General features: G+C 42.5%; 37 protein-coding genes and 7 pseudogenes. 24 read left to right on the forward strand and 20 right to left on the reverse strand.

Going from position 1 to position 41,199, the window contains the following annotated elements; all coding sequences use genetic code 11:
• Together HXY43_RS18370 and HXY43_RS18375 are read right to left on the reverse strand one after the other, a co-directional pair.
• Nucleotides 1-115, reverse strand: a pseudogene (locus tag HXY43_RS18370) (zinc ribbon domain-containing protein); the annotation flags it as partial.
• A gap of 190 nt (nucleotides 116-305) precedes the next feature.
• Entirely contained in the window at nucleotides 306-1,199 is an 894-nt protein-coding gene (locus HXY43_RS18375; RefSeq protein WP_290885768.1) for a LysR family transcriptional regulator, read from the reverse strand.
• Nucleotides 1,200-1,487: 288 nt separating this feature from the next.
• On the opposite strand from HXY43_RS18375, the gene apcD reads away from it, so the two are divergent.
• Both apcD and HXY43_RS18385 read left to right on the forward strand, forming a co-directional pair.
• Complete coding sequence (gene apcD / locus HXY43_RS18380; protein WP_026735770.1) at nucleotides 1,488-1,964, forward strand: allophycocyanin subunit alpha-B; 477 nt, start codon at nucleotides 1,488-1,490, stop codon at nucleotides 1,962-1,964.
• Between the two features lie 91 nt (nucleotides 1,965-2,055).
• Entirely contained in the window at nucleotides 2,056-2,541 is a 486-nt protein-coding gene (locus HXY43_RS18385; protein ID WP_026735771.1) for an allophycocyanin subunit beta, read from the forward strand.
• 279 nt (nucleotides 2,542-2,820) lie between these two features.
• On the opposite strand, the gene HXY43_RS18390 is transcribed toward HXY43_RS18385, so the two are convergent.
• Nucleotides 2,821-4,224: a chlorophyll a/b binding light-harvesting protein gene (locus tag HXY43_RS18390; RefSeq protein ID WP_290885774.1), complete on the reverse strand. Its 1,404-nt coding sequence runs from the start codon at nucleotides 4,222-4,224 to the stop codon at nucleotides 2,821-2,823.
• A 363-nt stretch (nucleotides 4,225-4,587) separates the two neighbouring features.
• On the opposite strand from HXY43_RS18390, the gene HXY43_RS18395 reads away from it, so the two are divergent.
• Both HXY43_RS18395 and HXY43_RS18400 read left to right on the forward strand, forming a co-directional pair.
• Entirely contained in the window at nucleotides 4,588-5,877 is a 1,290-nt protein-coding gene (locus HXY43_RS18395; RefSeq protein WP_290885776.1) for a S41 family peptidase, read from the forward strand.
• Between the two features lie 11 nt (nucleotides 5,878-5,888).
• The gene (locus tag HXY43_RS18400) at nucleotides 5,889-6,326 is read left to right on the forward strand and encodes a low molecular weight phosphatase family protein (protein ID WP_290885778.1); all 438 of its coding nucleotides are present in this window, start codon (nucleotides 5,889-5,891) and stop codon (nucleotides 6,324-6,326) included.
• Between the two features lie 109 nt (nucleotides 6,327-6,435).
• Here HXY43_RS18400 and HXY43_RS18405 read toward each other — a convergent pair whose 3' ends face one another.
• A complete protein-coding gene (locus HXY43_RS18405) occupies nucleotides 6,436-7,599 on the reverse strand; it encodes an IscS subfamily cysteine desulfurase (protein ID WP_290885782.1) in 1,164 nt (387 codons plus the stop codon).
• Between the two features lie 97 nt (nucleotides 7,600-7,696).
• On the opposite strand from HXY43_RS18405, the pseudogene HXY43_RS18410 reads away from it, so the two are divergent.
• Nucleotides 7,697-7,919, forward strand: a pseudogene (locus HXY43_RS18410) (Uma2 family endonuclease); the annotation flags it as partial.
• A 2-nt stretch (nucleotides 7,920-7,921) separates the two neighbouring features.
• On the opposite strand, the gene HXY43_RS18415 reads toward HXY43_RS18410, so the two are convergent.
• The 5 genes and pseudogenes from HXY43_RS18415 to HXY43_RS18435 form a co-directional block, all read right to left on the reverse strand.
• A complete protein-coding gene (locus tag HXY43_RS18415) occupies nucleotides 7,922-9,583 on the reverse strand; it encodes an alpha/beta hydrolase (protein WP_290885785.1) in 1,662 nt (553 codons plus the stop codon).
• Between the two features lie 490 nt (nucleotides 9,584-10,073).
• A pseudogene (locus tag HXY43_RS18420) lies at nucleotides 10,074-10,301 on the reverse strand (hybrid sensor histidine kinase/response regulator); the annotation flags it as partial.
• Nucleotides 10,300-10,470: pseudogene (locus HXY43_RS18425) on the reverse strand (succinylglutamate desuccinylase/aspartoacylase family protein); the annotation flags it as partial. The pseudogenes HXY43_RS18420 and HXY43_RS18425, both read right to left, overlap by 2 nt.
• A 118-nt stretch (nucleotides 10,471-10,588) precedes the next feature.
• Nucleotides 10,589-12,742 (reverse strand): polyribonucleotide nucleotidyltransferase, encoded by a 2,154-nt coding sequence (locus HXY43_RS18430; protein ID WP_290885788.1) that lies wholly within the window; start codon nucleotides 12,740-12,742, stop codon nucleotides 10,589-10,591.
• Nucleotides 12,743-12,847: 105 nt separating this feature from the next.
• A pseudogene (locus HXY43_RS18435) lies at nucleotides 12,848-13,416 on the reverse strand (N-acetyltransferase family protein).
• Between the two features lie 156 nt (nucleotides 13,417-13,572).
• Between HXY43_RS18435 and HXY43_RS18440 the strand changes: the two are divergent.
• From HXY43_RS18440 to HXY43_RS18450, 3 genes are all read left to right on the forward strand, one after another.
• Nucleotides 13,573-16,842 carry a DEAD/DEAH box helicase gene (locus tag HXY43_RS18440; RefSeq protein WP_290885791.1) on the forward strand — a complete coding sequence of 1,090 codons (3,270 nt, stop codon included), beginning with the start codon at nucleotides 13,573-13,575 and terminating at the stop codon, nucleotides 16,840-16,842.
• 117 nt (nucleotides 16,843-16,959) lie between these two features.
• A complete protein-coding gene (locus HXY43_RS18445) occupies nucleotides 16,960-17,793 on the forward strand; it encodes an SWIM zinc finger family protein (protein WP_290885795.1) in 834 nt (277 codons plus the stop codon).
• Between the two features lie 188 nt (nucleotides 17,794-17,981).
• On the forward strand, nucleotides 17,982-18,281 hold the full coding sequence (locus HXY43_RS18450; RefSeq protein ID WP_290885798.1) for a CU044_2847 family protein: 300 nt from the start codon (nucleotides 17,982-17,984) through the stop codon (nucleotides 18,279-18,281).
• Here the strand turns inward: HXY43_RS18450 and HXY43_RS18455 are convergent.
• The 5 genes from HXY43_RS18455 to HXY43_RS18475 form a co-directional block, all read right to left on the reverse strand.
• Entirely contained in the window at nucleotides 18,278-18,913 is a 636-nt protein-coding gene (locus tag HXY43_RS18455; protein WP_290885801.1) for a Uma2 family endonuclease, read from the reverse strand. The two genes, HXY43_RS18450 and HXY43_RS18455, sit on opposite strands and share 4 nt — an antisense overlap.
• 20 nt (nucleotides 18,914-18,933) lie before the next feature.
• On the reverse strand, nucleotides 18,934-19,119 hold the full coding sequence (locus HXY43_RS18460) for a PCP reductase family protein (protein WP_290885804.1): 186 nt from the start codon (nucleotides 19,117-19,119) through the stop codon (nucleotides 18,934-18,936).
• A gap of 76 nt (nucleotides 19,120-19,195) precedes the next feature.
• Complete coding sequence (locus HXY43_RS18465) at nucleotides 19,196-19,597, reverse strand: sporulation protein (protein ID WP_290885807.1); 402 nt, start codon at nucleotides 19,595-19,597, stop codon at nucleotides 19,196-19,198.
• On the reverse strand, nucleotides 19,587-20,738 hold the full coding sequence (locus tag HXY43_RS18470) for an AI-2E family transporter (protein ID WP_290885810.1): 1,152 nt from the start codon (nucleotides 20,736-20,738) through the stop codon (nucleotides 19,587-19,589). The genes HXY43_RS18465 and HXY43_RS18470 overlap by 11 nt, the downstream gene beginning before the upstream one ends.
• Nucleotides 20,739-20,828: 90 nt before the next feature.
• Nucleotides 20,829-21,020 carry a hypothetical protein gene (locus HXY43_RS18475; protein WP_026735189.1) on the reverse strand — a complete coding sequence of 64 codons (192 nt, stop codon included), beginning with the start codon at nucleotides 21,018-21,020 and terminating at the stop codon, nucleotides 20,829-20,831.
• Between the two features lie 116 nt (nucleotides 21,021-21,136).
• On the opposite strand from HXY43_RS18475, the gene HXY43_RS18480 reads away from it, so the two are divergent.
• The 5 genes from HXY43_RS18480 to HXY43_RS18500 all read left to right on the forward strand — a co-directional run bounded on the left by HXY43_RS18480 (nucleotide 21,137) and on the right by HXY43_RS18500 (nucleotide 25,346).
• On the forward strand, nucleotides 21,137-21,805 hold the full coding sequence (locus HXY43_RS18480) for a DUF1614 domain-containing protein (RefSeq protein ID WP_290885814.1): 669 nt from the start codon (nucleotides 21,137-21,139) through the stop codon (nucleotides 21,803-21,805).
• 171 nt (nucleotides 21,806-21,976) lie between these two features.
• Entirely contained in the window at nucleotides 21,977-23,914 is a 1,938-nt protein-coding gene (gene ftsH / locus HXY43_RS18485; protein ID WP_290885817.1) for an ATP-dependent zinc metalloprotease FtsH, read from the forward strand.
• 146 nt (nucleotides 23,915-24,060) lie between these two features.
• Nucleotides 24,061-24,507: a DUF3574 domain-containing protein gene (locus tag HXY43_RS18490; RefSeq protein WP_026735192.1), complete on the forward strand. Its 447-nt coding sequence runs from the start codon at nucleotides 24,061-24,063 to the stop codon at nucleotides 24,505-24,507.
• A gap of 269 nt (nucleotides 24,508-24,776) precedes the next feature.
• Nucleotides 24,777-25,025, forward strand: coding sequence for a helix-turn-helix domain-containing protein (locus HXY43_RS18495; protein WP_290885821.1), 249 nt, complete (start codon nucleotides 24,777-24,779; stop codon nucleotides 25,023-25,025).
• A 117-nt stretch (nucleotides 25,026-25,142) separates the two neighbouring features.
• Nucleotides 25,143-25,346: a hypothetical protein gene (locus tag HXY43_RS18500; RefSeq protein ID WP_290885824.1), complete on the forward strand. Its 204-nt coding sequence runs from the start codon at nucleotides 25,143-25,145 to the stop codon at nucleotides 25,344-25,346.
• An 18-nt stretch (nucleotides 25,347-25,364) separates the two neighbouring features.
• On the opposite strand, the gene HXY43_RS18505 is transcribed toward HXY43_RS18500, so the two are convergent.
• The gene (locus HXY43_RS18505; RefSeq protein ID WP_290885827.1) at nucleotides 25,365-25,604 is read right to left on the reverse strand and encodes a hypothetical protein; all 240 of its coding nucleotides are present in this window, start codon (nucleotides 25,602-25,604) and stop codon (nucleotides 25,365-25,367) included.
• A 27-nt stretch (nucleotides 25,605-25,631) separates the two neighbouring features.
• On the opposite strand from HXY43_RS18505, the gene HXY43_RS18510 reads away from it, so the two are divergent.
• The 9 genes and pseudogenes from HXY43_RS18510 to HXY43_RS18550 all read left to right on the forward strand — a co-directional run bounded on the left by HXY43_RS18510 (nucleotide 25,632) and on the right by HXY43_RS18550 (nucleotide 35,539).
• Nucleotides 25,632-26,378 carry an ATP-binding cassette domain-containing protein gene (locus HXY43_RS18510; protein WP_026735193.1) on the forward strand — a complete coding sequence of 249 codons (747 nt, stop codon included), beginning with the start codon at nucleotides 25,632-25,634 and terminating at the stop codon, nucleotides 26,376-26,378.
• Nucleotides 26,375-26,572 (forward strand): annotated as a pseudogene (locus HXY43_RS18515) (ABC transporter permease); the annotation flags it as partial. The gene HXY43_RS18510 and the pseudogene HXY43_RS18515, both read left to right, overlap by 4 nt.
• A pseudogene (locus HXY43_RS18520) lies at nucleotides 26,555-26,689 on the forward strand (ABC transporter substrate-binding protein); the annotation flags it as partial. The pseudogenes HXY43_RS18515 and HXY43_RS18520, both read left to right, overlap by 18 nt.
• Nucleotides 26,690-27,082: 393 nt before the next feature.
• Nucleotides 27,083-28,114, forward strand: coding sequence for an iron ABC transporter permease (locus HXY43_RS18525; protein WP_290885830.1), 1,032 nt, complete (start codon nucleotides 27,083-27,085; stop codon nucleotides 28,112-28,114).
• On the forward strand, nucleotides 28,111-29,151 hold the full coding sequence (locus HXY43_RS18530; protein ID WP_290885833.1) for an iron ABC transporter permease: 1,041 nt from the start codon (nucleotides 28,111-28,113) through the stop codon (nucleotides 29,149-29,151). Before HXY43_RS18525 ends, HXY43_RS18530 begins: the two co-directional genes overlap by 4 nt.
• Before the next feature lie 478 nt (nucleotides 29,152-29,629).
• Nucleotides 29,630-31,453 (forward strand): GAF domain-containing sensor histidine kinase, encoded by a 1,824-nt coding sequence (locus HXY43_RS18535; RefSeq protein WP_290885836.1) that lies wholly within the window; start codon nucleotides 29,630-29,632, stop codon nucleotides 31,451-31,453.
• A 435-nt stretch (nucleotides 31,454-31,888) separates the two neighbouring features.
• Nucleotides 31,889-33,295, forward strand: coding sequence for a peptidoglycan-binding protein (locus HXY43_RS18540; RefSeq protein ID WP_290885839.1), 1,407 nt, complete (start codon nucleotides 31,889-31,891; stop codon nucleotides 33,293-33,295).
• 554 nt (nucleotides 33,296-33,849) lie between these two features.
• Complete coding sequence (locus HXY43_RS18545; protein WP_290885842.1) at nucleotides 33,850-34,410, forward strand: DUF1349 domain-containing protein; 561 nt, start codon at nucleotides 33,850-33,852, stop codon at nucleotides 34,408-34,410.
• Between the two features lie 256 nt (nucleotides 34,411-34,666).
• Nucleotides 34,667-35,539 carry an S-methyl-5'-thioadenosine phosphorylase gene (locus HXY43_RS18550; protein WP_290885845.1) on the forward strand — a complete coding sequence of 291 codons (873 nt, stop codon included), beginning with the start codon at nucleotides 34,667-34,669 and terminating at the stop codon, nucleotides 35,537-35,539.
• 87 nt (nucleotides 35,540-35,626) lie between these two features.
• On the opposite strand, the gene blaOXA is transcribed toward HXY43_RS18550, so the two are convergent.
• The 4 genes from blaOXA to HXY43_RS18570 all read right to left on the reverse strand — a co-directional run bounded on the left by blaOXA (nucleotide 35,627) and on the right by HXY43_RS18570 (nucleotide 37,445).
• Nucleotides 35,627-36,505 (reverse strand): class D beta-lactamase, encoded by an 879-nt coding sequence (gene blaOXA / locus HXY43_RS18555; protein ID WP_290885848.1) that lies wholly within the window; start codon nucleotides 36,503-36,505, stop codon nucleotides 35,627-35,629.
• A gap of 119 nt (nucleotides 36,506-36,624) precedes the next feature.
• Nucleotides 36,625-36,843: a toxin-antitoxin system HicB family antitoxin gene (locus tag HXY43_RS18560; RefSeq protein ID WP_290885851.1), complete on the reverse strand. Its 219-nt coding sequence runs from the start codon at nucleotides 36,841-36,843 to the stop codon at nucleotides 36,625-36,627.
• A gap of 6 nt (nucleotides 36,844-36,849) precedes the next feature.
• A complete protein-coding gene (locus HXY43_RS18565) occupies nucleotides 36,850-37,272 on the reverse strand; it encodes a putative toxin-antitoxin system toxin component, PIN family (RefSeq protein ID WP_290885854.1) in 423 nt (140 codons plus the stop codon).
• Nucleotides 37,254-37,445 carry a hypothetical protein gene (locus tag HXY43_RS18570; RefSeq protein WP_290885857.1) on the reverse strand — a complete coding sequence of 64 codons (192 nt, stop codon included), beginning with the start codon at nucleotides 37,443-37,445 and terminating at the stop codon, nucleotides 37,254-37,256. Before HXY43_RS18570 ends, HXY43_RS18565 begins: the two co-directional genes overlap by 19 nt.
• 45 nt (nucleotides 37,446-37,490) lie before the next feature.
• On the opposite strand from HXY43_RS18570, the gene HXY43_RS18575 reads away from it, so the two are divergent.
• Both HXY43_RS18575 and HXY43_RS18580 read left to right on the forward strand, forming a co-directional pair.
• Nucleotides 37,491-37,634, forward strand: coding sequence for a hypothetical protein (locus HXY43_RS18575; protein WP_290885859.1), 144 nt, complete (start codon nucleotides 37,491-37,493; stop codon nucleotides 37,632-37,634).
• Between the two features lie 337 nt (nucleotides 37,635-37,971).
• On the forward strand, nucleotides 37,972-40,164 hold the full coding sequence (locus tag HXY43_RS18580) for a transglycosylase SLT domain-containing protein (protein WP_290885861.1): 2,193 nt from the start codon (nucleotides 37,972-37,974) through the stop codon (nucleotides 40,162-40,164).
• An 839-nt stretch (nucleotides 40,165-41,003) separates the two neighbouring features.
• On the opposite strand, the gene HXY43_RS18585 is transcribed toward HXY43_RS18580, so the two are convergent.
• Nucleotides 41,004-41,199, reverse strand: a 196-nt coding sequence (locus HXY43_RS18585) for a hypothetical protein (RefSeq protein WP_290885864.1), incomplete at its 5' end; no start/stop codon positions are given.

Genomic DNA, 41,199 nt, shown 5'->3' on the forward strand with positions numbered 1-41,199 from the left:
AGCGTTAGCGTCTCTATTCTGAGTATGTCCACAATGAAGTAGAGACGTAGCATGCTACGTCTCTACTCAGAGATTTTTTGACAACCTCACCACAGTTAGAGCAATTTTGGCTAGTTCCAAGGGTTCTGGATGTCGAGATTCAACAGCTGAAAATTGGGCTGCTTCAAAGCATAGGGCTTCTATAGTCAGAGTTGACATAGTTGCAGCTAAAAAGTGTGTTAAGTATCATATCCTAAACTTGGAGCTATCCATGTAGCACCGGGATTTAATTTTTGCTAGATACCATTCCCTAGTTAACTCTTGTCTCATCCTTGCCAAGAAACGGCTACTTCTCTAACTACCTCCAAAAACCGTTGCACAGTTGCAGACGTATTCTCGCGTCGCCAAATCATAGCCAGCGTCACCTTTGGTGTTAGTTCTTGCATAGGTTTATAAACTACACCAGTCCTTTGTAAATGTTGCAGAGACTCCGGTACGATCGCCACTCCCATTTCTGCTGCCACAAGACTGACAATTGTCTGCATCTGAATTGCCTCTTGGGCAACAGTTGGACTAAAATTCGCTTGCTGACAAAAACTGATGATTGAGTCGTAAAGTCCAGGGGCTAAAGGACGAGGAAACAAAATGAAAAGTTCATTCTTTAGCGAAGACAGCGACACACTAGATTGATTCGCCAGTGGATGAACTTCAGGTAAAGCTACCACCAATGATTCATGAAAGATGATCTCCCAGCAAAAAGTGTCTTCCTCCACTGGCGGACGGAGAAACCCCACATCAATTCGCCCATCTCGCAGCCATTGTAATTGCTGATCTGTAGTCAGTTCGTGCAATTCTAGATTCACATCTGGTATGCAAGTACGGAATGTCCGCAAGATCGTTGGCAAAACATTGTACGCCGCAGAACTGACAAAGCCAATCACAACTTGCCCCCTCAAACCCCGGCTAGCTTGTCGTCCTGCTTGGACTGCTTGTTCCAATTGTCTGAGAATTTGTTGAACTTCGCCTAGAAATATTTGCCCAGCTTCTGTTAACTGCACAGTCCTTTTCGTGCGATGAAACAGTTGAAAGCCCAACTCCGTTTCTAACTGCTGGATTTGTTGACTGAGGGGAGGCTGGGCAATATGCAAGCGTTCCGCCGCCCGTCCAAAGTGCAACTCTTCAGCCAACGTCACAAAGTATCGTAGGTGTCGCAGTTCCATTATGTTAGTTTATTTATACTCAATAAATATTAATTACTGGGTCAAAACATATCGGATATTCACAGAAACTGTCAGGTTGAACAACCACTAAATGTCATTTTTCTAACACTGTATAGTTTCTGTGTAAACAATAAATTTTAGTCTATATATAAGCAAGAAATTTCTTATTTATTAAGTTTTTATTTTTAATATTAAATTGTGAAAAATATCAATGACTTTTAAAACATAAAAGTTAGAAAATTACTTTGTACATCGCAAATTGAGTCCTGTCATTAAGGAGGACAATAAATGAGCATTGTAGCGCAAGTAATAGCTCAATCTGATGATGCCGCTCGCTTTCTTAGTCGCACTGAGCTAGATAAATTAGATAACTTTTTCAAATCAGGTTCGCAAAGACTGAGAATAGCTCAGGTTTTGGCACAAAATGAGCAAAAGATTGTGGAAGAAGGCAGCCAAAGATTTTGGAAGATTGTACCTAATACGCCTAGTAATAGTGGCAATCCTCAAAAGACAGCACTGTGCCAAAGAGACCAAAGCTGGTATCTGCGTCTGATTTCCTATGCAGTTTTAGCTGGTAATACAAAACCCTTGGAAGATATTGGCGTAGATGGGATGCGAGAAATGTACACCTCCTTGGGCGTTCCAGTTAAGAACATAGGCACTTGTATGCGCTGTCTCAAAGAAGTAGCTTCAGGCATGATGAGTGGAGAAGAGGCTGCTATTGTTGGGCCTTATTTCGACTACTTGATTCGGGCGATGTACTAGTTTGGTTGCTTCCACCCTACTAGTGAAGTAATTCTTAATAATTGACCGTTTTTGACTGCAAGCTTAATACCTTTTAGTTTGAGAAAAAACGATGCAAGACACGATTACCTCTATCATTAACCCTGCCGACCTGCGAGGCAAATACCTGGAGCCTGCGGAGCTAGAAAAGTTGGGACAATATTTCCAATCAGGTGGGTTGCGCGTTAAGGCTGCTGCGACTATTAGTGAAAATGCTGCTAACATTGTTAGCCAAGCAGTAGCTAATTCCTTGCTTTACGGCGATATCACTTGTCCTGGTGGCAACATGTACCCCACCCGTCGTTATGCAGCATGTCTGCGTGACTTAACCTTGTTCCTGCGTTATGCCACCTATGCCATGCTGGCTGACGATCCTTCAGTGCTCGACGAGCGAGTGCTTGATGGTCTAAAGGACACCTACAATTCTCTAGGTGTTCCCATCGATCGCACCGTACAAGCAGTTCAAGCAATGAAGGAAGTAACTGCTCGCCTAGTTGGCACTCAAGCTGGTGAAGAGGTAGGAAAGTATTTAGACCACATCTGTAATGGTTTGAATTAAAGATAGTTGCCTTTCTAAGGTTTAAGAAGTCAAGAGTTAGCTATTACTCATTTAACTTGCATAGCGATTAGATATGCAAGTCGGATGTTTAATAACTGTACTCTTGACTTCTTGCGTGAATTTATACTATTAAACAAAAAAATCAGCTTTGCGATCGCAAGTTCAAAATCTCCAATGATAAATTGATAGGAATACAAAAAATACTTCATGTAGACAAGTATCTGCATGAAGTATTTTCTCAATAATTCTCTACAATTTCCTTAACCAGCAGAATTTTCCCTACTGGTATTGCCTTGATTTCTTAACCCCATACAAGGTTTTTTGAGTAGGTTTTTGGTAAGCAATCTCGTAAAGGTTTTTCTGCATCGGCTGTGGGTATCCAAGCTGTGACTTATTCTCAACAGTCGGAACCTCATAGAAGGGATTCTGCCCATTATTTGGGTAGCTAAACTCGTAGAGAACCTTTCGGTTTGCTTTTAAGTCAGCTTTTGCTGAGTTTCCTGCACCCACAGAAGACTGATAGATTGTGTTGTTGGACGGTTGTTGGTACGCAAAAGCTGGCTTTTGTTCAATCCTCGGCAGTTCGTAGAGCGTACCCCACTCTGGCTGTGGCTCGTAACTGAAGTTTTTCTGGTATGGCAAATTTGGATTGGGAAAGGCTTCTGAAAAAGCATTTTTCCAAGATTCTAAGACTGGCTCAAAATAGCCAGAACCTAGGCAAAAGTGCCAAATAGACCCTTGGAGGAAAAAGAACGCTAGGTAAAAATGGGCGTTTGCCAACCAGACACGAGACGTAGGTTCAGATTGGGTTGGATCGAAGTAGTAGGGTAATAGAGATGACTTGAGTAGTAATGGTGGCCCGTAGAATTCAACAGGATAAGCCAAGGTATTGAATCCGCAAAAGTAAGTAGCGGCAAATCCTGCTAGGGCAATACCAAATAGAGACAAAGAAAGAATGCCGTTACCACCAGTGGAAATGGTAAACTCTTTGGCCCAGCCAAACGGCTCACGTAAAATATGCCAGATTCCTCCGAGAATCAGGAGTACACCCACGTAGATATGACCACCAACCACATCTTCTAAGTTGTTAACCTCAAATAAATGAGTTATGCGGTCAACAATAGTCAGAGGGTCAAGGGTAGGATCGCTAACTAAACGAACTTCATGAATTGTGGCATCGTAAAGACCACCAAAGTACATGGCTTTTGCCACTAAAAGCAATGCACCTAGACCTAAAAAGATGAGGTGATTCCCTAAGATGAAACCTAACTTCTTCGGATCATCCCAGCTAAAGTGAAATTGACGAACTGCACGTCTGGGATCATCTTCCAGGTTTGGAGCAATTCTAAAGTGATGAAACAGTGCACCTCCTGCTAACACTAACGATGAGATGAGGTGTACCATGCCAATGACGAAATAGGGATAGGTATTTATCACCTGACCACCTGAGCCGACACCCAAACCTAAAGTAGCTAGGTGAGGTAGTAGGATCAGTCCCTGCTCGTACATAGGGCGATCGCTCGAATAGCGAGCAAGTTCAAATAGCGTAAATGCCCCAGCCCAAAAAACTATCAGCGCAGCATGAGCAATATGAGCAGTAAGAAATGTACCCGATAGGTTCGTAAGGCGTGCATTACCAGCCCACCAGGGATATTTGACCTTGTTCTTACGGTCGGATTGCATGATTATGTTATGTCCTCACTTTCAAATGTGGTGTTGAAAGCCGAGAAATTTTGTTACAGTTTTTAGCAAAAATGGAAATCTTATTGTCTATTGAGTGTAATTATTTAGGAACGAGCTAACTGTTTGCAATCAATAGAATTAGTTTGTAATATTTATACATTTTTTGTAATTTAAACTTGTAGGTGAAAATCATCTTTAATGACAGGTTCCGTCACGAAAGTAAGTGAAGGAAAACTATCAGAAGAATTGTTTGAATCTGCGGCTGTTTGAATTTGCCTAGCAAGTTGGGAACTAAAAGCAAAGGATTTTCATCAGCAATTTCTTGTGACAAGCCGCTGCGCCTCGACGCAAAAGGAGACGACAATGAGAAAACCTAAACTGTCTCAGTTACTTAGGTTCGCTGCGGTAATGCTGATGAGTTGCTCAGTTTTGCTCCTGATTTGGTTGACAACTCCCCTACCTAAGATACTGGCTAAACCCGAGACTAAAATATTTGAACAAGTTTGGCAAACTGTAAATGAGAATTTTTACGACCCCAAGTTCAACGGGGTGGATTGGAAAGCAATGCGCGAAAAGTATCAATCCCAAGCAACGCAAAGCAAATCAACTGAAGAATTTGCGATCGCCATTAACCAAATGCTGGCTGAATTGAAAACTTCTCACACCCGCTTTTACACCCAAGATGACCCAGCTTACTACCAGATTTTGGGCATTTTTGTACCCAGGAGCAGGGAGTTACAAAAGGAAATCACAAAGTTTTTTCCCAAAGGCAAAATAGAATACACTGGCATCGGTGCATTCACTAAAACCATCAACGGCAAGACCTTTGTCAGTTCGATTCTTGACAAAAGTCCGGCTGCGGAAGCTGGTCTACAAATGGGCGACCAAATACTCAGTGTAGATGGTCGCCCGTATCAGCCTGTACAATCTTTTGCAGGCAAAGCACGTGACAAAGTCAAACTACTGATTCAGCGTTCATCTGAACCTAATAGTCAAAAAGAAATTGCGATCGCCCCCAAAAACTTCGACGCCAAAACCATGTTTATAGAGGCTCAAAAAGCCAGCGTCCAGAACATACAACGGGAAGGTAAAAAAATTGGCTACATTCATATCTGGTCACACGCAGCCAACGAAGACGAACAGCAGCTTCAGGAAGAAATGATTTATGGACGCCTCAAAGATGCAGATGGATTAGTTTTGGACTTCCGAGATGGTTGGGGAGGGGGAGATGTTGATTCTCTCAATCTCTTCACTGCTGAAGCAGGGCCAAGTGTTACCAGTGTTTCTCGCAATGGTAAAAAATATACGTATATGGCTCAATGGAAAAAGCCAGTGGCGATGCTGATCAATGAGGGCAGCAGAAGCAGCAAAGAAATTTATGCTTATGGCTTCCAGCAACACAAAATCGGCCCCGTAATTGGTTCCAAGACAGCGGGGGCTGTGGTTGCCGGTCGTCCTTTTTTTATGCAAGATGGTAGCTTGCTCTATGTGGCAGTTGCAGATGTATTTGTGAATGGAAACCAAAGATTGGAAGGTAAAGGCGTTACACCAGATCTCAGCATTTCCTTGCCATTAGAATATGCTCAAGGTGCAGATCCGCAAAAAGAAAGAGCAATAGAAATTGTGCTAGCAGCAGTCAAGCAAAGCAGCTAAGTAAACTCACAATGAAAAAAATCTTATTCCTGTGTACGGGCAACTATTATCGCAGCCGTTTCGCCGAACACCTGTTTAACTGGATGGCTGCGAAGCAGGGGTTAGAATGGCAGGCTGTTTCCCGCGGTCTGGCCCTGGAGAGGGGTATAGATAATATAGGGGCAATTTCTCAGTATGCAATAGAAGCTTTGCAACAGCGAGGAATGACATTACTAGAGAACGAACGTTTTCCCCAACAGGTTCTAGAGGAAGATTTCCACACAGTAGATCTGGTAATTGCATTAGATGAGTTAGAACATCGACCTTTGATTCTAGAACGTTTTCCTAAATGGCTAGATAGGGTGGAATACTGGCTAATTCACGACATTGATAAAACCTCTGCATCAGAAGCATTAGGAAAGTTAGAGAAACATCTGCTGCAACTGATTGAAAAATTGACACAAAGTTAAGCAGCAGTCACAAAAACAGGATTTTGCTTGGTGTCTTGGTGTCTTGGTGGTTAACAAACTTTTTTTTACCACTAAGACACCAAGACACAAAGAGAAAAATTATCTTCACTCAAACCAATGTCTTTTGCTTTCTTAAACTTTGAACCGTAGCCATTGTATGCTGTGCTACTCGTTCAATCTCTTCAGCAGTATTAAACCTGCCAATGCCAAACCGCACTGATGCATAAGCCAACTGTTCTGAATGTCCCAGTGCTGTCAGAACATGGGAAGGTGCGGTAGTTGCTGAGGAACAAGCCGAACCAGAAGAGACTGCCATCACTGGTTGCAATCCTAACAGTAATGCGGCTCCATCCACTCCCTCAATGCTGATATTCAAATTTCCGGCTAGTCGCTGGGTGGGATGTCCGTTGAGATGAATTCCCTCTAATTGGGAAAGTACCTCCCACAATCTTTGCCGGAGTTGGGTGAGACGTTGATTTTCTGTGGCTTGTGCTTGTAAAGCTATCTCCACTGCTTTCCCAAATCCGACGATTTGCGGTGTATACAAAGTGCCAGAACGCATCCCCCGTTCGTGGCCACCGCCATGCTGCTGAGGCGCTAGTTGTACTCTTGGGTTGCGGCGACGAACGTATAACGCCCCGATACCCTTGGGGCCGTAAACTTTATGTGCTGTGAGCGACATCAGGTCAATTTGCATTGCCTGTACATCTAGAGGAATTTTGGCGATCGCCTGGGCAGCATCAGTGTGAAAAATTACATCACGCTCTCGGCAGATAGCGCCAATTTCTGCCAATGGCTGCAACACACCAATTTCATTATTCGCAGCCATCACCGAAACTAGAATTGTGTCAGGACGAAAGGCTTTTTCCAACTCGGTTAAATCAATCAGTCCATCTTTTTGAACAGGGAGAATCGTAATTTCAAAACCGAGAGTTTGCAGATATTTGCAAGGATCGAGTACGGCGCTGTGTTCGGTGGCAACAGTAATAATATGTTGCCCTTTTTGAAAATAGGCTTCGGCTACTCCTTTGATCGCTAAATTATTGGCTTCTGTTGCACCGCTAGTAAAAACAATTTCTTCTGGCGTGGCGTTGATAGCTTCAGCTAAAATTTCTCGGGACTTCTTCACAGCTGCTTCTGCTTCCCAACCGTAAACATGATTGATGCTGGCTGGATTGCCAAAGTGTTCGCTGAAGTAGGGTAGCATGGCTGCCAGTACCCGTTCATCTACAGGTGTGGTGGCGTGATTATCGAGATAGATAGGACGATTCATATAGTTTGAATTTTAAATTTAAGATATTGGATAGTTTTTGTTGGATATTAATGCTTATGCGATGACATATCCTATTTTGACAAAATTGTATGCTTAGCTATTAAAGATAAGATCGCAATCAGACTCTGTAGAGGTTACTATTTTTGCAATTAGGAGCACAGGTTGGAATATTGATAAACCCAGATGAGCTAACTGTGAGTGTGTATCGTCCAAATGGTGAAATGGAAATGCTAGCAAGTGAGGACAAGTTAACTATCCCTGAGTTGTTTCCTGGCTGGGAAATTGCAATTTCTGAGTTATGGCCCCCTGTGTTTGAGTAGTATCAATCATTGTTAAAGTCGATCGCTCGCACTAATGATATCGGCAATGGTGGTTGACTGATGATACTAGTGTAATTTGCACTCAGGTAGGGGAGATAACCTGGCTGATTGGCGACGTAGGTTTGGAAAAAGGCAACGCCTAAAACATTGACATAGCGTTGTGCTAAAGCAGGATAAGGGCCAATCACCTGTTCTGGTAATGGCAAAGCATCATTGGGTGATTGGGCAATCATCGAAAAGTGCGTACCGCCATTAACTAATACTAAATATTTGTTTGGTGTTGTTAGCCAGGTAAACGGTAGAATCTGTTCTGGTAAAGCCGGAGCAGCTGTATCGGCGCTGCTACTCACAATCATCACTGGGATTTTAATTTGACTGAGACTGTCTTTTCCCAAAACAGTACTGATCACTGGGTTAATAGCGATCGCCGCTTTTATTCGCGGGTCAGATAGATTATATTTATTAGACTCTGCTAATTCTACAGTCAAACACTGTAGCAAGAGCGAAACATTAAGTGTGTCTTGTAGGGGTGGACAGTTATTTTGTAGTTCCTGAAAATTAATCGGTGCGCCTGCTAATGCTAAAGCTGTGTACCCTCCAAAGGATTGTCCCACTACGCCTACTTGTTCCAAATTCATACGCCCTTTCCAACCTGGATTAGATTGGGACTGGCGGCTAAGTTCATCCAATAAATACTTAATATCCAAAGGTCGGTCAATGAACTCTCTCGGGCTTGTGATTTCAGCGGATCTACCTGACAATAATGCTTGCAACTGTTGGGCATTGCTACCAGGATGTTCGGGAACAGCAACGACAAAGCCATAGGAAGCTAGACGTTCAGCTAGGTAAGCAAAACTTGTTCGATCAGAACCGAGTCCGTGGGAGATGACAACTACAGGTTTAGGAATAGAAGCTTGTGGTAGGTAAATATCGACGGGAAATCTGCGATCGCGCGATCGATCTTCTAGCGTAATAGTTTGCTTTTGCCATTGATAGGTTCCCGGTAGTAGCAAGTTTATTCGGCTAAAGGAGATTAGATCCGCAGGATTGGTGATAGCTTCTTGTTGGGCTTGCTTGTTAATCAGGGCGATCGCATCCTGAGTTTGATCTACGAAATTCTGGAAAGAGTTGGCAATTTGTAGGGCGCGGACTAAATTAATCGAAATATCCCTTGAGGGAAATTTGTGTAGTATATTCAATAGAGTAAAGCCTTCAGGGTCAGCCGCTGCTAAAATTAGTGCCGCACGAATTCCATACAAACCAGTAGAGCGAGTTTCTCCCTGAACGACTTCTGCTAAATCTTCTAGCAATCTTTCGCCAATTGGGGTGTAGAGAAACTGCGAAACTTGCACGGCATTCAAAGGAATGGGAGTCAGCAATGCCTCTCTAATTTGCGGGAGTCGCTCCTTGGGAGCATACTTAAAATATGTAGCTAATTCATCATCGATTTTACCTGTTATTGCGTAAATTTCCAGAGAAGCTATGGGAATGGAGCGCCTTACAAGACCGTAGGAGAGGGTGAGCCGTTCTGCACTCAAAACAGGACGGGAAACTAAAGCAGATATCAAAAAGAAGGCAGAAGGGAATCCTATGAATAAACTTAGGAGTTTGTATCTTTTTTGGTTGGATTTGGAATTTTGGATTGGAGATTTTGGATTTAGCATTGAAATACTCCCACCTGTTCTCAGTTAGAGACCTCACCAGTGAAAGCAAATTATAGCGATCGCTCAACATTTTTGCTATCTTACGCCTGATGTGAATTAGGACTAGCCCTTTCAAGGTGAGTAAAAATCCTCAAAAAATTTCCCGAATTTTGAGCTTTTCACCTTTGTGTCTTAGTGTCTTTGTGGTGAAAAAATTGACTTTTGAACCACCAAGGCACTAAGACACCAAGAAAAATACATTACACCTTGAAAGGGCTTTCAAGTGAGAAGTTCTGAAGTCAAAGGTGTTATGCACAAGCCTAAACCCTCTACATTTAAGCCCTAGTATCGATATCCCTCAAGGAAGGAAGGGGAGACAGAGGGAACTCGGGGTTCCCTCTGGGGATAAGGGGGAAAAGGGGGAGTGGGAGACGCGGCGACGCGGAGAACCTATCAACAATACTCTCCGCGTTCCCGTGTCCCCGCGTCACCGTGTCCTCTTTATCTCCTCGCTAATTTCATCTTGATGTTGGGCATATAGTGCGATCGCCTCAATTCCATCCCTGGCTGTAATCACTCTATAGTTGTAAGTTTCTAGTGAGATTTTGGTCGTCTCCAGAATTTTGGCTTCGTCATCTACAACTAGAACTAATTCTCCGTTTCCTTTAAGCAGTTCGAGGTCTTCTATTAGCGGCATTGCCGTTGCTTCTACTGCTGGCAAGAACACTTTAAATTCAGTAACGCTTGCATTCTGCAAAAGCTTTAGGATTACCCAACAATGTCAGTGTTTCAAAACTGGGTCGTTTAATTAAGTCGGGAAATTGCTCAAACTTTTTCATCAGGTATGCTCCTGTAAACTCATTCCCGTGGGTTCCACCAATAATTGCAACCCTGTTAATTTGATTCATAACCACTAACAACCAACAAATAACGACAAAGCGATCGCATGATGGAGGAGCGATCGCTGTCACAATTATGGATTTGAGACTCATTCTCAATCCATAATTAATTGATCAATTTATTGATTTATCGATTTACCGCTGCTTCTCGCGCCGCAGCTGCTTGATCTGGGTGAATACCCAAGCGCGTCAGATTAATTCGACCCTTGTTATCAATTTCACGCACTTTCACAATTACTTCATCACCGACAGCAACTTCATCCTCAACTTTGCCGACACGATAGTCAGCTAATTGAGAAATATGGATCATGCCTTCTTTGCCTGGCAAAAACTCTACAAACGCACCAATCGGTATAATTCTGGTCACGCGACCTACGTAGACATCACCTTCATTAAGCTTGCGCGTCATGCCTTGGATGATATTTTTAGCTTTCTTAGCTTTATTTTCATCCACAGCAGAAATCGTCACCGTACCGTCGTCATCAATGTCAATTTTAGCACCAGTCTCTTCAGTGATACCCTTGATTGTCTTACCTCCAGGCCCAATCACCAGACCAATCATGTCTGGGTCAATCCTGATGCTTAAAAGACGTGGCGCATAGGCTGACATCTCTGTACGCGGTTGGTCAATTGTCTGGAGCATTTTCTCCAGAATATGCAAACGTGCTGCTCTGGCTTGGTGGACTGCTTGAGAGATAATGTCTAAGGACAAACCGCTGATTTTCATATCCATTTGCAAGGCAGTAATTCCCGTATCTGTCCCTGCAACTTTAAAGTCCATGTCACCCAAAAAGTCTTCGATGCCCTGAATGTCTGTCAGAACTCGGACTTGGTCGCCTTCTTTAATCAGACCCATAGCTGCACCGCTGACGGGTTTGGCAATGGGTACACCAGCATCCATCAAAGCTAGTGTAGAACCACACACTGAACCCATCGAGGTGGAACCATTGGAAGAAAGTACTTCCGATACAATCCGAATTACGTAAGGGAATTCCTCTTTTGGTGGTAGCACGGGTAATATCGCTCTTTCCGCCAGCGCTCCGTGACCAATTTCCCGGCGTCCTGGTGCCCGCAGGGGTTTGGTTTCCCCAACGGAGAATGGCGGGAAATTATAATGGTGCATGTAGCGTTTTTGTTGGTCTTGTTGCAAATCATCGTTTAAGGTTTGCACATCTCCCGGTGTGCCGAGAGTACAAGCAGATAATACCTGGGTTAGCCCCCGGTTAAATAAACCGCTACCGTGAACGCGCTTGGGCAACAAATTAACTAGACAAGAGACAGGGCGGACTTCATCTAGTTTGCGGCCATCAACTCGTACGTCATCTTCGATGATTTGACGGCGCATTAACTTTTTAGTAATTTCTTTGAAAGTGTTGTCAAGTGCTTTGCGATCGGCAGTGGTGGCAACTCGGATTGGGTCTTCTTCTGGCAGTTCGGCGATCGCGGCGACAATTGTTTCTTTAACTGCATCTAAAGCACTATCCCGCTGATTTTTATCCAAATCAAATTGCGACAGGATTTTCTTAATTTCATCAGTAGCGCGATCGCTGATAAAGTTTTCCAGTGACGAGTCCACCTCTGGTGGTGGTTCGTGGACAATTTCTAAACCCAATTCTGCGATTAAATCTTGCTGCGCTTTGATTAAATCCTGCACAGCTTCATAGCCAAATTCAATCGCTTCAATAATATCTCGTTCGGGCAGTTGATTGGCTCCTGCCTCCACCATAATCACACCATCCGGTGAACCTGCTACCACCAAATCTAGGTCTCCGGCTTCAATTTCCGCGTAAGTGGGGTTAATAATAAAATCATCACCCACTAAACCAACTCGCACTGCTGCCATTGGTCCATGGAACGGAATCTTCGCAAGGAGAGTGGCAATAGAAGCACCAGTAACTGCCAATACATCTGGTGGTACTAACTCATCCATAGAAAGGGTTAGTGCCACAACTTGCAGATCATCCCGCAACCAAGACGGGAACAAAGGACGCAAAGGACGGTCAATAAGACGACTAGTCAGAATTGCTCTTTCTGGCGGACGGCCTTCCCGCCGCAATAATCCTCCAGGAATCCTGCCTGCTGCGTACAGTCTTTCTTCGTAATCTACAGTGAGGGGCAGAAAATCGACGCCTTCTCTGGCTGCCGATCGCGTAGCTGTGACTAGAACCGCCGTATCCCCAGATTGTATCAACACCGATCCACCAGCCTGGGGTGCTAGTAGACCCACCTTCAGTCGAATATCCCGTCCGTCAAAGGATATTGACTTCTCAAATTCTCCCATTCAGTTTTTTTTCCTTCTATGCACGCTTTTCTCTCTCTGTGGCAATCCTAACATTTATGAACTAATGCTGGCTTGAGTAACATATCACAATGATAAACAAGTTGTTTATCGTAGTTGTCGATACATCATCAACGCGTCTATCACTTGTTGTGTATCTAGTTTCACTGCACCCGGAATCCGCCCAATTGTCTGAAAGCCCAATGATTGCCACAGTCGTATAGAAGCTATATTAGTACTAAACACCAAATTAAACATCACCGCCTCGTAGCCCAGACTAGCAGCAATTAAAAGCATTGCCTCTCCCATGAACCTTCCAATCCCCAGACCTCGCTTTTGCGGTTGTACAATAAAACCAGCATTGCATATATGGCTACACCGACCTGGAATAATGTAGAGACGCAAAATTTTGCGTCTCTACAAAACCAAAACGCTCCCAATATTTCGTTTGGTGCTTGTGTGGTAGACTCACCAAAACTCCTGACCACAAAAGCTTGGTGATTCAACCAGTAAGCTGCAAATTCTGATGGAGAGAGGGGTTGCTTTTGGGGATAAGTGTTACCTTCTGCGATCGTCATATTTAGTAATTCCCTCACTTCCTCCTGTTCTTTTTTATGCATATAATCTAATTCTACTTTTATGCCATTTTTTAAGATTTTATAAAGGGGTAATTGCATTTTTGCTAATCTTTATTAAGATTATTTACTAGTAAGTAATTATATTTAAATATTATTAATAATAATTCTTGAAAATTTGGAAATTAAGGAATGACCAAAAGTAGAAAATAAGCAAATTCAAGGCTTTAGTTTTGCGAATATCTGAGTAATTGGCAAATGGCAATTTTACACGGTAGTTGGTTACTAGGAAATCAGGGTAGCTGTTTTTTTATTTGGGGAGAGACTTGGCGAACTCTTGGGGCGAACATTGATCCAAGTGCATTGACAGAAGTGCCACTTCACCCTTATGCGATCGCACCGACTGAATTAAGCGAGTGGCTGCATTCTCATAATCTGACAATTCCCGAATCGATACAGCAGACGTTGCAGGTAACGTCTATACAAAAAGGGCGATCGCGCAAAGCTGCAAATGCTGCCGATGTCAGTTTGCCAACGCACTCACAAATTATTGCTTTACCCACTTATTTTTCAGTCAGCGAACAAGAGGGAACAGCATCAATTTCTCCCGTACATTCGGCAATATTAGGTTCAGAAAAACCATTTTCACAATACTTATATCCGTGGCGAGTCGAGGGTTTTTGTCTCACTCCCAAGGACACAGTAAAATTTCTTACTTCTCTACCCTTGAGTGTTGCCAATGGCGAAGATGGTTTTATCGGAGGAGATTTACGCTTTTGGTCGCAAATTGCTCGTTGGAGTTTGGATTTAATTGCACGGTGTAAATTTTTACCTACTCTTGAAAGGCAAACAGATGGTTCAAGCTTCACCAAATGGCAAGCACTTCTAGACAGTGCTTTGGACGGCACGCGCCTAGAAAAATTTTCGCAACTGATGCCCTTGGCGTGTCGGACGTATCAACTGGGCAATGGGCAAGGGGCAAGGGGCAATGGGGAATTCCTCACTCCTCACTCTCCTCTTTATTTAGACTTGCCACTGGAACCGCAAGAATTTCTGCTGGGATTTCTCAACCATACTATCGATGCCCAAGTTCGGGTGATGGTGGGTTCCCAAGCGATTCTAGAAACAAGGCTAATGGCATCTCTACCATCGGCAGTGCGGCAATGGTTGCATTCTTTAACAGCTGCATCAGGCGCATTCAACGCCGAAGCAATTGGTTTGGAACGATTGGAAGCGGCATTAAAAGCTTGGAAAATGCCCCTGCAATACCAACTGGCAGGGAAAAACCTGTTTCGTACCTGTTTTGTCCTACATCCGCCGGAGTCAGGAGAAACTGATTGGACTTTAGCCTATTTCCTCCAGGCACCAGACGATCCAGAATTTTTAGTGGATGCAGAAACAATATGGCAGCATCCAGTCGAAAGCTTAGTTTATCGAGAACGCACAATCAAACAGCCGCAAGAGACGTTTTTACGTGGTTTGGGTTTAGCTTCGCGGTTATATCCAATCATTGTACCCAGCTTGGAAACCTCATACCCCCAATCTTGTCGCCTCAACCCCATCCAGGCTTACGAGTTTATCAAGTCGGTGAAGTGGCGGTTTGAGGATAATGGTTTGGGTGTAGTTTTGCCTCCCAGTTTGGCAAACCGTGAAGGATGGGCGAACCGCTTAGGTTTGAAAATTACTGCCCAAACACCGAACAAAAAGCAGGGACGTCTGGGTTTGCAAAGTTTGTTGAATTTTCAGTGGCAATTGGCAATTGGCGGACAAACTCTTTCCAAACAAGAGTTTGACAGACTCGTAGCCCTGAATAGTCCACTTGTCGAAATTAACGGTGAGTGGGTGGAATTGCGACCCCAAGACATCAAAACAGCACAAGCTTTTTTTGCTTCTCGCAAAGACCAAATGGCCCTTTCTTTAGAAGATGCTTTGCGCCTGAGTACGGGGGACACTCAGACAATTGAGAAATTGCCAGTGGTCAGTTTTGAAGCTTCAGGGGCATTGCAAGAGTTAATTACTAACTTGACGAATAACAAAGCAATCGAACCCCTACCCACACCCGCCAGTTTCCGAGGAGAATTGCGACCATATCAACAGCGTGGCGTAGCTTGGTTGACCTTCCTCGAACGTTGGGGCTTGGGTGCGTGCCTTGCGGACGATATGGGACTGGGAAAAACGATCCAATTCATTGCCTTCTTACTACACCTGAAAGAACAGGATGCATTAGAAAAACCAACACTTTTAGTTTGCCCAACTTCAGTTTTAGGAAACTGGGAACGGGAAGTCAAAAAATTTGGGCCGACGCTGAAAGTTTTGCAATACCACGGTGACAAACGCTCCAAAGGTAAGGCATTTGTAGAAGTAGCAAACAAGCATGATTTAGTCATCACTAGTTATGCGCTGATTCATAGAGATTTAAAGTCATTGCAGGGGGTTTCTTGGCAAGGAATTGTTTTGGATGAAGCGCAAAATATTAAAAATGCTGAGGCGAAGCAGTCCCAAGCAGTGCGACAGCTAGAATCAACATATCGCATTGCCTTGACTGGAACACCAGTAGAAAATAGGCTGCAAGAACTCTGGTCTATTTTAGATTTTCTCAATCCTGGGTATTTAGGAAACAAGCAATTCTTTCAGCGAAGATTTGCCATGCCGATTGAGAAGTACGGTGATGCTGCTTCATTAGGCCAATTGCGTTCTTTGGTGCAACCATTTATCTTGCGTCGCTTAAAAACTGACCGCGAAATTATTCAAGACTTACCAGAAAAGCAGGAAATGAACGTCTTTTGCGGTCTTAGTCCTGAACAAGCAGAACTGTATCAACAAGTGGTAGAAGAGTCACTAGCTGAAATTGAAACATCTGAGGGAATGCAGCGTCGAGGAATGATTTTAGCTTTACTTGTGAAGCTAAAACAAATCTGCAATCACCCAGCCCAATATTTGAAAAAAGCTACTCTTTTAGAACCGCGTCTATCTGGAAAGCTATTGCGGTTGCAAGAAATGTTGGAAGAGATGTTATCAGAGGGCGATCGCGCTTTAATTTTCACTCAATTTGCTGAGTGGGGTAAACTGCTGAAACCCTATTTAGAACAACAGCTAGAACGAGAAATATTGTTTTTATACGGCAGTACCAGCAAAAAACAACGTGAGGAAATGATAGATCGTTTCCAACACGATCCCCAAGGCCCGCCAATTATGATTTTGTCCTTGAAAGCTGGAGGTGTGGGACTAAATTTAACACGCGCAAATCACGTCTTTCACTTCGACCGTTGGTGGAATCCAGCAGTAGAAAACCAAGCCACAGACCGAGTATTTCGTATTGGTCAAACCCGCAACGTGCAAGTACATAAATTTGTTTGCACTGGCACTTTAGAAGAGAAAATTCATGACATGATTGAAAGTAAGAAACAACTAGCTGAGCAAGTTGTCGGTGCGGGTGAAGAATGGCTCACTGAACTGGATACAAACCAACTCCGCAACTTACTACTACTAGATCGTAGTGCAGTAATTGAAGAAGAAGATGCAGAGTGAACCTCACCCCTCCCCGTACACGCGAGAGGGGAATTAAATTCTCCCCCTCTCTGCTTGCGGAGAGGGGGTTGGGGGGGTGAGGTTCTGTGCATTAATTACAAATTAGAGAGGAAAATTATGACGAATTACACCCTTCAAGCCAGTCGAGAATGGTGGTCACAACGTTGGTTAGAATTATTAGATTCTTACCGTTTTAAAAAACGTTTGGAACGCGGTAGAAATTATGCGCGTCAAGGTAATGTTCTGAGCATTGAGTTTCAAGGTGCAAAGGTATTAGCTAGGGTACAGGGTAGCGAATCAGAACCCTATAAAGTTTCCCTTTCTCTAGATTCATTTAGTGATGAAGAGTGGGGTTATATAGTGGAAACAATGTCCAAAAAAGCAATTTTCGCTGCCAAGCTATTAGCAGGAGAAATGCCGCAAAATATAGAAGAAGTTTTTACTGCCAGTGGTCTTTCACTGTTTCCTTTTACTTTGTCTGACGTTCACAGCAGATGTTCTTGTCCTGATAAAGCTAATCCTTGCAAACATATTGCAGCAGTTTATTATCAGTTAGGCGATCGCTTCAGTGAAGACCCTTTTGTACTATTTCAATTACGAGGACGTACCAAAGAGCAAATTATTAGCAATTTGCGGCAATTACGTAGTGCTAATGTTGAAATCAATGAAACTACAACACCAGAAGTTCAAGAGTCATCTTCTCAGAAACAATATTCTTTAAATATAGATTCTTTCTGGCAATACAATGAGCCACTAGAGTCTTCCTTAGTGGTGATTGCACCATCAACTAACGAGACAGTTTTAGATGTTTTGGGGTCAATTCCTCTCGCCAAAGAAGAGGAAAATCTAGCAAGCTTAACTGCTGCTGATGTGGTAATGAAGTATTTGGATACGGTTTACAAAGATGTGAGTCAAAAGGCTTTTTTAGCGGCGATGAATGTAGGAGGGTAAAGCCTGCGGCTAGGTTAAAGGGTAAAGGGGAAAGGATAAAATCCCTTTGCCCCTTAACCTTTTCCCTTTACCCCGACGAAGGCTTACCCCTTCCCAACTTTTACTACCCCAGGCTTGTTCGGAATTATGAGTTATATTTGTTACATGTAGTTACATGCCATAACGGTAGAGCAATCCAGTCAAACACAATGGAACTCCAGAGCAAAATTATTTCTGTAGAACTTAGTGATGGTACAAATATCAGAGTTGAAGCCGCACTGATTGGCGATCGCAAAATCAATTTTCAGACTCGACCTTTTCGCGAAGTAACCGCTGCAATTGAAATTCTTTCCAAGGAAATTGCAGAAACAGTACAAAAAATTAAGCCAGATAAGGCCAGTGTGAAGTTTGGTATAGATATTGGTATAGAATCAGGAAAACTCACACCTTTACTCGTTAAAGACGCTAGTACAGCTAATCTGGAAATCACTTTAGAATGGGGTAACTAAATCCCTCTCGTTATTTCCCTCACCCACTGCCGCACCGCCCGCCGAATTGCCAACCTGCCAGCTGCTCGATGTTGTTCAATCAGTTTTGGCAGTTCCCTAATTGGTAAATTTGGAAACACTAAACTTTTTTCTACCTCTATGTATTCACTGCCTTGGAGGTGGTAAATTTTGAATTCACCGGAATCATAACACCACAATTCCGGTATTCCTAAACACGCATAAATAGGGAAGCGATTTAAAGATTTGCTAGTAATATCAATTTCCAGTGCCAAATCAGGCGGTGGATCTCGCCTCAAGTCTAAATCCAGCCTACCTCGAATCGCGTCTACGTTTTGAAAATAAAAGCAGTTATCTGGTTCTACCCCCGCCATTCGGCTTTCTCGTTTCCAAGTGGTGGAACCCAAACTTTCGTAATTCAGTTCTATTTCCTCAGCAATATCCTGTACCGCGATGCTAATTACTTCTTTGTAATATTCATGTTCGGGTAGAGGAGTCATAATTTCCAAAGTTCCGTCATCATAGGCAACTCGTGCAGCGCGATGTTCTCCCAAATCTTTGAGGAGATTTTCAAACTGTTCCCAGCTAATGTTGTAAAGTAAAACGCGATCGGCACGGTTGGTGGCGACTGTCATAGATATGACTCCTGATAGAATTACTGCCCAAACTCAAGCCTAGCTTGTTCAACCAATTCTGCTGTAACCACATCTTGTTCTGCTTGACGCGCCAACTGCTCAATTCGGGCTTTGGCTTGGGCGCGGACAAAGAAGGGAATATTCTGCAACTTTGCCTTGGCTGGTGCTGTCCATCGCAAAGCATCTGAAAAATTGGAGTCGCTCATACTACCAACATCCTTATTTAATAGCGATTTTTGAGCAGTAATGACTGCGACAAGCTATTAATAAAAATTAGAACAATTAATGGATATGACTGTGAATGATGTCATCAATCATCGCTTCTACATTAATCTCATCTAAATCTGATTGTGTCAGATAAAAGCGTGCATAGCGCTCATCTAGATCAAAAGCTTCATCTAACCACCCTCCAAAGCCACGCGCCCGTTTATCAAGCTCAAGCAACACCTCTAATTCATCTGGGTTTAAACGGAAAATGATTTCTAACTCATCCAAATAATTTCTGTAATTTCCTGTAGGTTTAAACTCGAACTCCTGTACAAATGGATAATGACCGCCAAAATGGTGAGCATATTCACAATCCACTTTATGCAAGTGAAAACCTAATCTTTCCACGGCTTGTAGCACTCTCTGCATCAGTGGGTGAGGTCTTACTTCCAAAAACAACAAACAACTAATCATCATCAATACTGGTCTGTTCGTCAGGATTTTTGATAATTTTTGCGGTTAAACCTTGCGTTTGTGACCCAGATTCGTCTTTTAAATTATCAGAAACAATTACAAATTCAGTTTCTTTTTTAGGCTTGCTACCCCATTCATCTAAGACATCTTTAACTAAAACTTCTTCAATCCAAATTTTAGCGACAACAGTTAGGGGTAGGGCGAGAAACAAGCCTAAAAAGCCAAAGAAACTGACAAAAAATAACTGGCAAATTAATGTCACGGCTGGTAGCAGTGATACTTGATGCGCCATCACTATGGGAGTGATGAAATTGCTCTCTGCTTGCTGAATGATAAAGTAGATACCCAATACACCAAGGGATTTCCAAGGATTATCCAAAAGTGCGATCGCCATTGCGGGAATGACACTGAGTGTCGGGCCTAGATTGGGAATTAAGTTCAAAAATCCTGCTAAAACTCCTAAAGCCAGCGCAGCACGAACGCGCAAAGCTGTTAAGCCAATCACGCTCATCATTGCAACTACGCACATAGCTATGAAAGCGCCTGTGATCCATCCCTCCAAGGAAACTTCACATTTATCCAAAATTCCATCTACCCGCCGCCGATAAAAAGAGGGAAACATCCGCACGAATAGCCTGCGATAAGCCTGCGGATCGGCTAAGAACATCCCTGTTAAAACTAGCACTAGCAATGTTTTCAGAACTACTTCCAAAGAGCCGGAAACAAAGGCGAAGGAACTGCCTACAACACGATTGATAAACGGCTGTGCTTGTTGGGTCAAGCTATTAATATCAGGAATATAGGGAGTGATCTGACTGGGAAGGGCTGCTCTCAGTTGGTAAAGCCAAGCATTAAAGCGCTCTATGCCTTGAGGAACCCGATAAGTGAGTTCTTGAAACTGAACGGCAAAAGGCGGCACGATCAACCAGAAAAAACCGACTATACCAGCTATAAAGATGCTTACTGACAGGGTTACAGCGAATCCACGCCTGATTCCCGAACGTTGAAATCTTCGAGCGAGTCGATTTAAGGTAGTTGCTAATACGATTGCGGCAAATATAAGTAATAGTACTTCCTTAATTTGCCATAAAATATACAGAGAAACAAGTAGGGCAATTAAGCCCATCCATTGACCTAGATTCACTCTCTAACTCCTGGCAGTTAAGAAATTACTGTCTATTTGAGATGCGGCTAGGCTAGTTGATTCTAGCAAGTTTTGCCTAGTGAGTGTCAGTTAACTTTGCTTCTGTGCTTGGAATCGCCACAACAAGGCGATCGCCATTAGCACTGTTGGCAACAAGACTAGAATCAAGGCATTTGTTGCCGTTGCAGGAATAGGGAGAAAAATACCTGCATATTTAATCAAGACTGAAATGACAGCAGAGAGTAAAAATACTTTCAAAACAAATCCAATTTGACTTTCCATATTCAAAGTACGGCTATTCACCTTTTTATGGGGGGTTGATACGAAAGCGGATTGTAACATCTAATTTTTACAATAAATTCAAGCAGAAAAAAGCTAACTCCTGCTTGCACACCCCTATGATCTACTTGCCAGTTTCACTGCTGCTATTTCTGCTGTTGTTACTGCTAGTGCCCTTTCTCTGGTTTATTCTGGCAGTAGACGTAGTCAAAATCGCAGTAGCAAAATTGGGATTTTCTCCTAGTATTGCCTTTATATTATTGACGCTGGTGATTTTAGGCAGCACTATCAACATCCCTTTGTACCGTACCCAATCTACAGTTGCTGTTGCAGATAACTTTGTCGATCTGTGGTTAAAGGAGTTTTGGGGCATTCCCCTCAGAAAAGTACAACGTTCGACTGTGGTAGCTCTCAATGTTGGCGGTGGCTTAATTCCCGTATTGCTAGCATTGTATCAATTTACGCAAGGAAATGCCCTAGCTATTTTGTTAGTGACTGCGATCGTCACAGCCGTTAGCTACTATGCATCGCGGGTAGTGCCAGGAATAGGTATCCAGATGAATCCATTACTAGCTCCCCTAACAGCTGCTGTGTCTGCCATGTTAATAGTTCCTGTCCATGCTGCTCCTGTGGCTTTTGCTGGTGGTATCCTAGGAACCTTGATTGGTGCAGATTTATTGCACTTGAAGGACATTATAGCCAAGAGTTCAGGAGTGCTAAGTATCGGAGGCGCTGGTGTGTTTGATGGTATTGCTTTGTGCGGTTTATTTGCGCTGTTATTGAGTTGATAGTGGTTAGTAGTTGTAGAGACGTGCCATGGCACGTCTGTACATTGGTTAGTAGTTAGTGGTTAGTGGTTAGTGGTTAATTTTTAATACTAATAACTACTATCTACTATCTACTAACTACTAACAAATGACAAAAAAGCTTTTCAGTGTAATCGGAGACTAAAATTAAAGATGCCTGTAGAAACTAATAACAAAAACCCAATTAAACCCCCAAGAATGCGCCAATTCGGCGGCAGCTTACTGATTCTTTTCACTCTGCTGTTACTCCTTAACTTTATCGTTCCTAGCTTTCTTGGCCCCAGACTACCGCAAGTTCCCTACAGTGAGTTTGTTGCTCAGGTAGAAGCGGGTAAAGTAGATCGGGCGGTTGTGGGTAGCGATCGCATTCAATATTCGATCAAAACTCAAACCCCCGATGGCAAAACCGTCGAACAGGTTTTCCAGACAACACCAATCGCTGTTGACCTGGATTTACCTAAAATTCTCCGCGACCATAATGTCGAATTTGCTGCACCACCACCAAGCCAAAATGGCTGGATTGGCACTATCCTCAGCTGGGTTGTACCACCGTTAATTTTCTTTGGTATCTGGGGCTTTTTACTCAGCCGTCAGGGAGGTGGCCCTGCTGCGTTGACAGTGGGTAAAAGCAAAGCTCGCATCTACTCTGAAGGTAACACTGGTGTCAAATTTACTGATGTTGCTGGTGTAGATGAAGCGAAAGCCGAATTGGAAGAAATCGTAGACTTCCTGAAAAATGCTGGTAAATACACCCGCTTGGGCGCGAAAATCCCCAAAGGTGTGCTGTTGGTGGGGCCTCCAGGAACAGGTAAAACACTCTTAGCAAAAGCGATCGCTGGCGAAGCTGGTGTTCCTTTCTTCAGCATCTCCGGTTCGGAGTTCATCGAACTGTTCGTGGGTGTAGGTGCGGCCAGGGTGCGCGACTTGTTTGAACAAGCTAAACAACAAGCGCCCTGTATCGTATTCATCGATGAATTAGATGCACTGGGTAAGTCTCGTGCTGCTGGTGGCCCAATTATGGGTGGTAATGATGAGCGCGAACAAACCCTTAACCAGTTATTAAGCGAAATGGATGGCTTTGATGCCAACACAGGCGTGATTATCATTGCCGCTACCAACCGTCCAGAAGTACTTGACCCAGCTTTGCGCCGTCCCGGACGCTTTGACCGTCAAGTCGTTGTGGATCGTCCTGATAAAATTGGTCGGGAAGCAATTCTGAAAGTTCATGCCCGTAACGTCAAATTAGCTGGTGATGTAGACTTGGGTATCATCGCTGGTAGAACTCCTGGTTTTGCGGGTGCAGACTTGGCTAACCTAGTTAACGAAGCTGCATTGCTAGCTGCGCGGCAAAATCGGCAAGCGGTAACAATGGCAGATTTCAACGAAGCCATTGAGCGTGTTGTTGCTGGTTTAGAAAAACGCTCTCGCGTTCTCAATGAAACCGAGAAGAAGACTGTAGCTTATCACGAAGTTGGTCATGCGATCGTCGGTGCTTTGATGCCCGGAGCTGGTAAAGTCGAGAAAATCTCCGTTGTACCTCGGGGTGTCGGTGCTTTGGGTTACACAATTCAAATGCCCGAAGAAGACCGCTTCTTGATGATTGAAGACGAAATTCGCGGTCGCATTGCTATCTTATTGGGCGGACGTTCCGCAGAAGAAATCGTCTTTGGTAAAGTTTCCACTGGTGCTAGTGACGACATCCAGAAAGCTACTGACTTGGCAGAACGCTATGTCACCCTCTACGGTATGAGTGATAAACTCGGCCCTGTAGCATTTGAGAAGATTCAACAGCAGTTTCTCGAAGGTTACGGCAACCCGCGTCGATCCATCAGCCCGCAAGTAGCTGAGGAAATTGACCGCGAGGTGAAGCAGATAGTAGATAATGCCCATCACATTGCTTTGACGATTCTGCACGAAAACCGCGATTTGTTAGAGGAAACCGCACAAGAACTGTTGCAAAAAGAAATTCTCGAAGGCGCAGAACTACGCGAGAAAATCAACCAAGCCAAAGCACCGGCTGAGTTGGAAGAATGGTTGCGGACGGGCAAGATATCAGAAGATCGGCCCTTGATGCAAACATTGCTGGTGTAAGGATTTGAGATTGAATTCAATCTTGAATAGAAAAAGCGATCGCACTTTTACAAACAGAGGCGATCGCTTTTTTAATTGCAAGTTTTTCGGAACACTAATACCAATATGTGAAGCTATACCCTGGCGATAGCAACCGTGGTGCTTCTATGACTATTCTGCAAAAAAGTTTAAATAGCCTCATTCTCACAAGTTTACTTTTTATCAGTCCTGCCGATACAAACACTATTGTTCGCACCCAATCGTCCCCAGCATCCACTTCTTACTCAAGCCAAAGGACTCTTACCAAAGATGAGTTGTACTTTGGTTTATCCAAACCTGGAGGGAAGACGGTTTCTGAGGTTGAGTGGCAACTATTTTTGAATCGTGTGATTACACCCCGCTTTCAAGATGGACTAACTGTGATGGATGGCTACGGGCAGTATCTCAACCGAAATGGCAAACTCACCAGGGAAAAGACTAAACTAGTCATTCTGATTTACGAAAATAGCCCAACTAAAAATTCTCAAATTGAAGAGGTGATCGCAAGTTATAAGCAAAAATTTCAGCAAGAATCTGTTCTGCGAGTAACTAGCAGTGTCAAATTGTCTTTTTGAAGTTTTTTGTTGGTTTACAGATGGATGTGGCTGTGCAACAGTGGTAAAAGAGTATACAACAGATGCCACAAAAGAAGCGATCGCGCGAGGCTAAAGGTGAACAAAGCTCGTAACTTTTTTGTATGTATTGCTATTTTAAGTTGGATAATTGGTATTTATCAGCAGAGAACTATTGCATCAAGACAGCTTGGGAATAATAAGCAAGCAACACATTCTTCATCATCGAGAAAATTGATTTTTGGGATCAAAGTACACCTCTAGGCTATCGTATGGCAGACTTTGCTTCAAATGACAGTCCTGAATTACTTTCTGTAGCTCAAACTGCCAAGTTACTTGGTGTAACCCGTCAGCGAGTTCACGACCTTATTAAGAATGGTCAGATTATTGCTTGCAAACTAGGGCGTTACTACTACATAGAAGCTGCTGAGTTAGAAAAATATAGGAATCAACCTACTGGAAAACCTTATCAGCCACGTAGTACAACCTCTCAACCAAACTCTATTGACAACTGTCAATAGAGTTTATAGACTCAATTTATACTAATGTACCAAAGGTTAAATAAATGCTCCCTTTTCAACTGATTGCAACTGATGTTGCAATTCAACAAGGATTGCAACAGGTTTACATGAGTGAGCATGGCATCCTCTATATTTTATGCAGCAGAAAAACTACACCGTTACTGGATAGGTTCAGAAATTGGGGACACAGATCCAGCGGTAGAACGATTGATTAATCTGGCTAACGGAATCACCGAACAATGGGAATCAGCAAGGGGAAGCAAGAAATTGAAGCAACGAAAAACAACTGCGTCACAACTTCCGATTCCTTACTCTACATAGTTATCCATGTAGGAAACTTCAGATCAACGCACGACCATCTGTTCCTTTAGTAAGCGTTGGTACATTGTTATCTACCCGATCGTGTTCAATCACAAAGATTGCAAGAAAACCCTCTTCGATCCTAACTGCTCGCCAAACATCAAAATATGGTTCTAGCTCTTCATAGTTACCAATTCGATCAGTTAGGTAAGGATAAAGTTTCCTGCTTGGGAGTACCAAAGCAGTACCCAGAAAAACACCACGCAGTAATCCAAACATAAAATCAACTCCCACAGAAACTCACCTATGCCCCAAGAGATTGCTGTCGAATTTCGCAATGTCACCTTTAGCCGCAACCATCGCCCATTGGTATCAAATCTCAATTTCAGCATTAGTCGGGGAGAAGCGCTAGTATTACTTGGACGCAGTGGTAGCGGTAAAACCACGACTATGAAATTAATTAACCGTCTATTCACACCTACCCAAGGCGAAGTTTTATTTAATGACACCCCTACAACCGCATGGGATGAAATTAAACTGCGGCGCAAGATTGGTTATGTCATTCAAGAAACTGGTTTATTTCCCCATTTCACTGTTGAACGCAATGTGGGTTTAGTCCCTAATTTAGAAGGTTGGAAACCCAAACAAATTAAAAGCCGCGTTCATGAACTGTTGCAGTTAGTGGGTTTAGAACCACAAAAATTTGCTCAAAGATATCCCCACGAACTTTCAGGAGGGCAAAGACAACGAGTTGGTGTAGCAAGGGCACTCGCAGCCGATCCACCTGTATTATTAATGGATGAACCCTTTGGCGCACTCGATCCGATTACGCGGTTAGAACTGCAACAAGAATTTAAACGCTTACAACAGGAGTTGGGTAAGACAGTTGTTTTTGTCACTCATGATATCCAAGAAGCGTTTGTTTTGGCATCGAGAATTGGTTTAATGCATGAGGGAGAATTAGTAGTGTTGGAAACGCCGAAAGAATTTGTGCGATCGCAACATCCAGAAGCCCTGGCCTTTCTGCAATGTTTGAAATCTTTTACCCTATGAACTTCAGCGACTTTTTCCTGATCAAATACGCCTCGGACATCCTCGAACGTACGTTGGAACACTTACTGCTAGTAGTAATTTCTATTGGTATTGCCACTATTGTAAGTATACCATTAGGCATATTAATTACCCGCCAAAAGTCACTGCGTCAACCGATTTTGGGCATTGCAAATATCCTGCAAACTATTCCCAGTCAACTTGCTGGGCGTATTTCTGCTGACGAAATGCGGCAATTGAATTATCTAGTAGAGGGAGAGTTACGTGACATTAAAGAAGTTGTCAGTGAGTTTAGAAAAGCTAAGAAATTATAGTTTTGCCAATTGAATAATACAGATTGTTACACTATCCCATTGTATTGAGAAATTATGTCAAAACTTGAACTGTATCCTTTATCCACCTTCTGCTTTCCGCCGAAGGTATAATAATTATTTTGTAGCGAAGCCTTCTGACAGGAGCCATAGGGGTTTAAGAACCCGTCTTACAGGCAGTCTTTAATCAGGTAGGGCAGAATCTCCATGTGATTCCCTTCTGCCTTTTTTAATCTTTTTGAAAAAGGAGAAATAGCTACATAATAATGTAATGTATATATAATTTATCAATAAAGATTCTCAACTTAATGATTAGAAAGCTGTTAACTATTGAGAGTGCCAATTAAAAAAACAAATAACCAGTAGAGTGTAATATTTTCAAGTGACAGCAAGATAATGATAAAAGCGACCACAGTCTCATCTAGAGGATTGAAAAAGCCACCAATGTCAGCCTTATTTGGTCTGGTTCTGGGACTTGTTATCCTGCTAATTTGCTTGGTATACAGTGTCACGCTGGGTGCAGCAGAAATACCTCTAGATCGGATTTTGACATCCTTTATAAACTTTGACGGTTCCTATGAACACTTAGTCATCCAGACTGTCAGATTACCGCGCGTGCTCATTGCTATCCTTGTAGGTTCAGCGCTTGCAGTTTCTGGAGCGTTAATGCAGGGTTTGACGCGAAACCCCTTAGCAGATCCAGGGATTTTGGGTATTGAGTCGGGAGCAGCACTGGCTGTAGTTGCAACAATTTTTATTGTTGGCAGTTCATCCGTTAGTATTTTAACCATTGTGGCCTTTTTGGGTGCAGGAGCCACAGCGATATTAGTTTACTTCCTTGGTTCTCTGGGAAGAGGAGGAGCTACCCCACTGAATCTGACAGTTGCGGGTGCGGCGATGACGGCTCTGATTTCTTCTCTCACTACTGCTATCCTGATCGTCAGTCAACGAACCCTAGAAGAAATTAGATTTTGGTTAGCTGGTTCATTGGCTGGCCGCGATGCTAACATACTCTTCCAAGCGCTACCTTTCGTCGTGATTGGATTAGTAGTTGCTTTTGCCCTTGGTAGGCAGATTACTACTATGAGTCTAGGTGAAGATGTGGCTAAAGGCTTAGGTCAACAGACAGCTTTGATCAAGATCATTACTGCCATTAGCGTAATTTTACTAGCAGGAAGTTCAGTGTCTCTTGCGGGGCCAATTGGTTTTATTGGCTTAGTTGTTCCCCATATTGTGAGATTTTTTATTAAAGCCGATTATCGTTGGATCTTACCTTATTCTGCAATTGCGGGTGCAATTTTACTCCTAGTAGCAGACATTGCTGCACGTGTGTTGCTCAAACCACAGGAGTTACCTGTGGGTGTAATGACAGCACTGATTGGTGCTCCCTTTTTTGTGTATCTGGCTAAGTCAAAGGTGAAAAAATGAAGTTGGATTGGCTAGTCATCCGTTCCCAGGCAATATCTTTCCGCATCGACCGACGTGTACCAGTCATACTGCTATGTTTGGCGGTAGTGATTGTAGTAGCGATGGTAATGAATTTAGGGCGGGGAGAATATCCAATTTCGCCTTTGGATATCGTCAAAACTTCATTGGGTTTGGATACGGGAAACCCAGATCATGCTTTTGTGATTCACAATCTGCGTCTGCCACGTACTCTTGTTGCTTTTATGGTGGGAGTGGCACTGGCAATTTCTGGCACTATCTTCCAAGGTCTAACACATAATCCCCTAGCTGACCCTGGTATTATTGGCATCAATGCCGGGGCGAGCCTGATGGCAGTTACAGTAATTATACTGTTTCCTTCAGCACCAATTTACACTTTGCCTCTATCAGCCTTTGCTGGTGCTTTGCTTATGGCTGTTTTAATTTACTTGCTGGCTTGGAACAAAGGTAGTTCCCCGATTCGATTAATTTTGATGGGTATTGGTTTATCTGCGATCGCCAGCGCTATAACCAGCTTGATGATTACTTTTGGGAATATTTATGACGTTAGTAATGCTTTGGTTTGGTTAGCTGGCAGTGTCTACGGGCGTACGAGTGAGCAAGTATTTTCCTTATTACCCTGGTTAGTTATTTTTGTACCAATGGCTTTGATACTGGCAAGACATTTGAATGCTCTGAACTTGGGGGATGATGTAGCAAAAAGTCTGGGTAGTCGTGTGGAGTGGCAACGTGGTTTACTAGTGCTGGTGGGTGTAGCCTTGGCTGCTGTGGGAGTCGCTACCGCCGGTATGATTGGCTTTATCGGTTTAATAGCACCTCATTTAGGACGACAGTTAGTAGGTGCAACCCATGAAGGTTTAATTCCTACCTCAGCACTGTTGGGGGGAATAATTGTTGTTGTAGCAGACTTGGTAGGACGGACGCTGTTTGCACCGATTGAACTTCCTTGTGGGGTGGTAACTGCTGTTGTTGGCGCTCCCTATTTTCTGTATTTATTAATTCGTAACCGTAAAAAATGAAAGGCGTTGCTGAATTGGCGTATGAATTTTATTTTGTCATGCTGTAGACGCTTCACTTTCGTACCCTACGGCAAGGCTTCGCTTACAGAATGACAATTCATATCTTGATTCAGCAACATCCAATATTTTTATTTACTTTTCCGTGTGAATATTAAGAATTATAAAATTTAATTGCATCATAAGTTTTTTCTACCTATGTATGCAAGAATGTTAAGAAAATCTTAAAGACATACCTCGATATCTTTATCATTTACCTGCAAATGCATTTTAGCTTTCAACAAGCAGGACTTTTTAAATTTATTTATGTAAGCTTTACTAGCTTTTTCATCAAAATCGGCGCACGATTTAAATGTTTTAAATGTCGATAAACCAAGGCTGAAAATACTTTGCCTAAAGGCGCTAACAAGCATCTACCACAATTATATATCTGTATAGAGAGCGTCTACAAGAGTCAGTAACAATAAACAGGGACTCTCGCATGAATATCAATCCATCGGAATCAACCGCAGAGTTAGCACAAGCATCGTGTCACAATTTCCAAATCGGTACAGATTTTCATGACTGGAATAATCAACTAATCGGAGCGATCGCTCAAAAGATTTGCCAATCTCTAGATTTAGATACGATTCTCGCTCAAACAGTAACAGAGATACGGCGATTTTTGTTGAGCGATCGCGTTTTAATTTACCGCTTAGAGTCTGATGGTGGTGGAACAATAGTTGCAGAATCAACTATTGCTCCTGGTATTCCCTTGTTGGGAAAAAATATTCAAGACTCCTGCTTTAGCGAAAAACACGTCGAACGCTACAAACGCGGTTGTATTCAAATTGTAGAAGATATTTATGCAGCTGGGCTACACCCTTGCCAGATTGATTTCCTTGCTTCTTTGCAAGTGAGGGCTAACTTGGTAGTGCCAATTTTGTTTGGGCAAGATTTATGGGGGCTGTTAATTACCCAGCACTGTTGTCAACCACGACAATGGCAGCAAACAGAAATCGACTTGCTTAAGCAGTTGGCAACCCAAATCGGCATTGCCATCCAAAATGCACAACTGCATCAGCAGGTACAGTATTTGCAAAGTCAACTTAAGTTGCAGCAGTCTGAAGCCGTGGTGCGATATATTACTGAATTAATCCGCGATCGCCTAGATGCAGAAGAGGTTTTAAAAAGAGTTACTAGTGAATTGGCACGGGTATTGCAAGTTGAGCGTTGCCAAATTGAATTGTATAACGCTAACCATACCATTGCTACCATTGCCCATGAGTACGCCACCATCCCTCCCCCCTGCCAGAAAATGACGCGACAAGTTGCAAACTTCCCAGAACTATATCAACCACTATTGCACAAACAACCTTTGCAAGTAGGGGAAGTTGTGCGTGGCTGGAACCCTAGATTAGTTGTCATGACACAGCTAGCTTGTCCGATTTTCGACGCACAAGCAGTCATGGGAAATATCTGGTTAACCAAAGCAACCCAAAAAGTATTTGAGGAATGGGAAATTCAACTAGTGCAGCAGGTAGCAAATCAATGCGCGATCGCCATTCGCCAAGCTCGACTTTACCAACTAGCGCAGACACAAGTAAGTGAACTCGAAAAACTTGAGAACCTCAAACATGAATTTCTCAGATCCCTTTCCCATGAACTGCGAACGCCAATCACTAGTATCAGCCTTGCCGTCCAAACTCTGGAAGCAATTATCAATCAAGAAACAGTATTAGATACAGAATTAGTATCGCAACTGTTGCAGATTCTACACAACGAGTGTGAACGAGAAAGCAAGTTAATTAACGATTTGCTCATGCTCACCTATCTAGAAGCCGAAGCTGAAACTTTGACTGTAATCGTAATTGACATCAAAACCTGGCTTCCTCCCATTATCGAGTCTTTTCGAGAACTCACTACTTGTCAGCAGCAGCAGTTAATTTTGCATATCGCCGATGAACTCCCGCTCTTAGAAACAGATATTACTGATTTAGAACGTATTATGACTGAGTTGCTTAATAATGCCTGCAAGTATACACCAGCGGGTGAGACTATTACTGTTGCCGTTTCTGCAACCCCCCAAGTCGTGCAGATTAGCATCAGTAATTCTGGAGTTCAAATTGCTACTAATGAACTGGCACGCATTTTCGATCCCTTTTACCGTATTCCCAAGCATGACCCTTGGAAATATAGTGGTAGCGGGTTGGGATTGGCATTAGTGCAGAAACTGGCTAAACATTTAAAAGCTTCAATTCGTGTCGAAAGCACAGCAGCTTCTACTACTTTCACCCTACTCTTACCAAGAGCGATCGCCGCATGAACAACGCAAATGCAGAATATTAGTAAAATTTAATACTTCATTTAAGTATGTCCCCATAACAGTCAAATACTGTTAAATGTCGAAAATGTATCAAAAAAACAGTAAAGATTAGTAATATAAAACACAAACTTTTCATGTAATATTCTGTAGAAAGTGTTATATTCCATTTGTAGATACAATTTCAAGCAAGCAAGTAAAATCAACAGTATTATGTAGGAATTTTAAGATTTTGGTGGAGATTATTGCTGTGGCAAAAATTCAGTACTAGTAAGTAAGTTTACATAATTATACATATTTATACTACTGAATCTTAGTGACTCCTCCTTTGTAGCGACTGCTGAGCGTAAAGCTTTACGCCCGTACAGTGATAAATATCCAACAATCAACAAACAATAAATTTAAGAGAATTGCCTAAATCAGGAACTTGGAAAAATTATGGAAACCATTGTATATCTTCATCTTGCTTCTGTTTACGAAGCATCTGAAAGCACTGGTGTTGTTCCTGTCCGAGTTAATTATAAATTTTTTACTAACTTGAATTGGCAGAAGTTATCCAGTGGTGCAGCGATGCGGTTTTTTTCTATAGCATTGACTTTGGCAGTTTTAAATATAGCAGGCCAAGCATTAGCACTTGAGAGAGGTGATAGCGGCCCTGAAGTTGCGAACGTCCAGAGATGTTTGCAAAGGTTAGGTTACTACAATGGCCCAGTGAATGGTAGGTTCGGCCCTTTAACTGAAAGTGCCGTGAGACAATTTCAACGTGCGAAGGGAATTGATGCTATTGGCCTGGTAGGGCCGCAAACTCAACAAGCACTACAAGCAGGCTGTCACAGCAAAAGCAATGTTCTCAAAGTCGGTAGCAGAGGGCCAGCAGTTACACGGCTGCAACAAAATTTACAGACTTTAGGGTTTTATGATGGCCCGATCACCGGCTATTTTGGTCAAGAAACGCGGCGGGCAGTGATTAGATTCCAGCAATATGCTGGATTGCGTGCTGATGGTATTGCTGGTGCTAGCACATTACAAGCAATACGTGCTGACCTCAGTGCAAAACCAAATAATGGTTATGGCGGTGATCTTGATAGCGAGATTGATAACTATCCCAATGCTCTCAACGAAGGTGACGCAGGGCCTGAAGTATTACAACTGCAAAGAAGTTTGTCGCAGTTGGGTTATTTTCGAGCCAACCCCACTGGTAATTTTGGTTATGTGACTAAAGATGCTGTAGTGCGCTTCCAGCGAGATTACGGACTAACACCCAATGGCATTGTCGATGCACGAACCTGGACAGCAATATCCAGTGCTTCAGGAAATGGAAACTCTGCAATTGTAAATCCAACACCTATACATCCAACACCTGTACATTCTACAAATGCAAATTATGGTTGTTCGCCAACTAGCGGTTATATCTGTCTGGGTGAAACCAGTCAGCGAGTGGTAGCCATACAACAAAGTCTACTAGAGCAAGGATTCTTCAGAGGGGAGGTTACAGGCTACTATGGTGTAGCAACTAGAGATGCTGTGGTGCAATTTCAGCGAGCTGTAGGACTGAACCCGACTGGATTTGTAGATTTTCAAACTTGGCAAGCCTTAGGATTGAGTAATAATGGCACTCCTGTAGTAACACATCCTGTTGCCAAGAATCGCTATGTAGTAATCGTGCCAATTCGCGATTCTGAGACTCTCGACGAAGTTCGCCAGTATGTACCCGAAGCTTTTGCAGCTAAATCCAAATTGGGAAGTTATGTGAATGCAGGAGCATTTCCCGATCGCTCTCAAGCCGAAAAGCACTCTCGATTTTTACGCGATCGCGGTTTTGATGCACGGGTAGAATACTTTTAAGGGACTTCCAAAAGATAAATTATCCCGGATTGTGGGGTGGAGAGAAGTTGCCGGGGAGATGTTCTTTCCGGCAAACTTCGGAGCATCCTGCCCGCCCCCCAGATGGGATGGGTGTCCCCACCCGTCCCACAAGAAAATTTGGGATGTTTTTTATTTGGAAGTCCCTAATGAAAAAAGGGCGTTGCTGAATCGAGGTATGAATTTTGTAGAAGCAATTCATGAATTGCTTCTACGGTAGTAGATTGTAAATCTGATGTTAACAGTTTCATACTTTCAATCAGCAACGCCGAAAAAAGATAACCATAGATCCCCGATTTCCTTGAAGAAGTCGGGGATCTTATACCAATTCCCTTTAGGTATGAAACATATTTTGTTGTAGAGACGTTGCATGCAACGTCTCTACAGGATTTATATGTATCGTGATTAACGTGAAATGGTATTACTCTTAGCAAAATCACCCACTTGGATGAAGTTTTATCGGTGCTACTATTAATAAATAAAATATCAATACTAACCAAATCAAGTAAAATTTTACCTACAATCTGCTTGCGTTTATGAAATGGTATAATGAGCCACCTACGTGGGAACATCAAGAGAGTATTATCACCGTTACTTCCGGAGCAAAAACAGATTTTTGGCGTAGAACTCATTACTGCGTTCGTGACAACGGTCACTTTTATTATCAAGAAGTTACAGGTGATTTTACTACCAAAGTCAAAATTATCGGCAAGTATCAAAATTCATCTGACCACGCAGGATTAATGATTCGTGTGGATGAGAAAACCTGGTTAAAATCTGGTGTTGAATTTGTCAACAACATGCAGTATGTCAGTGCAGTTGTCACGCGCAATGATTCTGAATGGTCAGTTGTGCCATTAGGAAACAATCCTGATTGGTTGTGGTTGCGTTTGCAGCGAAGAGGTAGCACTGTAGAAGTGCAATATTCACTGGATGGTAAAGAATACAACATACTGAAGACTACAGACTTGACTGAGAAAGAAACAGTGCAGGTAGGATTGGTATGTGCATGTCCAGAAAACGATGGTTTCCAAGTGACTTTTGAGGATTTTCAGATTGAAACTATGAACAGTCAATTAGAAGGGGCGAAGCTGTGAGGCTTTTAATTTTCCCATTTAGACAGATGGGGTGATGGGGAGAAGATTTGACATTTTTCCCCAAATTTAAAAGGATGCAAATTGTAAGCGCAACAGCTTAACAACAGCGATTACTGAAATAATGAGTGTGTTTTAATACTGTTAATAACACAAAAATATTTTTTGAAAATATCAATAAAGCTGCCACCAGATTAGTAAAGGCCACATTTGCCAGTACAATAACTTGGCATTGCAGGAAGCTAGAGGTTAAACAATAATGGCTGAAGCTCGGATTGGAATTATTGCTGGCAGCGGTTTATACAAAATGGATGCCCTCAAAGATGTAGAAGAGGTGCAAATTCAAACACCCTTTGGTTCACCTTCTGATGCTTTGATTTTGGGAACTTTGGAAGGGACACGGGTAGCTTTTTTAGCACGTCATGGACGCAATCATACGCTTCTACCTTCAGAGTTGCCTTTTCGTGCCAATATCCATGCGATGAAGCAATTGGGTGTGGAGTATTTAATTTCAGCAAGTGCGGTAGGTTCTTTAAAGGCAGAAGCGAAACCGCTAGATATGGTAGTTCCCGATCAGTTTATTGACAGAACAAAAAATCGAGTGTCCACCTTTTTCGGGGAAGGAATTGTTGCTCACATTGCTTTTGGCGATCCCGTTTGTCAGAATTTGGCTGGTGTTTTAGCAGATGCGATCGCTTCTTTGGATTTACCAGATGTAACTCTACATCGCGGCGGTACGTATGTATGCATGGAAGGCCCGGCATTTTCCACCAAAGCAGAATCCAATCTTTACCGCAGTTGGGGTGCAACAGTCATCGGGATGACAAATTTACCAGAGGCCAAACTGGCAAGGGAAGCAGAAATTGCCTATGCAACCTTAGCGCTGGTAACTGACTATGATTGTTGGCATCCAGATCACGACAGCGTGACAGTAGAGATGGTAGTGAGTAATTTACAACGCAATGCCGTCAATGCACAAAAAGTCATTCAAGAAACAGTGCGGCGTTTGAGTGATAATCCGCCACCCAGTGTAGCCCATTCGGCGTTGAAGTATGCGATTTTGACACCGTTGGAGAAAGTACCAATGGAGACGAAGGAGAAGTTAGGTTTGTTGTTGAAGAAGTATTTGTAGAAACTAGTCTTTGTGTCTTGGTGGTTCAAACATAAATCTTATTAACCACAAAGGCACAAAGACACCAAGTAAAATCACGGCGTTCTGCTATAGTAGACCCAAGTCTTTGAAGCAGCGTCGCGTCACTTCAATCCGTAGAGGAGCATCCTCTGGTTTATTTATATTGATATTGGTAGCGAAGAAATAGACATTTTTATTCTGTTCTAGATAGCCTACAAACCAACCAAGTTCGGGATTGGTGCTAGTTAACCATCCTGTTTTTCCTCGCCATGTGTAGTCTGGTGTCTGTTCGCGCACCATCATGTCTTTAACGAGATTCATGGTTCGCGCTGAGAAGGGCAAATCGCTTCGATACAATTTCTGTAGAAACTCAATTTGCTGCTTGGCTGTAATTTGCAAGGGGCCTTCCAGCCAAAAGCGATCGATATCTTTGGCTGTCCCAATTTGGCGATTTCCATAGCCAACTTGCTCGATAAATTGCTGCATGCGCTTATGTCCGATTCGGCGTGCTAGCACTTGATAGAACCAGACGGTTGAATCTTTGAAACCTTGACGCAAATTTGTATCGCGATTCCATTCAGGGACTTCGCGCTGAATTCCATCCCAAGTTAGGACTGTGACATCATCAGGAATAGTACCTGTTTCCAAAGCCACCATTGCGTTGAAGATTTTAAATGTTGAACCTGGAAACATTGCAGTTTGGTTGCGTTGGGGATTGTGTTCGTAGGTTTTGTTTTTGTTCAAATCGTAAATTACGATTGATCCCTCCACCCCTAATTTCCGGAAGTTTCGTCCTAAATCTGGTGCTTGCACAATCACCGTTGCTGAATGTTCAGAATCAGCAGACGTAGGAGTAGGCTGTTGAGCAAAAACATGTATTTCTCTGAAGCTAATCAGGAGGAAGAAGATGAGACAACCAAGGATTGCAAAGATAACCGATCGCGATCGCCATATACGAAATATCATCCAGTTCTCCTCGTTGAAGTGAATACGGCACCACAAATTATCTATATTAGAGCTTTGAACATGATGAAGTGATGTAGGCGATCGCCCCTGTAAGTGCTAGCATCATTGTGCTACAAGCTTTATTCTGTCAAAGCATCAAGTTTAGCCAGTATTCTTAAGCCTTCTTCTGGGTCGCCAGTCGCAGCCATTGCTTTAAATCTTGTATAGGCATCAAATTCTGCTAGAGCTATGGTAGAAAGTTCTTCAATCAGCTTATTAACACTTATGCCTTTGGCTTGAGCAAGTTCTTTTAATCTGTTGTGCTTATCGTCTGGTAAACGAATAGTTAAAGTTGCCATTTTTGTTTAACTCCTAATAATTTCTTCGGGTTTTAATATTGATAAGTTAGGAAATATCAATTCAGCATTTTGAAAATCTTTGACATTGTGAGTAGCAATAATTTGAGCATTCCCCGCAACTGCTAATTCAAGTAAGTGATTGTCAGCTTCGTCTTTTAAATTAGGTCGCCATAAATAGTAGATAGAAATCCATTGACTTACGCTCATCAATGATGCAAGTAAAGCAGAAATTTCTTCACTAGTTAAAGGGCATTTGGCGATAATTTCTGAACGCTGAATGACTGATTCATACTCAGAAAATAAAGCATTTCCCATCAAAGGCTGATATTCTCTTTTCAAGCAGCGTCGGATGAGTTCTCGACTGGAGCCTTTAGAGCTAATCAGCGCACTAATAAAAACGCTGGTATCAACTACAATTTTAATCGCCATGTAACTATGATAGCATATATGCTGTCAAAAAAGTCCCAGTCAAAAGACTCAAAAGCGATCGCACTTTTGATGATGGGGTTGATATGAGACAACCAAGGATTGCAAAGATAACCGATCGCGATCGCCACATACGAAATATCATCCACTTCTCCTCGTTGAAGTGAATACAGCACCAAAATTTATCTATATTAGAGCTTTGAACATCTATACAGCCGCCAATGTCACAGCCTGACTCTGTTACTTTTGCCGACATCGAAGTTGCTGCGAAGCGTCTTGCTGGTATTGCTCACCATACCCCATTTTGGATTATGCAATCACTCCACTCAGAATTAATTCGATACATCACTGTGTTGCAAGTTTGAAATACAACTGCCTCAGAGAGATATTTAAGATGTAATTAAAAATAGCATATTCCTGAACTCAGCGCCCCTCTGCGTTTTCCTTTGCGAGCCTCTGCGTTTAAAATCGCTACTCTTTTACACAAAGCTGTACTAAGTAAATAAAAAATATATCTATTGGAAGATGTTAAATGAAAAATTCATTCATAATTATTCTCAATTAAAGTATAAATACTTAAGCAGCCATTGATTTCTAATTTTTTTACTGATAATTAAAAATAGAGAAGTAAAAATGGTTATCTAAACCACTAGTTAGTGTTAGAGTGGCAAGAAATTCATGTGAAATTTTCAGCGGGTCTCAATGCTGAAGAAGCTACAGAAAAAGCAAATATCTCTAATTGTGGGTGCAGGACTGTGTGCCTTTTTGGCTGGGGCAATGTTTTCAGCTCCTGAAATGGGAAAATATCTGGGCCAATGGCTGAAACAATTTAAAAATCAGTCCGAACAGTTGACGGAGGCAAATAAAGCCGAATCAGCTGTTTTTCCATTGGTACTGCAATCCCCTCAGGAAAGAGCAGCAAAACTACAAGAACTGGTCAAAGGATTTCCATCACCAGATCGCAATCGCGCTCGCTATCTGTTGGCGAGTGACTTAATTGAACGCAAGCAAGCCAAAGAAGCACTAAACTTACTGGAAGGACTAGAAAAAGACTATCCACTTTTAGCGCCTTACATTCTGCTCAAAACAGCTCAGGCTTATGACATTTTGGGAGAGGAAGGCAAAGCCTCAGACAGCAGACAGGCGGTGCTAAAACGCTATCCCGAACATCCAGCTGCGGCTAAAGCTTTGTATTTAATTGGACTTGATGAATATCAGGACAAAGCGATCGCCTCTTTTCCTTCCAATCCTCTCACTTGGGATATTGTCCGCAAGCGGTTGGAAACCAACCCCAATCAGCAGCAATTGCAGCTAATTTTGGCTAAGTATGCCTACGACGAACCAGGAAGCGTTGCTGTGTTGGATCGTTTGATGAAAAATCCTACTCTCAAACCGGAAGAATGGGAAATTGTTGCTACAGCTTACTGGGAAAATAATGAATTTGACAAAGCTGCGAGTGCCTACGCCAAAGCGGCTAAAACACCCCGCAACCTTTACCGCATTGGCCGAGGATTGCAGATCAGCGGAAAACGAGAACAAGCGATCGCAGCCTACCAACAACTTAACAGTGATTTCCCCGAGACAAATGAAGCAGGTACAGCCCTGCTGCGTTTGGCAGAAATGACAAAACCAAGTAAAAATGCTCTGCCATATCTTGACCAAGTAATTAGCAAACACCCTGAACAAGCAGGAGAAGCACTGCTAGCAAAAATTAAAATTCTCCAAGCTCAAAAAGATACTAAAGGAGTAAATGAAGCGCTGCAATTACTGGTTACAAAGCATGGAAATACTGAACAAGCAGCAGAGTACCGCTGGAAAATCGCACAAGAAAAAGCTAAAGCACAAGATTACCAAGCTGCATGGCAATGGGCGCAACCAATTATCACCAGTAACCCCGACAGCATTTTGGCTCCCAGAGCAGGTTTTTGGGTCGGAAAATGGGCAACAAAATTGGGGAAAACGCAGGATGCTAAACAAGTTTATGAGTATGTGATTAGCCAGTTTCCCTACTCTTATTATGCATGGCGATCGGCAGTAACTTTGGGACTAAATGTTGGCGATTTTAACAACGTGCGTCAACTGACACCAGAAGTAGTTCCCCTTCTGCGTCCTGTACCCATCGCGGGTTCGGAAACTTTCAAAGAATTATATCTGCTAGGTCAAGATCGCGATGCTTTTTTGCAGTGGGAAACCGAATTCCAGAACAAAATGCAGCCTACGGTAGCAGAGCAATTCACCGAAGGTTTGATGCGGTTTACACAAGGAGAAAATTTAATCGGAATTGACAAAATTTCTAAATTAGAAGACCGAGATAAACCAGAAGAAAAAGCCCAGTATGAGGCTTTGAGTCAAAAGATAATTTACTGGCAAGCTCGTTACCCCTTTCCCTATCTCAAAGAAATAGAATATTGGTCGCAACAACGTCAACTTAATCCTCTACTAGTGACTGCTTTGATTCGTCAAGAGTCACGGTTTCAGCCCAAAATTAAATCTGTTGCTAATGCTACTGGCTTGATGCAGGTATTGCCAGATACAGCTAAATGGATTGCTCCCCAAATCAAACAGGACAGCAAAAAAATCGACCTCGAAAATCCCAACGAAAATATCATGTTCGGTACTTGGTATTTGGATCATACTCATCAGCAATATGGCAATAACTCGCTGCTGGCGATCGCCAGTTACAATGCTGGCCCTGGTAATGTCAGTAAATGGTTGCAAACTTTACCAAAAGAAGATCCAGATGAATTTGTCGAAACGATTCCTTTTGATGAAACCAAAAATTATGTGCGGCAGGTTTTCGGCAATTATTGGAATTATTTGCGTCTTTATAACCCTGAAATTTCCCGGATCGTAGGGCAATACTCAGCCAAACACCCACAACTATCGCAGCGTTGAAACAAGAGATTAGAGCATGTTTTCAAATTCTTAGACACCCCTAACCCCCCTTAAAAAGGGGGGATTTTTATCTAAAAGTCTGCTTTTCCAAGGGATTTCGATACTCTTAAAATATTTAAATTTTTTTCATCTACCTATAGTATGAAATAATAATTCATCACCTACTTTTTGAGTTAAATTTCCAGCCATCCTTAAAAAGACAGATCCCCGACTTCTCACCAAAAATTGGGGATCTTATCGTTTAATTTGGTTGTTCTAAATTATCTAAAAGTATGGCATATATATTTAGCAATTAATATTAAGTCCAGCTAATTCATATTCATTAAAAACCCCTCTCCCAACTTGGGAGAGGGGTAGGGGGTGAGGGCAGATACTCTTTACCAGCTTGATACTTGCCGTATAGTATTAGTGCATTAACATTAGCAATTTTGGTAGACATCAAATTACCATTCTCAAGAAACTTTCAACACATGAAATCTTCAAATTAAATTCAAAAAATAGACACTTAAAAAACTTGCACAAAACAGTAACATAGCCTAAAATAAAAAAGATGTATAAAACCTAATCTATATCTATTTCAAGCAAAAGTTAGAAATTGCAAGCGTTAAAGACTATATAGATAGGGTGTAAGCTACCTAATAATTTTTTGCAAAAAATAACATAGAAATTCAGTTTTGCAATTGCTTGAAAGTGAATAGCCCAATTCAAAATTTAGGATTTGGGTTTTTTGTCTTGAAAAGTAACAGTAGTGCAGATTAATTTGCATTATATTCTTCATGAAATAGATTTGTCTGGGTGCACTCGTCCATTCCTATCAGTTATTAGTTTGAGAACTAAAACTAGTTCAATTGTTCACACTTCTTGATGTAGACGAGTATTTGCATCCAAAGCAGATCGAGTCGTTGTCTATCGCTTTGATGAAAACTGGATAGGCAAGATTGTAGCTGAATGCGTAGGTGATAATTGGTCGTCCGCATTGGGTGCAGAAATTCCCGATCCTTGTTTTGCCAGAGATTACGTTGACAAATATCAAAC

Source organism: Fischerella sp. (assembly GCF_013388695.1).
GTDB lineage: Bacteria > Cyanobacteriota > Cyanobacteriia > Cyanobacteriales > Nostocaceae > PCC9605.

Coding starts and splice junctions, on each gene's coding strand:
- HXY43_RS18375 (WP_290885768.1), bottom strand. CDS start 1,199: ATGGAACTGCGACACCTACGATACTTTGTGACGTTGGCTGAAGAGTTG.
- apcD (WP_026735770.1), top strand. CDS start 1,488: ATGAGCATTGTAGCGCAAGTAATAGCTCAATCTGATGATGCCGCTCGC.
- HXY43_RS18385 (WP_026735771.1), top strand. CDS start 2,056: ATGCAAGACACGATTACCTCTATCATTAACCCTGCCGACCTGCGAGGC.
- HXY43_RS18390 (WP_290885774.1), bottom strand. CDS start 4,224: ATGCAATCCGACCGTAAGAACAAGGTCAAATATCCCTGGTGGGCTGGT.
- HXY43_RS18395 (WP_290885776.1), top strand. CDS start 4,588: ATGAGAAAACCTAAACTGTCTCAGTTACTTAGGTTCGCTGCGGTAATG.
- HXY43_RS18400 (WP_290885778.1), top strand. CDS start 5,889: ATGAAAAAAATCTTATTCCTGTGTACGGGCAACTATTATCGCAGCCGT.
- HXY43_RS18405 (WP_290885782.1), bottom strand. CDS start 7,599: ATGAATCGTCCTATCTATCTCGATAATCACGCCACCACACCTGTAGAT.
- HXY43_RS18415 (WP_290885785.1), bottom strand. CDS start 9,583: ATGCTAAATCCAAAATCTCCAATCCAAAATTCCAAATCCAACCAAAAA.
- HXY43_RS18430 (WP_290885788.1), bottom strand. CDS start 12,742: ATGGGAGAATTTGAGAAGTCAATATCCTTTGACGGACGGGATATTCGA.
- HXY43_RS18440 (WP_290885791.1), top strand. CDS start 13,573: ATGGCAATTTTACACGGTAGTTGGTTACTAGGAAATCAGGGTAGCTGT.
- HXY43_RS18445 (WP_290885795.1), top strand. CDS start 16,960: ATGACGAATTACACCCTTCAAGCCAGTCGAGAATGGTGGTCACAACGT.
- HXY43_RS18450 (WP_290885798.1), top strand. CDS start 17,982: ATGGAACTCCAGAGCAAAATTATTTCTGTAGAACTTAGTGATGGTACA.
- HXY43_RS18455 (WP_290885801.1), bottom strand. CDS start 18,913: ATGACAGTCGCCACCAACCGTGCCGATCGCGTTTTACTTTACAACATT.
- HXY43_RS18460 (WP_290885804.1), bottom strand. CDS start 19,119: ATGAGCGACTCCAATTTTTCAGATGCTTTGCGATGGACAGCACCAGCC.
- HXY43_RS18465 (WP_290885807.1), bottom strand. CDS start 19,597: ATGATGATTAGTTGTTTGTTGTTTTTGGAAGTAAGACCTCACCCACTG.
- HXY43_RS18475 (WP_026735189.1), bottom strand. CDS start 21,020: ATGGAAAGTCAAATTGGATTTGTTTTGAAAGTATTTTTACTCTCTGCT.
- HXY43_RS18480 (WP_290885814.1), top strand. CDS start 21,137: ATGATCTACTTGCCAGTTTCACTGCTGCTATTTCTGCTGTTGTTACTG.
- ftsH (WP_290885817.1), top strand. CDS start 21,977: ATGCCTGTAGAAACTAATAACAAAAACCCAATTAAACCCCCAAGAATG.
- HXY43_RS18490 (WP_026735192.1), top strand. CDS start 24,061: ATGACTATTCTGCAAAAAAGTTTAAATAGCCTCATTCTCACAAGTTTA.
- HXY43_RS18495 (WP_290885821.1), top strand. CDS start 24,777: ATGGCAGACTTTGCTTCAAATGACAGTCCTGAATTACTTTCTGTAGCT.
- HXY43_RS18500 (WP_290885824.1), top strand. CDS start 25,143: ATGGCATCCTCTATATTTTATGCAGCAGAAAAACTACACCGTTACTGG.
- HXY43_RS18505 (WP_290885827.1), bottom strand. CDS start 25,604: ATGTTTGGATTACTGCGTGGTGTTTTTCTGGGTACTGCTTTGGTACTC.
- HXY43_RS18510 (WP_026735193.1), top strand. CDS start 25,632: ATGCCCCAAGAGATTGCTGTCGAATTTCGCAATGTCACCTTTAGCCGC.
- HXY43_RS18525 (WP_290885830.1), top strand. CDS start 27,083: ATGATAAAAGCGACCACAGTCTCATCTAGAGGATTGAAAAAGCCACCA.
- HXY43_RS18530 (WP_290885833.1), top strand. CDS start 28,111: ATGAAGTTGGATTGGCTAGTCATCCGTTCCCAGGCAATATCTTTCCGC.
- HXY43_RS18535 (WP_290885836.1), top strand. CDS start 29,630: ATGAATATCAATCCATCGGAATCAACCGCAGAGTTAGCACAAGCATCG.
- HXY43_RS18540 (WP_290885839.1), top strand. CDS start 31,889: ATGGAAACCATTGTATATCTTCATCTTGCTTCTGTTTACGAAGCATCT.
- HXY43_RS18545 (WP_290885842.1), top strand. CDS start 33,850: ATGAAATGGTATAATGAGCCACCTACGTGGGAACATCAAGAGAGTATT.
- HXY43_RS18550 (WP_290885845.1), top strand. CDS start 34,667: ATGGCTGAAGCTCGGATTGGAATTATTGCTGGCAGCGGTTTATACAAA.
- blaOXA (WP_290885848.1), bottom strand. CDS start 36,505: ATGATATTTCGTATATGGCGATCGCGATCGGTTATCTTTGCAATCCTT.
- HXY43_RS18560 (WP_290885851.1), bottom strand. CDS start 36,843: ATGGCAACTTTAACTATTCGTTTACCAGACGATAAGCACAACAGATTA.
- HXY43_RS18565 (WP_290885854.1), bottom strand. CDS start 37,272: ATGGCGATTAAAATTGTAGTTGATACCAGCGTTTTTATTAGTGCGCTG.
- HXY43_RS18575 (WP_290885859.1), top strand. CDS start 37,491: ATGTCACAGCCTGACTCTGTTACTTTTGCCGACATCGAAGTTGCTGCG.
- HXY43_RS18580 (WP_290885861.1), top strand. CDS start 37,972: ATGCTGAAGAAGCTACAGAAAAAGCAAATATCTCTAATTGTGGGTGCA.